56 protein-coding genes are annotated in these 53,933 nt (G+C 33.9%); 23 read left to right on the top strand and 33 right to left on the bottom strand.

The window, feature by feature from the left end:
• From sdhD to purD, 7 genes are all read left to right on the top strand, one after another.
• A partial coding sequence (sdhD, locus tag SFT90_02440; GenBank protein MDX1949342.1) for a succinate dehydrogenase, hydrophobic membrane anchor protein occupies positions 1 to 342 on the top strand: 342 nt, incomplete at its 5' end.
• A gap of 175 nt (positions 343 to 517) precedes the next feature.
• Positions 518 to 2,314: a succinate dehydrogenase flavoprotein subunit gene (gene sdhA, locus SFT90_02445; protein MDX1949343.1), complete on the top strand. Its 1,797-nt coding sequence runs from the start codon at positions 518 to 520 to the stop codon at positions 2,312 to 2,314.
• A 917-nt stretch (positions 2,315 to 3,231) separates the two neighbouring features.
• The gene (gene rpmH, locus SFT90_02450) at positions 3,232 to 3,366 is read left to right on the top strand and encodes a 50S ribosomal protein L34 (GenBank protein ID MDX1949344.1); all 135 of its coding nucleotides are present in this window, start codon (positions 3,232 to 3,234) and stop codon (positions 3,364 to 3,366) included.
• Positions 3,367 to 3,508: 142 nt separating this feature from the next.
• On the top strand, positions 3,509 to 3,961 hold the full coding sequence (gene rnpA, locus SFT90_02455; protein MDX1949345.1) for a ribonuclease P protein component: 453 nt from the start codon (positions 3,509 to 3,511) through the stop codon (positions 3,959 to 3,961).
• 94 nt (positions 3,962 to 4,055) lie between these two features.
• On the top strand, positions 4,056 to 4,319 hold the full coding sequence (gene yidD, locus SFT90_02460; protein MDX1949346.1) for a membrane protein insertion efficiency factor YidD: 264 nt from the start codon (positions 4,056 to 4,058) through the stop codon (positions 4,317 to 4,319).
• A gap of 7 nt (positions 4,320 to 4,326) precedes the next feature.
• The gene (gene yidC / locus SFT90_02465) at positions 4,327 to 6,123 is read left to right on the top strand and encodes a membrane protein insertase YidC (GenBank protein ID MDX1949347.1); all 1,797 of its coding nucleotides are present in this window, start codon (positions 4,327 to 4,329) and stop codon (positions 6,121 to 6,123) included.
• Positions 6,124 to 6,134: 11 nt separating this feature from the next.
• The gene (gene purD, locus SFT90_02470) at positions 6,135 to 7,415 is read left to right on the top strand and encodes a phosphoribosylamine--glycine ligase (GenBank protein MDX1949348.1); all 1,281 of its coding nucleotides are present in this window, start codon (positions 6,135 to 6,137) and stop codon (positions 7,413 to 7,415) included.
• Between the two features lie 4 nt (positions 7,416 to 7,419).
• Here purD and SFT90_02475 read toward each other — a convergent pair whose 3' ends face one another.
• Both SFT90_02475 and SFT90_02480 read right to left on the bottom strand, forming a co-directional pair.
• Positions 7,420 to 8,343: a hypothetical protein gene (locus SFT90_02475; GenBank protein ID MDX1949349.1), complete on the bottom strand. Its 924-nt coding sequence runs from the start codon at positions 8,341 to 8,343 to the stop codon at positions 7,420 to 7,422.
• A gap of 5 nt (positions 8,344 to 8,348) precedes the next feature.
• Positions 8,349 to 8,948 carry a hypothetical protein gene (locus SFT90_02480; GenBank protein MDX1949350.1) on the bottom strand — a complete coding sequence of 200 codons (600 nt, stop codon included), beginning with the start codon at positions 8,946 to 8,948 and terminating at the stop codon, positions 8,349 to 8,351.
• Between the two features lie 144 nt (positions 8,949 to 9,092).
• Between SFT90_02480 and SFT90_02485 the strand changes: the two genes are divergently transcribed.
• A complete protein-coding gene (locus tag SFT90_02485; GenBank protein ID MDX1949351.1) occupies positions 9,093 to 11,975 on the top strand; it encodes a 2-oxoglutarate dehydrogenase E1 component in 2,883 nt (960 codons plus the stop codon).
• An 82-nt stretch (positions 11,976 to 12,057) separates the two neighbouring features.
• Here the strand turns inward: SFT90_02485 and SFT90_02490 are convergent, their stop codons facing one another.
• Positions 12,058 to 12,639, bottom strand: a complete 582-nt coding sequence (locus SFT90_02490; GenBank protein ID MDX1949352.1) for an L-threonylcarbamoyladenylate synthase — start codon at positions 12,637 to 12,639, stop codon at positions 12,058 to 12,060.
• On the opposite strand from SFT90_02490, the gene SFT90_02495 reads away from it, so the two are divergent.
• On the top strand, positions 12,638 to 13,726 hold the full coding sequence (locus SFT90_02495) for a quinone-dependent dihydroorotate dehydrogenase (GenBank protein MDX1949353.1): 1,089 nt from the start codon (positions 12,638 to 12,640) through the stop codon (positions 13,724 to 13,726). The genes SFT90_02490 and SFT90_02495 overlap by 2 nt on opposite strands.
• Before the next feature lie 21 nt (positions 13,727 to 13,747).
• Positions 13,748 to 15,781 carry a M3 family metallopeptidase gene (locus SFT90_02500; GenBank protein ID MDX1949354.1) on the top strand — a complete coding sequence of 678 codons (2,034 nt, stop codon included), beginning with the start codon at positions 13,748 to 13,750 and terminating at the stop codon, positions 15,779 to 15,781.
• Here the strand turns inward: SFT90_02500 and glpK are convergent.
• The 6 genes from glpK to SFT90_02530 form a co-directional block, all read right to left on the bottom strand.
• Positions 15,758 to 17,110 (bottom strand): glycerol kinase GlpK, encoded by a 1,353-nt coding sequence (glpK, locus tag SFT90_02505; GenBank protein MDX1949355.1) that lies wholly within the window; start codon positions 17,108 to 17,110, stop codon positions 15,758 to 15,760. The two genes, SFT90_02500 and glpK, sit on opposite strands and share 24 nt — an antisense overlap.
• A 6-nt stretch (positions 17,111 to 17,116) precedes the next feature.
• Positions 17,117 to 17,884 carry a putative DNA-binding domain-containing protein gene (locus tag SFT90_02510; GenBank protein MDX1949356.1) on the bottom strand — a complete coding sequence of 256 codons (768 nt, stop codon included), beginning with the start codon at positions 17,882 to 17,884 and terminating at the stop codon, positions 17,117 to 17,119.
• Positions 17,885 to 17,894: 10 nt separating this feature from the next.
• Positions 17,895 to 18,713, bottom strand: a complete 819-nt coding sequence (locus SFT90_02515) for a DUF692 domain-containing protein (protein MDX1949357.1) — start codon at positions 18,711 to 18,713, stop codon at positions 17,895 to 17,897.
• 5 nt (positions 18,714 to 18,718) lie between these two features.
• Entirely contained in the window at positions 18,719 to 19,981 is a 1,263-nt protein-coding gene (fabF, locus tag SFT90_02520) for a beta-ketoacyl-ACP synthase II (GenBank protein ID MDX1949358.1), read from the bottom strand.
• Between the two features lie 84 nt (positions 19,982 to 20,065).
• Complete coding sequence (locus tag SFT90_02525) at positions 20,066 to 20,302, bottom strand: acyl carrier protein (GenBank protein MDX1949359.1); 237 nt, start codon at positions 20,300 to 20,302, stop codon at positions 20,066 to 20,068.
• Between the two features lie 171 nt (positions 20,303 to 20,473).
• Entirely contained in the window at positions 20,474 to 21,934 is a 1,461-nt protein-coding gene (locus SFT90_02530) for a BON domain-containing protein (protein ID MDX1949360.1), read from the bottom strand.
• A 105-nt stretch (positions 21,935 to 22,039) separates the two neighbouring features.
• On the opposite strand from SFT90_02530, the gene glpX reads away from it, so the two are divergent.
• Both glpX and rimK read left to right on the top strand, forming a co-directional pair.
• Positions 22,040 to 23,053, top strand: coding sequence for a class II fructose-bisphosphatase (gene glpX, locus SFT90_02535; protein ID MDX1949361.1), 1,014 nt, complete (start codon positions 22,040 to 22,042; stop codon positions 23,051 to 23,053).
• Between the two features lie 119 nt (positions 23,054 to 23,172).
• Positions 23,173 to 24,531 (top strand): 30S ribosomal protein S6--L-glutamate ligase, encoded by a 1,359-nt coding sequence (rimK, locus tag SFT90_02540; GenBank protein MDX1949362.1) that lies wholly within the window; start codon positions 23,173 to 23,175, stop codon positions 24,529 to 24,531.
• A gap of 89 nt (positions 24,532 to 24,620) precedes the next feature.
• Here rimK and SFT90_02545 read toward each other — a convergent pair whose 3' ends face one another.
• The 5 genes from SFT90_02545 to SFT90_02565 all read right to left on the bottom strand — a co-directional run bounded on the left by SFT90_02545 (position 24,621) and on the right by SFT90_02565 (position 31,303).
• On the bottom strand, positions 24,621 to 25,892 hold the full coding sequence (locus tag SFT90_02545; GenBank protein ID MDX1949363.1) for a CNNM domain-containing protein: 1,272 nt from the start codon (positions 25,890 to 25,892) through the stop codon (positions 24,621 to 24,623).
• Between the two features lie 69 nt (positions 25,893 to 25,961).
• Positions 25,962 to 26,222, bottom strand: a complete 261-nt coding sequence (locus SFT90_02550) for a hypothetical protein (GenBank protein MDX1949364.1) — start codon at positions 26,220 to 26,222, stop codon at positions 25,962 to 25,964.
• A 98-nt stretch (positions 26,223 to 26,320) separates the two neighbouring features.
• Positions 26,321 to 27,730 carry a dihydrolipoyl dehydrogenase gene (lpdA, locus tag SFT90_02555; GenBank protein MDX1949365.1) on the bottom strand — a complete coding sequence of 470 codons (1,410 nt, stop codon included), beginning with the start codon at positions 27,728 to 27,730 and terminating at the stop codon, positions 26,321 to 26,323.
• 68 nt (positions 27,731 to 27,798) lie between these two features.
• On the bottom strand, positions 27,799 to 28,386 hold the full coding sequence (locus tag SFT90_02560) for a hypothetical protein (GenBank protein MDX1949366.1): 588 nt from the start codon (positions 28,384 to 28,386) through the stop codon (positions 27,799 to 27,801).
• 55 nt (positions 28,387 to 28,441) lie between these two features.
• Complete coding sequence (locus SFT90_02565) at positions 28,442 to 31,303, bottom strand: PD-(D/E)XK nuclease family protein (GenBank protein ID MDX1949367.1); 2,862 nt, start codon at positions 31,301 to 31,303, stop codon at positions 28,442 to 28,444.
• A gap of 65 nt (positions 31,304 to 31,368) precedes the next feature.
• Between SFT90_02565 and SFT90_02570 the strand changes: the two genes are divergently transcribed.
• Positions 31,369 to 32,121 carry a TIGR00266 family protein gene (locus SFT90_02570; GenBank protein ID MDX1949368.1) on the top strand — a complete coding sequence of 251 codons (753 nt, stop codon included), beginning with the start codon at positions 31,369 to 31,371 and terminating at the stop codon, positions 32,119 to 32,121.
• Positions 32,122 to 32,131: 10 nt separating this feature from the next.
• Here SFT90_02570 and SFT90_02575 read toward each other — a convergent pair whose 3' ends face one another.
• The 3 genes from SFT90_02575 to SFT90_02585 all read right to left on the bottom strand — a co-directional run bounded on the left by SFT90_02575 (position 32,132) and on the right by SFT90_02585 (position 33,842).
• Complete coding sequence (locus SFT90_02575; protein MDX1949369.1) at positions 32,132 to 32,590, bottom strand: hypothetical protein; 459 nt, start codon at positions 32,588 to 32,590, stop codon at positions 32,132 to 32,134.
• The gene (locus SFT90_02580; protein MDX1949370.1) at positions 32,538 to 33,287 is read right to left on the bottom strand and encodes a hypothetical protein; all 750 of its coding nucleotides are present in this window, start codon (positions 33,285 to 33,287) and stop codon (positions 32,538 to 32,540) included. Before SFT90_02580 ends, SFT90_02575 begins: the two co-directional genes overlap by 53 nt.
• Positions 33,288 to 33,431: 144 nt before the next feature.
• Positions 33,432 to 33,842 carry a hypothetical protein gene (locus tag SFT90_02585; GenBank protein ID MDX1949371.1) on the bottom strand — a complete coding sequence of 137 codons (411 nt, stop codon included), beginning with the start codon at positions 33,840 to 33,842 and terminating at the stop codon, positions 33,432 to 33,434.
• Between the two features lie 63 nt (positions 33,843 to 33,905).
• On the opposite strand from SFT90_02585, the gene SFT90_02590 reads away from it, so the two are divergent.
• The 3 genes from SFT90_02590 to folE all read left to right on the top strand — a co-directional run bounded on the left by SFT90_02590 (position 33,906) and on the right by folE (position 35,799).
• Positions 33,906 to 34,628, top strand: a complete 723-nt coding sequence (locus SFT90_02590; GenBank protein ID MDX1949372.1) for an SDR family oxidoreductase — start codon at positions 33,906 to 33,908, stop codon at positions 34,626 to 34,628.
• Between the two features lie 24 nt (positions 34,629 to 34,652).
• Positions 34,653 to 35,006: a dihydroneopterin aldolase gene (gene folB, locus SFT90_02595; protein MDX1949373.1), complete on the top strand. Its 354-nt coding sequence runs from the start codon at positions 34,653 to 34,655 to the stop codon at positions 35,004 to 35,006.
• Between the two features lie 190 nt (positions 35,007 to 35,196).
• Positions 35,197 to 35,799 carry a GTP cyclohydrolase I FolE gene (folE, locus tag SFT90_02600; protein ID MDX1949374.1) on the top strand — a complete coding sequence of 201 codons (603 nt, stop codon included), beginning with the start codon at positions 35,197 to 35,199 and terminating at the stop codon, positions 35,797 to 35,799.
• Positions 35,800 to 35,895: 96 nt separating this feature from the next.
• On the opposite strand, the gene SFT90_02605 is transcribed toward folE, so the two are convergent.
• A complete protein-coding gene (locus SFT90_02605) occupies positions 35,896 to 36,462 on the bottom strand; it encodes a cell cycle transcriptional regulator TrcR (protein MDX1949375.1) in 567 nt (188 codons plus the stop codon).
• A 255-nt stretch (positions 36,463 to 36,717) separates the two neighbouring features.
• Between SFT90_02605 and rpsD the strand changes: the two genes are divergently transcribed.
• Together rpsD and SFT90_02615 are read left to right on the top strand one after the other, a co-directional pair.
• Positions 36,718 to 37,338, top strand: a complete 621-nt coding sequence (rpsD, locus tag SFT90_02610) for a 30S ribosomal protein S4 (GenBank protein MDX1949376.1) — start codon at positions 36,718 to 36,720, stop codon at positions 37,336 to 37,338.
• 77 nt (positions 37,339 to 37,415) lie between these two features.
• Entirely contained in the window at positions 37,416 to 38,018 is a 603-nt protein-coding gene (locus tag SFT90_02615) for a ribonuclease HII (GenBank protein MDX1949377.1), read from the top strand.
• On the opposite strand, the gene SFT90_02620 is transcribed toward SFT90_02615, so the two are convergent.
• The 4 genes from SFT90_02620 to cysE form a co-directional block, all read right to left on the bottom strand.
• The gene (locus SFT90_02620) at positions 38,011 to 39,465 is read right to left on the bottom strand and encodes a hypothetical protein (protein MDX1949378.1); all 1,455 of its coding nucleotides are present in this window, start codon (positions 39,463 to 39,465) and stop codon (positions 38,011 to 38,013) included. The genes SFT90_02615 and SFT90_02620 overlap by 8 nt on opposite strands.
• Positions 39,466 to 39,671: 206 nt before the next feature.
• Positions 39,672 to 40,529, bottom strand: coding sequence for a hypothetical protein (locus SFT90_02625; GenBank protein MDX1949379.1), 858 nt, complete (start codon positions 40,527 to 40,529; stop codon positions 39,672 to 39,674).
• A gap of 213 nt (positions 40,530 to 40,742) precedes the next feature.
• Positions 40,743 to 41,186, bottom strand: coding sequence for an Rrf2 family transcriptional regulator (locus SFT90_02630; GenBank protein MDX1949380.1), 444 nt, complete (start codon positions 41,184 to 41,186; stop codon positions 40,743 to 40,745).
• Positions 41,187 to 41,258: 72 nt separating this feature from the next.
• Entirely contained in the window at positions 41,259 to 41,969 is a 711-nt protein-coding gene (gene cysE, locus SFT90_02635; GenBank protein ID MDX1949381.1) for a serine O-acetyltransferase, read from the bottom strand.
• Between the two features lie 161 nt (positions 41,970 to 42,130).
• Between cysE and SFT90_02640 the strand changes: the two genes are divergently transcribed.
• On the top strand, positions 42,131 to 42,832 hold the full coding sequence (locus SFT90_02640) for an alpha/beta hydrolase (GenBank protein MDX1949382.1): 702 nt from the start codon (positions 42,131 to 42,133) through the stop codon (positions 42,830 to 42,832).
• Here the strand turns inward: SFT90_02640 and SFT90_02645 are convergent.
• From SFT90_02645 to SFT90_02695, 11 genes are all read right to left on the bottom strand, one after another.
• Positions 42,789 to 43,901, bottom strand: a complete 1,113-nt coding sequence (locus SFT90_02645; protein MDX1949383.1) for an anhydro-N-acetylmuramic acid kinase — start codon at positions 43,899 to 43,901, stop codon at positions 42,789 to 42,791. The genes SFT90_02640 and SFT90_02645 overlap by 44 nt on opposite strands.
• Positions 43,898 to 44,263 carry a response regulator gene (locus tag SFT90_02650; protein MDX1949384.1) on the bottom strand — a complete coding sequence of 122 codons (366 nt, stop codon included), beginning with the start codon at positions 44,261 to 44,263 and terminating at the stop codon, positions 43,898 to 43,900. Before SFT90_02650 ends, SFT90_02645 begins: the two co-directional genes overlap by 4 nt.
• Positions 44,264 to 44,305: 42 nt before the next feature.
• Positions 44,306 to 46,207, bottom strand: coding sequence for a glycosyltransferase (locus SFT90_02655; protein MDX1949385.1), 1,902 nt, complete (start codon positions 46,205 to 46,207; stop codon positions 44,306 to 44,308).
• Between the two features lie 61 nt (positions 46,208 to 46,268).
• Positions 46,269 to 47,090, bottom strand: coding sequence for a hypothetical protein (locus SFT90_02660; protein MDX1949386.1), 822 nt, complete (start codon positions 47,088 to 47,090; stop codon positions 46,269 to 46,271).
• A 17-nt stretch (positions 47,091 to 47,107) separates the two neighbouring features.
• Complete coding sequence (locus SFT90_02665; GenBank protein ID MDX1949387.1) at positions 47,108 to 47,602, bottom strand: hypothetical protein; 495 nt, start codon at positions 47,600 to 47,602, stop codon at positions 47,108 to 47,110.
• An 11-nt stretch (positions 47,603 to 47,613) separates the two neighbouring features.
• On the bottom strand, positions 47,614 to 48,096 hold the full coding sequence (locus SFT90_02670) for a hypothetical protein (protein ID MDX1949388.1): 483 nt from the start codon (positions 48,094 to 48,096) through the stop codon (positions 47,614 to 47,616).
• Between the two features lie 37 nt (positions 48,097 to 48,133).
• Positions 48,134 to 48,358: a F0F1 ATP synthase subunit C gene (locus SFT90_02675; protein MDX1949389.1), complete on the bottom strand. Its 225-nt coding sequence runs from the start codon at positions 48,356 to 48,358 to the stop codon at positions 48,134 to 48,136.
• A gap of 187 nt (positions 48,359 to 48,545) precedes the next feature.
• Positions 48,546 to 49,283 (bottom strand): F0F1 ATP synthase subunit A, encoded by a 738-nt coding sequence (locus tag SFT90_02680; GenBank protein MDX1949390.1) that lies wholly within the window; start codon positions 49,281 to 49,283, stop codon positions 48,546 to 48,548.
• A 14-nt stretch (positions 49,284 to 49,297) separates the two neighbouring features.
• Positions 49,298 to 49,561, bottom strand: a complete 264-nt coding sequence (locus SFT90_02685) for an AtpZ/AtpI family protein (protein ID MDX1949391.1) — start codon at positions 49,559 to 49,561, stop codon at positions 49,298 to 49,300.
• Positions 49,533 to 50,351 (bottom strand): DsbA family protein, encoded by an 819-nt coding sequence (locus tag SFT90_02690; protein MDX1949392.1) that lies wholly within the window; start codon positions 50,349 to 50,351, stop codon positions 49,533 to 49,535. Before SFT90_02690 ends, SFT90_02685 begins: the two co-directional genes overlap by 29 nt.
• A 254-nt stretch (positions 50,352 to 50,605) precedes the next feature.
• The gene (locus tag SFT90_02695) at positions 50,606 to 50,944 is read right to left on the bottom strand and encodes a DUF721 domain-containing protein (GenBank protein MDX1949393.1); all 339 of its coding nucleotides are present in this window, start codon (positions 50,942 to 50,944) and stop codon (positions 50,606 to 50,608) included.
• A gap of 70 nt (positions 50,945 to 51,014) precedes the next feature.
• On the opposite strand from SFT90_02695, the gene gltX reads away from it, so the two are divergent.
• The 4 genes from gltX to cysS form a co-directional block, all read left to right on the top strand.
• Positions 51,015 to 52,337: a glutamate--tRNA ligase gene (gene gltX, locus SFT90_02700; protein ID MDX1949394.1), complete on the top strand. Its 1,323-nt coding sequence runs from the start codon at positions 51,015 to 51,017 to the stop codon at positions 52,335 to 52,337.
• A 65-nt stretch (positions 52,338 to 52,402) separates the two neighbouring features.
• On the top strand, positions 52,403 to 52,657 hold the full coding sequence (locus SFT90_02705) for a type II toxin-antitoxin system RelE/ParE family toxin (protein MDX1949395.1): 255 nt from the start codon (positions 52,403 to 52,405) through the stop codon (positions 52,655 to 52,657).
• Between the two features lie 2 nt (positions 52,658 to 52,659).
• Positions 52,660 to 53,025 (top strand): helix-turn-helix transcriptional regulator, encoded by a 366-nt coding sequence (locus SFT90_02710; protein ID MDX1949396.1) that lies wholly within the window; start codon positions 52,660 to 52,662, stop codon positions 53,023 to 53,025.
• A partial coding sequence (gene cysS / locus SFT90_02715; GenBank protein ID MDX1949397.1) for a cysteine--tRNA ligase occupies positions 53,025 to 53,933 on the top strand: 909 nt, incomplete at its 3' end. The genes SFT90_02710 and cysS, both read left to right, overlap by 1 nt.

Below are 53,933 nucleotides of genomic sequence, written 5' to 3' on the forward strand. Positions count from 1 at the left end.
ACAGGACAGGGGGCTGAGGCTTGGCTTAAGTACTTTAAGTCTTCAATTGCGAATTTAGCTTTGATACCTTGGCTTGTAATTTCCATGGTTTTAATAACAAAAGGTTTTTATAAAGGCGTTGATGAGTGGCTCAAACAGCCAATTAACGCTTTGTTACTGGTTTTGTTTTTTGCTAATAATTTGTCTCATAGCACACATGCAATTAAAGTTATTTTTGAAGATTACATTCACTGCGAGAAATCTAAATTAATCTTAATTACCATAATTGAATTTTTGGCAGTAGCATTATTTGTTGCTGTGATTTTTGCAATAGCAAATATTTATTTTAATTTTAGTGTTTAGCCACATAAGATTGAAAATTAGAAATATAAAATACCCTCTCCCGTTTACGGGGGAGGGTTAGGGTGGGGGCTATACTTGCTTAAAAAGAAATAAATATGGTTTTCTGTTTAGCCCCCCTCTTAATCTCCCCCCTTAAAATGGGGAAGAAAAAATATAAAAACCCTAATAAAAATTGATTATGAAATCTTATAATATAGTTAATCACGAATATGATGCAGTTGTTGTTGGTGCTGGCGGTGCTGGCCTTAGGGCAACGCTTGGGCTTGTTGAAAAAGGCCTTAAAACAGCTTGTATCACTAAAGTTTTTCCAACTCGTTCACACACGGTGGCCGCGCAAGGTGGCATTTCAGCAGCACTTGGCAATATGACAAAAGATGATTGGCGTTGGCACTATTACGATACCATAAAAGGTTCTGACTGGCTTGGCGATCAAGATGCAATAGAATATATGTGCAAAAACGCGGTGCAGGCGGTTATAGAACTTGAGCATTATGGCGTTCCATTCTCAAGAACTCCAGAAGGTAAGATATATCAACGACCATTCGGGGGTATGACAACTGAATTTGGTGAAGGGCCAGCGGCGGTTCGCACTTGCGCGGCGGCAGATAGAACTGGTCATTCAATTTTGCATACGCTTTATCAGCAATCTTTGAAGCATAAAGCAGAGTTTTTTGTTGAATATTTTGCTCTTGATTTAATTATGGACGAGACAGATGGAAGTTGCAAAGGCGTTGTAGCTTGGAATTTAGATGATGGTTCTATCCACATTTTCCGTGCCCATATGGTGATTTTAGCCACTGGTGGCTATGGCAGGGCTTATTTTTCTGCAACTTCAGCCCACACTTGCACTGGTGATGGCGGTGGAATGGCTATCCGTGCGGGGCTTCCAATGCAAGATATGGAATTTACTCAATTCCACCCAACTGGTATTTATGGTTCTGGCTGTTTAATTACTGAGGGTGCTAGAGGTGAAGGTGGAATTCTACGTAATTCAGAAGGTGAAGCCTTTATGGAAAGATATGCCCCTAAAGCTAAAAACCTTGCTTCTCGTGATGTTGTATCTCGTGCGATGACCATTGAAATTATGGAAGGCAGAGGCGTTGGCCCGAATAAAGATCACATCTATCTTCATCTTGATCACTTAGATCCTGAAATTCTGCATAAGCGTTTACCCGGTATTTCAGAAACTGCAAAAATTTTCGCTGGCGTTGATGTTACTAAAGAGCCAATTCCTGTGCTTCCAACGGTGCATTATAATATGGGTGGCATTCCTACAAATTATCATTGTGAAGTTGTAACGCTTGAAGGCAACAACCCTAACCATATTATTGGTGGATTAATGGCGATAGGTGAAGCTGGTTGTATTTCAGTGCATGGGGCGAATCGCCTAGGTTCAAATTCCCTTCTTGACTTAGTTGTATTTGGCAGGGCGGCGGCTTTGAGATGTGCTGAAGTTGTGAAGCCAAATTCTCCTCACAAAAGAATATCAGCAAGTGTGGTTGATAAAATTTTAGCTCGCTTTGATGCTATAAGAAATTCAAATGGCAATGTTAAAACTTCAGAAATTAGATTGATGATGCAAAAAACAATGCAGGAAAAAGCAGCGGTTTTCCGCACTGAAGAAACAATGCTTGAAGGTATTGATCAAATGCAAAAAATTTATGAGGCTAATAAAAACCTTGTTGTTAAGGATAAAGGTTTAATCTGGAATTCTGATTTAGTTGAGGCTTTGGAGCTTCAAAATTTAATTCCGCAAGCTATGGTTTCAATCGCATCTGCATTGAATAGAAAAGAGAGTCGTGGTGCCCACGCAAGGGAAGATTTCAAAGAGAGAGATGACACAAACTGGCTAAAACATACGCTCGCCTGGGTTGATGATAACGGCACAGTTAGCATTGATTACCGCCCAGTTAATATGTTCACCCTTACTGATGAGGTTGATGTTGTGCCTCTCAAGAAAAGGGTTTATTAGGTATTATATCTTATATAATTTATTTGTAGTTTTTATTAAGGATAATGTAATTATTTTTGTCCATTTGAATGGAATAAAAGATCTAATTAAAAATTGTATTCCCTGCTCGTTTGCAGGGAATACAATTCACCAGACATTTTTTTCACCTGCGGCTCCGAAGAGACCTGCAAGCATGAATGCTCCGAGTGCTGGTCCCCATGCCTGAAGGCATAGGAATACTACCATGGCTATCAAACAGATAACCATGCAAAAAAAAGTTAAGTCGAAACTTTTTTTTCCTTTTTTCATTAATATTTTAATTTTAGTTAAAGAATATTTTTAACTCTTTTCACTATACTGAAATTCTATGAGTAAATAAAGAATTCAGATAAAAAAAGAGAAATTCTCTGTAAGTTTTCTTTTATATTGATAAAACGAGGTATCAAAAGGCTTAAAATGTAATGTAATCTAATTGGAAAATCCAAAAGGAAAACAAAAACAAAAAGCAAAAAAAGAAAAATAAGGTACACCCTTAGTGTATCAAAAAAAAAACAACTAGCAAGAAATATATAAAATTTAGTTAATTTTATTGCATTGTTTGGTATATAGATATAGGCTACTTAACCATAAATTGTCACCCCGCACTTGTTGCGGGGTTAATGGTTGAAGCTATTGCTAAATCTAAGTTTTGAGCTTATCTTATGGTTAACCCCGCAATAGATGCGGGGTGACACTATAGAGGAAAAAAAGCAAAAAATTTATTAAAATCTACCTTTACCTAACGATACCTAATTTAGTGCCAAAATTCAAATTCACTTATTCTAATGATATTAAAGTAATATCTATAAAATTCAATATGTTAAAAAAATTTGAGTTTTAGGGTTTGACAATCTAGTCTTGAACCCTTAAATAAAACTCAAAATATAAGTATTTCGTATATGAAACGCACATATCAACCTAGTAATTTAGTTAGAAAAAGAAGGCACGGCTTTCGTGCTAGAATGGAAACTTTAGGTGGCAGAAAAGTTATAGCTGCTCGCAGAGCTAGAGGCAGAAAACGCCTTAGTGCTTAATTATCCTGATGCAATCAATCTCACTTGGTAGGTGTTGAGCAGTAGCTCTTAGATTGAAAGTTCTGAAAAATAATTCTTACAAGATAAGTATGTTTTGCTTGGCTTTCTCTTCATTTTTACAAACGCTAAAATGGAGCTACCAATGTTCGAAGATGAAGATTTTGAAGAAACGCAATCGCCTAAAATTCGCACTCTAAAAAATAGAAAGCAATTTTTACTATTAAGTAAAAAAGGCAATAGAATCTCTACAAGTGGCTTAGTTCTTGAGTTTGCAAAAAGGGAAATTTTTGAAGTAGAAGAAAGTGAAGCAAAAAAAATCGCAAATGACTTAACGCTAAACACTTTGCTTGATTTGAAAAACTCTAAAAATTCGCCTGAAATTGGTTTCACTGCATCTAAAAAAGTTGGCAGTGCGGTTTATAGAAATAAAGCAAAAAGAAGGCTTAGAGAGGCTGCAAGGGAAGTTCTAAAACACAATCCAAAATTATTTAAGAAGAATTATAAGTTTAATATAATCGCAAGGCACTCTGCGATTGATAGAGAATTCACAAGCCTAGTTAGAGACTTAAAATACGCATTACATAATGTTGGTTAGTCGTGTTATCATAAGCAAAAAGTTTTAATTTTGAACGATGTGATCTTGAAATTTTAATTTTCTAGATTGCTTCGCTCGCTATTGCTCTCTCGCTATGACTAGGATTGAAAAAAATATTTTCACAAATTTTCTTCTGATGAAATATCTTTTCAAATTCTATAAAATTTTTATTTCGCCTTTATTTCCGCCCAGTTGTAGGTTTCATCCAACCTGCTCAGAATATGCATCGGAATCTATTGAAAAGCATGGAATAATTAAAGGTGGAATTTTAGCAATTTATCGTATATTGAGGTGCAACCCTTGGGGTGGTTCTGGCTATAATCCGGTGCCGGAAAAAACATCAAAAAACGATAAATAAAATCAATATGGAATCAACTGCAAGATTGCTACTAGCCCTGTTTCTCTCAATGTCAGCGATATATTTGTGGAATCACTATTATGTAAATCCCAAAATAGAAAAAGCTGAAATTGCCCTCAAACAGAAACAAAAAGAGTTAATTGAACAGGAAAAATTAGATTCGCTTGACATTAATTCAGCGAATTCATTAGATAGCCTAAGCGGAGATTTTCAAGTATCCGAAGGTTTGGCAATTAAAAAAACATCTAGCAAAATTATCTCTAGAACGAAACTTATTAAAAATGATTTTTCTAAAAATTTACGAGTTAAAATTTCAACTAAAGATGTTGAAGGCTCAATAAATCTACAGGGTCTATTGCTAGATGATTTAACCTTAAAAAATTATAATGAAACTCTAAAAAATGATTCTGGAAAAGTAGTTTTGCTTTCTCCTAAAAATACTAAAGAATTGTATTTTTTAAGGTCTGGCTGGGTTTCAAAGGGTAAAGCAAATGTTAAAACGCCTGATGAAAATTCTCTCTGGAAAATTATTTCAAAAAATAAAATCCTCACTGAAAATAATCCCATAGAACTAGCTTGGGATAATGGAGAAGGCTTTATTTTTAAGCAAAAAATTTCACTAAATGAAAAATATTTGTTTGAAATTCAGCAATCAGTTTCCAATAATTCTGGGGTTAATGTTAGTCTCTCGCCATTTGCCTTAAGCAACAGAGCGGTTGAAGAAAGGGAGAATGTTTTTATATCTCACGAAGGTGCTATTGCTTATGCCGAAGACGAAATTAAGGAAGTAAAATATTCAACGCTCGCTGAAGAAGGCAAGCAGGAATTTAAGAAAACTAAGGGCTGGGCTGGTATTAGTGATAAATATTGGTTAACTTCTATCTTGCCTCAAGATAGCTCAAAAGGGCTTTTTGATATTAGGTTTAATCATTATCGCTCAAACCAAAAAGATAGATATCAAGTTGATATCTTAGGTGAAAATTTTACCTTAAAAAATGGTGAGGAACTGAACTATAAATTTAACTTTTTTGCAGGTTCAAAAAAACTTAAACTTCTTGAAAAATATTCTAAAGAGCTTGATATAAAACTCTTTGATAGGGCGATAGATTTTGGCATTTACTACATAATTACCAAGCCGATTATGGAGGCTTTGTATTTCTTCAATAAATATTTTAATAATCTTGGGCTTGCGATAATGGCACTAACAATTTGCGTTCGCTTGCTTCTATTTCCGGTTGCGAATAAGGCTTATAATTCAATGGCTAGAATGCGTAAGCACATGCCAGAAATTCAACGCATGAAAGAAAAGTATAAAAAAGATAGTCAAAAACTTGGCGTTGAGATGATGAAATATTATAAGGAGCATAAAATAAACCCTTTAAGTGGCTGTTTTCCTCTGTTTATACAAATTCCTATTTTCTTCTCACTTTATAAAGTTTTATATGTAACAATTGAAATGCGTCACGCACCTTTTTTTGGTTGGATAAAAGATTTATCTGAAAAAGACCCAACTAATATTCTGAATTTCTTTGGTTTACTGCCTTATGATGTTCCAGCTTGGCTGCCAGCGATTGGCATTCTGCCCATTTTATATACGCTAACAATGATTTTACAGCAGAAATTAAACCCACCACCAAGTGATGAAACGCAAAGAATTGTTATGGCTTGGATGCCTTGGATTTTCTTATTTGTATTTGCAAGTTTTGCTTCTGGGCTTGTGATTTATTGGATTTGGAATAATATTCTTTCCATCTTACAGCAATGGATTATTACCAAAAGAGTTGAAGAAGATAAAAAGGCTTAATATATTTTTATATGAAAAACATTCTTGTGATTGGATCTGGCGGTAGGGAACACGCCTTTGTAAAAACTCTAAAAAAATCTAAAAATATTGGTAAAATTTATGCACTGCCGAGTAATGCAGGCATTTCAGAAGATGCGATTGGCGTTGCAAATATCAAGCAAAGTGATTTTGTATCAATAGAAAATTTTTGTAAAGAATTCAGCATTGATTATGTTCTAGTTGGCCCTGAACAGCCACTTGTTGATGGTATTGTTGATTATCTTTCCGCAAGAAATATTAAAGTTTTTGGTGCGGATAAAAGTGGGGCTAGGCTTGAAGGTTCAAAAGATTTTATGAAATTTATTGCGACAAAATATAATGTTCCAACGGCGGAATATCAAACTTTTGATGATAAAGAAAAAGCTCTTGAGTTTGTTCGCAATAAAGGCGTGCCAATTGTTATAAAAGCTGATGGTTTAGCGGCTGGCAAGGGTGTTTGCGTTGCAATGAACTTGAGAGAAGCCGAAGCTGCAATCTCTGATGCGTTTGCAGGTAAATTTGGCTCTGCTGGAAATAAACTCGTTATTGAAGAATTTTTAGAAGGTGAAGAAGCAAGTTTTTTTGTAGTTACTGATGGTAAAACTGCTTTAGAATTTGGCTTCGCACAAGATCACAAAAGGGCGTTTGATGGTGATAAAGGGCCAAATACTGGCGGAATGGGAACTTACAGCCCTGCACCAATAGTTACTGACTCAGTAAAAGAAAAAATCTTCAACCAAATTATTTACCCAACTTTGAAGGGCTTGCAGGCGGAAGGCATAATTTATAAAGGTTTTTTATTCGCAGGGCTTATGATTGATAATCTCGGAAACCCTAAGTTAATTGAGTATAATATCAGAATGGGAGACCCTGAGACGCAAGTTATTTTGCCACGCCTAAAAACTGATTTGCTTGAAATTATTGAAGCAGTTTGCGATGGAAATTTAGCGGAAATCGGCAAAATAGAGTTTGAAAATAATCACGCTTTATGTGTTGTTATGGCTGCTAATGGTTATCCTGAAGTTTATGAAAAAAATTGCCCGATTGATTTATCGGATGCAAAAAATTTGAGCGATGTAACTATCTTCCACGCTGGCACTGCCCTTGATGAAAATGGTAATTTAATCTCAATTGGTGGCAGAGTGCTTGGTGTTACGGCACTTGGTGATAATATTTCAGATGCACAAAAAAAGGCTTACGAGGCTGTTAAAAAAATCAAATTTCAAAAGGGGTTTTATCGCAAAGATATTGGCTTTCGTGCTGTTAATAAATGATTAATTATTGTCTAGAGTTTGAAGTTTTATTTTCTAAATTTATTGGTGTTGGAATAAAATAATTTTCAGGTTTTTCATCTTTGATGGAATCTAAAACTAAAGGTAGCATAGCGTCTACAGCATTAGCGTAAATATTTATCATATTTTCATAATCATTGTCTTTCTTAGCCTTAACAGAGGCATTTTGGTAGGCTTCTTCTTCAATAATTTCTGTTTCAGCTAAACATAAAAAATATTGCTGCTTTAGATCGTCGTCTAAACATTTATTTGCAATAATAGGCAATTCATCAGCGTATAAATCTTGATTGTTTTGTTCAAGTTCTGTCTGTTCAGTATAAATTCTATATAAATCACTATATTTAATTAAAAGAGTTTTATATTCTTTATTATTATCAAGAGTTTCTAAGCCAATTTCATCTATCAAATTGGGTGATAAAAAATCATAAAAGTGAAGAAAAATAAAATTATCTTTATAATCTCCGCCTCTATTGCTCATATAAAGTGCTGCAGAGTAATGAATAGCATTACAAGAACCATCATCGTCATTTTGGCTTATTTCAAATTCAATTTTGTTATCTTTGCAATATTTTTGAAAGATATTCAAAACCTCTATTTTATTAAAGCTGTAAAAGCAGTTTTTACTATCATCTGATTCGTAAACAGATTCTTCAAAAGCGATTGAGGGATTTTCACTTGTTATATTCGATTCGCCTAAAGATATAATAAAATCTGGCTGAAATTCATTGGTGGCATTAAAAAACTCATTTATTTCTCTAGTTTTATCATCTGTTACTGGAAGAATAACAAATTTTATCTCGCATATATTAGTATCATACCCAATTTTTTTTATGATATCTTCGGTTATATTAATCTTGTCGTCAAAAGGTTCAAAGGCGGTAATTAATATTTTTTTCTTGGTTTCTTCCATTAATTTTATGAAATTACATTTTCTTTGCTTTTATTGAATAATCCAGGAATTAGAGGGTTTTTAAGCATATCTGCTGCGAAATTATGGCATTCTTCGCAATTTGAAAGTGCGTTGCCGGCAAGGATTAAACCAGTTGAGGCGAGCATTAAACCACCTATCATTTTTGCAGCTTCAGCTGCGGCTTTTGCATCTTCTTCTGCTTTTTTGGCAGATTCTTGTTTAAGTTGTTCTTGATTAACATTTACAGCATAACCTGCTGAATAAATATGCTCTTTAATTTGTGTGATGCTAAGGTTTGGAAATTGAGCCTGCAATTTTGAAACCCAATCATCATAGAGTTCTTTAAGTTCTTTTACATTGCTTGCAACGCCTGTTTTTAGGGCATCATTATCATCAGTTTTACCATTTGTAAGTTTAGTTAAAAAATAATCAGCTACATCACTTGGTGCTTGAATTAGAGCTTTATAAAAATCAATCCCAGCTTTAGTTAGGGTTGGGTTTTGCTTCATAATTTCAATAGGGCTAATTACTTCAAGAATTGAAGTCATTTGGTTTATTCGCGAAGCGGTAAGTTCATCAAATTCAAATTTATCTTCTTTTGTCATTTAGTAATTAAATTATTCCTATTATCATAATAACACAAAATTGTTAAAATTTCGTTAAGGTTTTATGAAAATTTCTTGCGTTAATCATACTAGGTTTGTATAGAATGAGAGCTGAAATTTTACTAAATTAATTGTAGGTTCAAAATGTCTGCGGAGCAAAATCTCAAGAAAAATACTTATGAATATGGTGCAAATGCTGCCTATATTGCTGAAATGTATGAGCTTTATTTGAAAAATCCTTCCTCAGTTTCAGCTGATTGGCAACAATATTTCTCTAGCTTCGGTGATTCCATCGCTGATTTAACCTATGATTTTATTGAAAACCCTTGGGGTAAAGATAGAACCCAAATTGTAGGTTTTACTCCTAAAAGTTTTTCCTACGATAGAAGAAGATCTGGAAAAGGCAGAAGAACGGAAGATAAGCTTGGTAAAGGTGGTGTTCCGCAAGAAGTTTTGGATTCAATCAACGCACAAATGCTTATTTCAGCTTATAGGGCGAGAGGGCATTTGATTGCAAATCTTGATCCGCTCGGGCTTAAAGTTAATCACTCCCACCCAGAGCTTGACCCTGCACGATATGGCTTCACTGATGCTGATTATAATCGTCAAATTGCAGTTGGTGGCTGGCTTGGTTATGACAAGCTTACACTTAATGAAATACTTTCAATTTTGAAGTCAACCTATTGTAATACATTTGCTATTGAATATGTGCATATTCAAAGTGAGGAAAAGAGAAAATGGCTTGAGGAAAGAATTGAAACTTCACTTGGTAAACCAAATTTATCTAAAGAGCAGAAAAAACATATTCTGAAGCTTCTTGTTGAAACGGTTGGTTTTGAGGAATTTCTTCACAAAAAATATCCCGGCACTAAACGCTTTTCATCTGAAGGTGGTGATGCATTGATGCCAGCTTGTGATGCCGTTGTAACACGAGCAGCGGAGCTTGGAGTTGAGGAAGTTGTTCTTGGAATGCCCCATCGTGGTCGTTTGAATGTTCTAACTGGCTTTATGGGTAAGCCTTATGTTGCAATGCTTTCAGAGTTTAATGGTAATCTTGCAATGCCTGATAATATTAATTCATCAGGCGATGTTAAATATCACCAAGGTTTTTCTAGTGATAAAGAATTCGGTGGCAGAAAAGTTCACCTTTCACTAACTTCAAACCCTTCACATTTAGAGGCTGTAAACCCTGTTGTTACTGGTAAAGTGAGGGCTAAACAAGATCAGAAAAAAGATAAAAATCGTGAAAAAGTTCTTGGGCTTTTACTTCACGGCGATGCAGCTTTCTGTGGGCAGGGTATTGTTGCTGAAACTTTCGCTATGTCTGAGCTTGAGGCTTATAAAACTGGCGGAACGTTCCATATTGTTGTAAATAACCAAGTTGGTTTTACAACTTCACCTGAATATGGTCATAAATCGCCATATCCAACAGATTTCGCGATGATTGTGCAAGCACCAATCTTCCACGTGAATGGTGATGATCCTGAAGCCGTAGTTCACGCTTGTTTTATCGGTGCGGAATATCGTGCGAAATTCCAGCAAGATGTTGTGCTTGATGTTTGGTGCTATCGTAAGCACGGCCATAATGAAGGCGATGAGCCTCGTTGGACGCAACCAAAAATGTATAAAGTTATTGATTCAAAAGAAACGCCTCGTGAAGTTTATGCTCAGCGTTTAATTTCAGAAGGAACTATTACATCGCAGGAATTTGAAGCGATGAAGCAAGCCTTTTATGATAGGTTGGAAACAGCTTATCAAGGTTCAAACTCATATAAGCCTGAAAAAGCCGATATGTTGGAAGGTAAGTGGAGTGGCTTAACTCAAAAATTTGGTGAAGCCGCAAAAATTGAAACAGGTGTAAATATTGAAACGCTTAGAAAAATTGGCAAAAAGCTCTCTGAAGTTCCGCAAGGTTTTAATGTTCATAAAGGCGTTGAAAGAGTTTTATCGGCCAGAAAACAAATGGCTGAAACTGGCGAAAATCTTGATTGGGCTATGGGTGAATTGCTCGCTTTTGGTTCAATTTTGCTTGATGGAAAAAATATTCGTTTCACGGGTCAAGATGTAATTCGTGGCACATTCTCTCATCGTCATTCTGGTGCTTGGGATACGCAAACGGAAGAAATTTTCTTCCCACTTAATAATATTGAGCCTAATCAAAAAGCTAAAGCTGAGATTGTTAACAGCTTACTTTCAGAATTTGCAGTGCTTGGCTATGAATATGGATATTCTCAAGCTGAGCCAAATTCCTTAGTTTTATGGGAAGCTCAATTCGGTGATTTCGTTAATGGTGCTCAGGTAATGATTGATCAATTCATCACTTCTGCTGAAATTAAATGGTTAAGAATGAGTGGCTTGGTGATGCTTCTTCCGCACGCGTATGAAGGGCAGGGGCCTGAGCATTCTTCGGCTCGCTTAGAGCGTTTCTTGCAACAATGTGCTGAGGAAAATATCATCGTTGCAAACTGCACAACGCCGGCGAATTACTTTCATATTTTGCGTCGTCAAGTTTGTAGGGATTTCCGTAAGCCATTAATTATGATGTCGCCAAAATCTTTACTTCGTCATAAACTTGCAGTTTCTAAATTGGAAGAAATGGCGGAAGGCTCAACTTTCAAGCGTGTTCTTCCTGAAATTGATAGTTTGAAAGCGGATTCTAAAATCAGAAAATTATTAATCTGTTCGGGCAAAGTTTATTATGATTTGCTTGAGGAAAGAAGAAACAAAAAGATTGATGATGTTGCAATTATCCGTTTGGAACAATTCTATCCATTCCCTGATCAATCTTTAGCGGAAGAAATTTCTAAATATAAAAATGCGGAAATTTTCTGGGTGCAAGAAGAGCCTGAGAACATGGGCGGTTGGCAGTTTGTTGATAGAAAATTGGAAAAAGTTTTGGTTGATTGCAAATCAAAATCTTCTCGCCCTCGTTACATCGGAAGGCCAGCAGCAGCTGCAACAGCTTGTGGATATATGAAAGTTCACAAACATCAGCAAGATTTACTTATAAAAGAAGCGTTGGGTTAGGAATTGGGCGTTGGGATTTAGGATTTGGGTATTGGTTAAACTTAAATTTCCTATCTCCCAATTCCTAATAATACCCTACTCCCTAAATAACCAAATCTCCTTGCCTGATAATTCTAATTTCTTTTGAGGTAAAATCAGCAACGGTGGAAGGCTTAGAAAATATGCATTTTCCGCCATCAAGGGCGTTTTGAATTTCTGTATCTTTTAGGGCTTCCATCGCTTCCTCGCAGCTAGTATTATCCTTGCCACCTGATAAATTTGCACTGGTTGCAGCAATCGGAAAATCAATCAAATCAAGCATTTCAAGTAGAGTTTTATGATTTGGGATTCTTAAACCTAGCGTGTCATTATTATTATTCAAAAAAGGTGATAAGTTAGAATTTTCCTTCTTTTTCAATACCATAGTTAAAGCTCCCGGAAGATATTTTTTTGCATATTCTTTCGCCCTTTCATCAAACTCTAAAAAATTTTCAGCAGTTTCTAGCCTTGAAACCATCACTTGCAAGGGCTTATCAAAATTTCTGCCCTTAATTTGATAGATTTTTTTCACAGCTTCGTTATTTCTTGCATCGCAAGCTATCCCATATACAGTTTCTGTTGGAATTATTATAACTTCTCCGTTATACAAACACTCAGCAATTTTATTAGGTGCAAGAATTTTCATGACTGATTATTATAAATATTTAAGAAAAATTTTGTTTTTATTTCCGGCAGAATTTGCTCATAATTTGGCAATTTTTGCCCTTGAGAATGAGTTAGTGCCTGATCAAGCGAAATATTGCAACAAAAAATTAGAGATTTCAATAGCTGGATTAAACTTTAGAAACCCTGTTGGTTTGTCAGCAGGTTTTGATAAAAATGCAAATTGTATTGGCAATTTAATGAGGCAAAATTTCGGCTTTGTAGAGGTTGGAACAACAACGCCACTTCCGCAAGAGGGCAATCCAAAGCCAAGATTGTTCAGGCTTACAGAAGATGAAGCGATTATTAATCGCTTAGGCTTTAATAATAAAGGTGTTGAAATTTTTTCTCAGAGACTAAGGCAGTGGAAATTCGGCAATTTCCTTGCAAATGATTTTTTAGTTGGTGCGAATATAGGTAAAAATAAAAATTCCCCCAATGATGCATCAGATTATCTAACTTGCTTAGAAAAAGTTTGTGGATTATGCGATTATATTACGATAAATATTTCATCTCCAAACACACCAAATCTGCGTGAGATGCAGAAGAAGGAAAATCTTGAAAGCCTTGTTAAGCCTCTGATTGCTAGAAGGAATGAAATAGTTAAAAAACTCTCTGTTAAGTCTCCGATTTTTATAAAAATTTCACCTGATGAAGATGATGAAGGGCTTGAAAATATTGCTCAAATCTGCCTTGAAAACCAAGTTGATGGCGTGATTATTAGCAATACTACAATCAAAAGAAATCTTGGAAAAAACAAAGCTTTTGCCGATAAGCACCAGCAAGGTGGTTTGAGTGGCAGGCCTTTGTTTAATCTTTCCAACAAAACGCTTGGAAAATTTTATAAAATTTCGAATGGTAAAATTCCAATTATTGGAGTTGGCGGAATTTCTACTACGGAAGATGCTTACAAAAAAATTAGGCTTGGTGCATCAGCAGTCCAGCTTTATACAAGTCTTATTTATAAGGGTTTTTCAGTGGTTAATGAAATTAATCGTGGCCTTGTTGAGTTGCTTGAAAAAGATGGTTTTAGATCCATCAAAGATGCCGTTGGTGTTGATAGTTTATAATATTTACATTAATTTAGTTTTATGAAAAATAATCCATTAATGCAAATTCCTTTTGAGAATAATGGTGTGCCACCTTTTGATAAAATTAAGGCGGAGCATTTTTTGCCAGCTCTTAATGAAGCAATGAAAATTGGCAAAGCGGAGATTGAAGAAATCAAAAAAATTCCTAATCCAAATTTTGAAAATGTAATTGAAGCAATGGAAAAGTCAGGTGAGTTGCTCAATTATGTTTCCTCAGTTTTTTATCATTATGATAGTGCGGTTAATAATGATGAAATTCAAAAAATTGCTCTGGAGTTCAAAACAAATTTAACAAAACACTATAGCGATATTTCTCTGGATTCCCTGCTTTTTAAGCAAATTAAAGCGGTTTATGATAAGAAAAATGAATATAATTTAAGAGAAGAAGAAGAAATTTTGCTTGATGATTCTTACAAATCTTTTGTTAGAAATGGGGCGTTACTAAATGATAATGATAAGGAAATCCTCAGAAAAATTGATGAAAACCTTGCGGAGCTAACTAACAAATTTGGTGAAAATTTATTAGCTGAAACTAATAAGTTTAAGCTATTTATTAATGATGAATCTGAGCTTACAGGCCTGCCAGAAGGTGCAAAAACTCAAGCAAAAGAGGCCGCTGATGAAGAAGAAAATGCGGAAGGAAAATATCTTTTTACCCTTCACGCACCAAGTGTTGTGCCAGTTTTAACCTATGCTGAAAATCGTTCTTTACGAGAAAAAATCTGGCGAGCTTTTTCTACAAGGTGTAAATCAGGTGAGTTTGATAATAAGCCTGTATTGCTTGAAATTGTTAGGCTTCGCGATAAGAGGGCAAAACTTTTAGGCTATAAAAATCACGCAGAATATGTTTTGGAAGAAAGAATGGCAAAAAATTCTGCAAATGTCATTTCAATGATAGAAAATTACAAAAATATTGTTAGGAAGCCTGCCGAAAAAGAACTTGCAGAGCTTAAAGAATTCGCAAAATTAAAATATAATGCTGATGAGATAAAACCTTGGGATATCGGCTTTTACGCTGAAAAACTTAAAGCAGAAAAATATGGTTTTAATGGCGAAATGCTAAGGCCATATTTTCAATTTGAAAAGGTTAGAAATGGTGCTTTTGAAGTCGCTTCAAAACTTTATAATTTAGAAATTTCTCAAGCAAAAAATTATCCAATATACAATGATGATGTTGAGGTTTTTGAGGTAAAAGACGCTGAAACTAAGGATTTAATAGGAATTATTTACACTGATTACTTCCCTCGTAAAACCAAGCGTGGCGGTGCTTGGATGGATAATTATATAACGCAAGGCAGGCTTGAAAACGGCAAAAGAAAGCCACCAGTGATTGGTAATCACGGCAATTTCACCAAGCCTACAAAAGATAAGCCTTCACTGCTAACAATGGAAGAGGTACTTACGCTTTTTCACGAGTTCGGACACGGGCTTCACGGGTTGCTTTCAAACACGAAATATAAATCACAAGCTGGAACTTCTGTTAAGTGGGATTTTGTTGAGCTTCCCTCGCAAATTATGGAAAACTGGGTTAAAGAAAAGGAAGTGTTGGATTTATTTGCAAGGCATTATGAAAGCGGTGAGCTAATTCCTGTGGATTTAGTGCAGAAAATGAAAGATGCTGATAATTTTAGGGCAGCAAGTGCATTTTTAAGGCAGATGCAACTCTCTCAATTAGATATGGCTTGGCATATGGTATCGCCTGAAAATATTTCTGATGTAGAAAAATTTGAATATGAAACTTGTAAAGATTTTTATTTACTAAATCCTGAAGGCTCGCTTAATTCAACCAATTTTTCCCATATTTTTGATGGTGGATATTCCGCAGGATATTATAGTTACAAATGGGCGGAAATACTAGATGCTGATGCGTTTGAAGCCTTCAAAGAAAATGGCTTATTTAACAAAGAAATCGCAAAAAAATTTAGGCAATTACTTGCAAGTGGTGGCTCAAAAGACCCAGAAAAATTATACATATTATTCAGGGGTAAAAAGCCAGACCCGAACGCTTTACTAAGAAGGGAAGGGTTGGTTTAGCCTAGCTAGTTTTGCGATGCCAAGTGCGGTGAGTTCCTTTTCTTTGCTGATTTTAATTTTGTGTTGCAGGTAAGATTTTTGCATCTGCATTAAGATTTTACTTGCGGAAACTCCGCCATCAATTTTTATTTCATTTATTTTAATTTTTGTATCTTTCTCAACCAAATTAATCATATTTTTTACTTGTAAACATAGTGCTTCATAGGCAGCAAAGGCTACATCAGCCCTCGTATTTGCAAGGCTAATTCCTGAAATTGAAGCTCTTTTATGCATATCCCAACTTGGGCTTGCCTCTCCAGAAAAACAATTTTCAAATTTAATACCAGAAGAATTTTTTACAGAAGAAACCAATTTATCAAGCTCTTTCGGGTTTTCTGCGATGGCTAGATTTTTTACCAACCAATTAATCATTGAGGCACAATCATAAATACAGCCTTCTAAAGCGTAAGTAATTTTATTATCAATCCCCCAGCCGATAGTAGTTAAAAAACCATTTTTAGAGTGAATTATTTTTGAGCCAATATTTGCTAACAAAAAACAACCAGTGCCGTAAGTGATTTTTGTATTGCCAGCTTTCAAACAATTATGGCCATATAAAGAGGCTTGCTGATCCCCTAAAATAGCAGTAATTGGTATTTCTGAGCCAAAAAATTTCTTGTCTATATTGCCAAAATGATGGGAGGAATTTTTAACCTCTGGTAGAATTTCTTTTGGAATGGCAAAAATTTTTAGCAATTCACTATCCCATTCAAGGGTTTTGATATTGAATAAAAGCGTTCTTGAGGCATTGGAATAGTCAGTAAAGTGAGATTTTCCATTAGTTAACTTCCATAAAAGCCAACTATCAACTGTTCCGAATAAAATATTTTTTGTCTTAGGTTTTAGCTTTTGTAAAAGCCAATTTATTTTTGTAGCAGAAAAATAAGGCTCAATTTTTAGACCTGTTTTTTCATTTATAATTTTAGAAAAACCTTTATTTACAAGAGTATTACAAAGTTTTTCAGTTCGTCTATCTTGCCAAACTATCGCATTATAGATAGGTTTTTGGGTGTATTTATCCCAAATTATTGTGGTTTCTCGTTGGTTGGTAATTCCAATTATTGAGATATCTTGTGCTGATAAATTTTCTTTATTCAAAACATCTTTAATGGCTTTAATGGTGTTTTGGAAGATTTCATCTGCGTTTTGTTCAACTAGATTTTCATCAGGGTAAATTTGCGTTATAGGATATTGTGAGTAAGAAATTTTTTGATTTTTTGAATTAAATAATATTGCTCGCAAGCTAGAAGTTCCGATATCTAAAGCAATTACATAATTTTCTTTTTTCATAAAATATCAATTGTTTTTGAAAAAGCCATTTTGGCAAAATTTTATAAAGTAATCTTGGATTTTTTTTGCTAAAATTTCTTCTTCAAAATTAAATTTTTTTCTAAGTAAATCTATCGCTTGATTTAGATCTTCTGATTTTTGCAAAAATTTTAGAAAATAAAACTCGTCTTTTGTAAGATTATGGCGTTTTACCTCATTATTATCACGCACAATAAAAATATATGAAGTAATTTTTTTAACCTCTGATTGATTATTTTTCCTAAATTCACTCAAATAATTTTCAACATTATAAATATATTTTTTTATAGAATGTGCAGTTCTTAAAGAAAACTTATTTTCTAAAAATGCGTCATCTGAAAATTTTGCTAAATCTTGAAGTGTAAGGGCAGGGCTATCTTCAGCTTGAAAAACCTTTATAATTTCTGATTCTAAATCTGCAATTTCTGAAACAATTTTATCAGGGTAGTTTTTCTTAATAAAATTTGCAAATTTGACTGGGTAAAAATCCAAATTATAAGATTTTGAGGGCGTTTTTCTTATATAAGAATTAACTAATTGGTGAAAATCGGATAATTTATTTTGCTGAACAAAATAATTTTCTGTTGTTGGATAATCATCAATAATTGCTTTGCTAAGCCTTTCTTTGTAGCCGTAAATATAAATATCAAGATGTTTTGACGCTTGATTTGAGCTGCTTTTAAGGTTTTTGGTTATCAAATCTTTATCATTATTGATAACTGCCTCAACCAAATTTTTTAGAATTTTTTTATTCATATTTTTTTAATCAAAGGCAAAGTTTTTTGGCTTTTAATAATTCACTTTCTAAAACCTCAAACAAAGGAATGTTGTTATCCCACTCTATCATTGTTGAAATTCTGCCCTTTTGATGGGTGGCGTATTGATATAAATCCCAAACTTTATCAATCACAAAATTATCGTGAGTATCAATAATCACATCACCTTTATTTGTGTGTCCAGCTAGGTGAATTTGAACAATTCTCTCAGCGGGAATAAAATCTATATATTTTTTTGCATCAAATTTATGATTAAAACTGCTAACGAAAACATTATTCACATCAAGCAATAAGCCACAATCTGCTTTTTCTGCAAGTTCTGCTAAAAATTGATGCTCACTCATTGTTGAATTTTCAAACTCAATATAACTTGAAGGGTTTTCAAGAATTATATTTCGCTCAAGATAATCTTGCACAATTTTAATTCGCTCAGCAATATGCGATAACATCTGCTTATTATAAGGGATTGGGAGTAAATCGTGGGTGTTAATATTATTAAAACCAGTATAGCATAAATGATCTGAAATCCATTCGGGGTTGATTTTTTCAGCGAGGTTTTTTACTTTTTTTAGATATTCAAAATTGATTTTATCAAAGCCACCTATAGAAAGAGAAACTCCGTGCATTACAAGCGGATACAACTCCCTAATGTCCTGTAGAAATTCAATATAACCTGAATGCGAATCGATATAATTTTCAGTTATAATTTCAAACCAATCAATTTTAGGCTTGTTTTGCAAGATGTAATCGTAGTGGCTAGCCCTTAAACCAAGCCCAAAACCTAGAAATTTATAACCAAATTTATTCACACATATTATGAAAATTTTTTCATCACTAAACTTACATTTGTGCCACCAAAACCGAATGAATTGCTAACCACGCAATTAACTTTTCGCTCTTTAGCTTTATGTGGAACTAAATCAACGCCAGCCGTTGCATCTTCAGGGTTTTCAAGGTTTAGAGTAGGCGGGCAAATTTGATCCCTCATCGCAAGGATTGAGAAAATTGCCTCTACTGAGCCAGCAGCACCAAGTAAATGCCCAATCGCCGATTTAGTTGAAGACATTGAAACATTGCTGATATGAGATCCGAGAAGCCTTTTAACAGCACCAAATTCAATTAAATCACCCATAGGTGTTGATGTGCCGTGAGCGTTGATATAGTCAATCTCCTCAGGATTGATTTTTGCACTGCGAACTGCATTTTCCATCGCATCAAAAGCACCCCTGCCTTCTGGGTGTGGTGAAGTGATGTGATATGCATCGCCGGATAAGCCATATCCAATCACTTCTGCGTAAATTTTTGCACCTCTTTTTTTCGCATGTTCTAATTCTTCAAGAACAACAATTCCAGCACCTTCACCCATTACAAAGCCGTCTCTGCCTTTATCCCATGGCCTTGAGGCTTTTTCTGGGGTTTCATTGTAAGAAGTTGATAACGCCCTTGCAGCTGAAAATCCCGCTATACCAACAGGGCAGATTGTAGCTTCAGATGAGCCAGCTATCATAACTTCGGCATCACCATACGCAATTAACCTTGCTGCATCACCGATTGCGTGGCCGCCTGTTGAGCAAGCCGTTACAACTGAGTGATTTGGCCCTCTAAAGCCGTATTTCATTGATACATGGCCAGAGGTTAAATTAATTAATGTTGATGGAATGAAAAATGGGCTTAGCCTTTTCCAGCTTGATTCCTTAACAATCTGCACGCCCCTTTCAATTTCAGGCAAACCACCAATGCCAGAGCCAATCATAACGCCAGTTCTTTTTTGAGAATATTCATCTTCAGGCTTCCAATTTGCATCTTCGATAGCTTGAATAGCAGCGGAAATTCCATAGATTATGAAATCATCCATCATTTTTTGATCTTTTTTAGAAACCCATTTTTCAGCAGAAAATTCTCCTTCATTTTCACCAAGCGGAACTTCAGCGGCAACTTGGCACGGCATTGAAGTTGCATCAAATCTAGTGATTTTTTTTAGTGCAGATTTTCCAGCGATAAGCGATTTCCAAGTTTCTTCAACACCACAAGCAAGTGGAGTAACCATTCCAAGACCAGTAACAACAACTCTTCTCATAAAAAATAATATTAGTTAATAATCAAAAAAAAACCCCGCATTTTAAGCGAGGTTTTTCTAAAATATATTCATCAAAAAGACAAATTATTTTGTAGCCTGTTCAATGAAGCTAACAGCGTCATTAACGGTTGCGATTTTTTCAGCAGCTTCATCAGGAATTTCAATATTAAATTCTTCTTCAAAAGCCATAACTAACTCAACTTGATCAAGGCTATCAGCACCTAAATCATCAACGAATGAAGAAGTATCTGTAACTTTCTCTTCATTAACATCTAAGTGTTCAGCAACAATCTTGATTACTTTAGCTCTAATATCGCTCATAAAATCTCCTTTTTGTTCGTAATATATTCAACCTTAATTTAGTTGAAATTAGTTAAACTAATAAGTTAAATCCAAATGGATATTATTTACATCGTTTATGTTGTCAAGCTAGTAATAGATAAAATAAAAATCAACAAGTTTTTTTGTGTAAATTTTACAACAAATAATTTTCTAATAAAAATAATAATAATTTTGATCGTTATCTCCAGCTTCAACTGAGGGTGTTGGGGTTGGAATATCTTCTAATGCACCTTCCTCTTCAGCGGGAGAAATATATTGCTGAGTAGGAAATCCGTTTGGGTTGTATGAATTCAAGGGGCGATAATATTCGTCATAGTCTGAAACAACAGAAGGTGTTGGAACGGGAATATACATTTCTGAAGCAGGTGCGGTATATTGAATTTTGCCTTCAGGAGCGTATGAGCCAAGCGGACGATATGAAGAATCATAATCCTCAGTGATGCTTGGGGTTGGAATAGGAATATCATCAATGGATTTTTGATTTTTCTTAGAATTTCTATCTACAAAATTTTTTGGCATTATATATTGCTCATCATTATCTTGAAGCCCTGAGCTTGACGGAACTTGAAGGTTTTTTAATGATTTTCTTTCGTAAATTTGATTAACTTTATTTAGAACGCTTGGTGGATATTTAGTGTAAGTTGAATCATTATCTTGATAAAACTCAACTTGGTTTTGAGGCATTATAGAAGGTTGTTGATAATTTTGGTTTTGATAATTTGGTGGTGCTTGCTGATTTTGATAATTTACCGCGTTTATGTAAGGATTTTGATTGTTAGGATAATAATTTGCGGGTCGTCTTAAATTTTTTTTTTCTTCAGAAAAATTTTCAGCAGAATTTAGGCTTTTTTTTTCCGTCGGGAAGTTTTGATAGTAACCCTGCGGTTGCCCTTGATATGGTGGATATTGCATTTGCTGAGGTTGCTGTTGAAATTGCTGAGGAAATTGTTGTTGCGGTTGCTGAAATTGTTGAGGTTGAATCATTTGAGGTTGAAATTGTGGTGCAATCTGCTGTTGAGGTTGCATAGGAATTTGATATTGCTGTGGTTGAGGTTGAGGCTGATAATATTGAATTTGCTGTGCTGGCATTACAGGTTGTTGTGGCTGAATAATTTGTTGTTGATATTGCGGTGGCATTGCAATTTGTCCACCAAGCTTTTGCTGTGAGGCAATCTGCCTATTAATTTGTGCTTGATCAACAATTACTAAGTTTGAAATTATTCGGCTAACCCCAGGTGATTGCCTTGTGCTTTGGATTATTTTATCTGCTGTTTTAGCATCTGGAACTCTACCATGAAGAATTACAACACCATTTTTAACTTCGGGATAAACCGCTAATTGTTGATCTACCGCTCCAGCTATAAGCCTCTGATTGATTTCGTTAGCAACATTTTTATCTGCTTCGTTAGTGGCTTTTTGTTTTTCTTCCATTTCTCTGCGAACTTCAACAAGTGCTTCATTTTTTATTCTAGCTTCACTACGTTGACCAGCTTTATTGCCAAAAAAATATGCGAAGGTTCCAGCTAAGCCACCCACTGCGGCTGCTACGCAACCTTGAAGGTATAGGCAAATAATGAATATAGAAATTATTTTTGATAAACTCTTCTTCACAACAAACTATTCTTAAACTATTCTTTACAAGATTAAATTTAATTAATATGAGTGAATTATAACCTAGAAAGTGTTAATAACAAGTTAAAGAAACAAAATATTTTTATGACAAAAGCAAAAATTCAGGACTTTCCATCAAATGCTCCAGTTTTAGAGAGAAACTTAGCTCTTGAAACCGTTAGGGTTACTGAAGCTGCAGCCCTTGCATCAGCAAAGTGGACAGGGCTTGGAAGTGAAGATAATGCTGATCAAGCGGCCGTTGATGCAATGCGAAAAGCCCTCAACACTATAAATATACAAGGCACTATCGTTATTGGTGAAGGCGAAAGGGATAAAGCTCCAATGTTATATATTGGTGAAAAAGTTGGCACTGGAACTGGGCCAGAGGTTGATATTGCACTTGATCCACTAGAAGGCACAACAATTTGTGCGACAGGAACGCCAAATGCTTTGTCAGTAATAGCAATCGCTGAAAAAGGCGGTTTCCTTAATGCTCCTGATGTTTATATGGAAAAAATTGCAGTAGGTGGTGGGCTTCCTAAAAATGTTATAAATTTAGATGATAAAATTGAAACTAACCTCAAAAACCTTGCAAAAGCAAAGGGTTGCGATGTTTCTGAATTAATGGTGGTAATTCTTGATAGGCCTAGGCACGAGGAATTAATTGCTAGAGTGAGAGAGCAAAAAGCTAGAATACAACTTATTGGTGATGGTGATGTGGCTGGAATTATCGCAACTACTCGCTCTGAAAGTGGTGTTGATATGTATGTTGGTATTGGTGGTGCGCCGGAAGGTGTTTTAGCTGCTGCTGCACTCAAATGTGTTGATGGGCAAATGCACGGCAGGCTTTACTTTAAGGGGGAAAAGGTATCAGATGAACAAGTTGAAAGAGCAAAATTAATGGGTATCAAAGATTTGAATAAAATCTATACAATAGATGAAATGGCTAAGGGTGATGTTATGTTCTCCGCAACTGGTGTTACAACAGGCTGGATGTTACAAGGCGTTAGAAGAATTGGTGCAAGTTCGGCACTAACTCATTCTTTAGTTATGCGTTCTCGCACTGGAACTATAAGATTTGTTCAAACCGAGCATAATTTCGCTAGAAAGAAATTGTAAGCTAACAAATTATAATGTCATTTCGAGCTTAGCGAAAAATCTAGTTCAGGTTTAGTAATTACTAGATATCTCACTTTGATCGATATAACAAAATCAAATTCTAAAACAAAAAAATCATTATGGAAAATAAAACAATTATTGGTGCTGAGGAATGGGTTTCCTTTCCTTCGCTTAATATTCCTGCAGTAAAAGCAAGAATTGACTCAGGTGCAAAAACTTCTTCTCTGCACGCTTATAATATTGAAATTAAACAGGTTGAAGGCAAGAATTTTGCCTTTTTTGATATACACCCATTACAAGCAAGTAAGGCTGTTACAATAAAATGTAAGGCGGAATTAGTTGGTGAAAGAAGTGTAAAAAGCTCAAGTGGTCATTCTGAAAAAAGATATGTAATTAAAATTCCAATCAAACTTGGTGCTGATGTTTGGGAAGCTGAAATAACCCTCACAAACCGCGATAATATGGGTTACAGAATGTTACTTGGGCGTGAGGCTATGCGAGGTAAATTGCTCGTTGATCCTGACAAACATTTTGAGCTTGGTAATTACTCAGATGACCAAATGGGTAAGTTTTACAACCATATTAGAAGAACCGATCAAAAACTAAAAATAGTGGTTTTAGCTTCTAACCCTGAATTATATTCTAACAAAAGAATTATGGAAGCTGGCCTTCAAAGAGGTCACGAGATGATTTTTGTGAATATAGCTCAGTGTTATATGAATGTTAGCTCAAATGGCTCAGTGCATATTAGGGGTGGTGAGGCAATTACTGATGTTGACGCGGTAATTCCAAGGATAAAGCCAGCGATGACCGCTTATGGTTGCTCAGTTTTAAGGCATTTTGAAACTCTTGGTGCTTATTGCCTTAATGACGCAATTTCAATTACTAGGGCGAGAGATAAACTTCGTGCTTTGCAATTAATGGTATGGAAGGGTATTAACATTCCAACTACTGGTTTTGCGGATTCCCCAACTGATACCAAAGATTTAATTAAAATAGTAGGTGGTGCGCCGCTTGTAATCAAGCTATTAGAAGGAACGCAGGGCAGGGGAGTTGTGCTTGCTGAAACCAGTAAAGCGGCGGAATCCGTTATAAATGCATTCAAATCAGTTAATGCTTCAATTTTAGTGCAAGAATTTATTAAAGAAGCTGGCGGAACTGACCTTAGATTATTCGTTGTTGATGGTAAAATCGTAGGTGCAATGCAGAGGAAAGCTGCCGAAGGTGAGTTTAGAGCAAATGTACATTTAGGTGCTTCAGTAATGGAAATTAAGCCAACTCTAGAAGAAAGAAAAATGGCTAAAAAGGCGGCTAAAGTTTTAGGTTTGCAAGTTGCTGGCGTTGATATAATACGCTCGTCTAAAGGGCCAAAAATCCTAGAAGTAAACTCCTCTCCGGGGTTACAGGGTATTGAAAAGGCAACTGGCGTTGATATCGCCTCAACTATGATAGAAGCCATTGAGAAGAAATTGTTGTAAAATTGGCATTGCTAACGAAGTATATATTTAAGCTCCATAATCGATAATTGTCACCCCGACTTGTTGTGGGGTGATATTTTTTAGAAAAACTACCTAATTTTCTGTATTTTAATTTTAGTTAGCTGGTTTTTTCTTTTCTTAATAATCTCAAATCTATAGCCATAAAAATTGAAGGCCTTTCCAACTGAAGGTATGGTTTCCGCCTTATTAATAACAATCCCTGCAATCGTATTCGCTTCATCAACTGGGAGTTTCAAATCAAGCTCGCGATTCAAATCTCTAATTGGCATAATACCATCAACTATGTAAGATCCATCAGGTGTTTCCTCAATTTTGCCGAATTTTTTATCGTGTTCATCTTCAATATTTCCAACGATTTCCTCTAAAATATCTTCTAAAGTTATATGGCCAAGTAGCGTTCCATATTCATCAACTACAAGAGCAAAATGGCTCTTTTTCTGGCGGAAAGCTATTAGCTGTTCTTTTAGCGATGTTGAATCAGGGATAAACCAAGCCGGAATTAAAGTTGATTTTACATCAAGCTGGGTAATATCCCCATTAGCTTGCTCATGCAGGGCTTTCATAAAGCTTTTATTATGTATAATGCCGATGATATTATCAGCATCATTTTCATAAACTGGAATTCTAGTAAACTGGCTTTCAGTAACAAATTTTAAGATTTCCTGATTTGAAAGATTTATATCAATTGCCTCAATATATTTGCGGTGCTTCATTATTTCTGAAACGGTGATATGCTCTAAATCAAGCAATCCACCAAGCATATCCCTATCTTCCTTGATTACATCGCCTTGGCTGTGATGAAGCTCAACTGCACCTCTTATAGCATCAAGCCCTCTTACAATTTGCGACATTGAATGAGATTTTACGCCGATTAATTTCATTAAAATGCTAACTGCCCTCTCAATAAAGACAGAAATTGGTGATAAAATTTTTGTTAGAAAATAAATTATTGGGGAAACTGCAAGTGCTACTTTTTCCGCGTTCATAAGAGCATAAGTTTTTGGCAAAACTTCTGAAAAAATTATAATAGCAAGCGTAAGTAAGATTGTTACAATAATTACTGCATTACTTTCAGTATCTTCCCCTACTAATTGTATTGTGAAGGCAGCTGCAAAGGCTGAGGCACAGCTATTTGCAAAATTATTTCCAAGAAGAATTGTGCTAATTAACCTATCTTTCTTAGAAAGTAGTTTTTCTAGCAATTTTGCACGGCTACTCCCTTCAATTTTTAGAGTATGAATTTTTGCTTTACTCGCTGCTGTAATTCCTGTTTCGGAAATTGAAAAAAAAGCCGACAAAGCTAATAAAGCAAATAAAATTAGAAAACTTACTAAAATCATAAATAAAAATTTCTTAAAATAAAAAAGGGCATCAAAAGATGCCCTTTTAATATATCTATTTTCTAAAAATTAGAAAGTTTTAACTAGAGAATTTCTAACGTAAGAAACCGCAACTATTGCTAAAACGCCAACATAGAAGAAGCAAGGTTCAAATGAGTGAAATTCAAAACCGCTATCCATAAGGTGAGATGCAATTCCAAATGTTGCAAAGCTTGCAATATATTTTTTATATTCAGAAAACTTACCAGAAAATACCGCGAGTAAAACCGCTGCAATAGTTAGAATCATTGGTAAATAGTGAATTGTGTGCCAGAAAATAGAATGTTGCATAAATCTCCAAAAATTAAATGTTATTGAATTTATATAATTAGTAATAAAAAATAATCAAGCAGTTATGTTATAACTTAACCCTTATTTATAAATTATTATTACACATGAATTGTTCTGCCTAGAACTGCAAGGGCTGCTTCTTTAACTGCCTCATTGAGATCTGGGTGAGAATGGCAAGTGCGAGCAATATCTTCAGATGAAGCACCATACTCCATCGCAGTTACTGCCTCAGCAATTATAGTTCCAGCTTGCGGGCCAATAATATGAACCCCAAGAACTTTATCAGTTTTCTTGCAAGCAAGAATTTTAACAAAACCCTCAACATCGCCAACGGCTTTAGCGCGAGAGTTCGCAGAAAATGGGAATTTTCCTTTATTATATTCAATACCCTGCTGTTGCAATTTTTCTTCAGTTGCACCAACTGAAGCAACCTCAGGGTGAGTATAAATTACTGAAGGGATTAAATCATAATTAACGTGTCCGTGTTGCCCTGCAATAATTTCAACGGCTGCAACTGCATCTTCCTCAGCTTTGTGAGCAAGCATAGGCCCCGGAATAACATCACCCACCGCATAAACGCCTTTTTGATTGGTTTGGAAGTGAGAATCAACTATAATTCTGCCCTTTTCATCAACATTTACGCCAGCTTCTTTAAGGCCAAGATTTTTTGTATTAGGTTTTCTGCCAACTGCAACTAGCACTATATCAGAGTTAATTTTTTCAGCATTTCCGCCATTTGCTGACTCAACAGAGAGTGTAACGCCTTTTTTATCTTTAGTTGCGCCAGTAACTTTTGTTGAAGTTCTGAATTTTATACCCTGTTTTTCTAGAATTTTTCTGAACGCTTTACGAACTTCTCCATCTTGTCCGGGGATAATTTCATCAAGGTATTCAACCACTTCAACTTCAGCGCCGAGCCTACGCCATACAGAGCCCATCTCTAAGCCAATAACACCGCCCCCAATAACGATTAGTTTATTAGGAACTGACTTCAAAGATAACGCCCCAGTTGATGAAACAATTTGCTGTTCATCAATATCAACATTAGGGATTTCAACAACCTCAGAGCCAGTTGCGATAAGAATATTTTTCGCCCTTAATGATTCAGGCTCACCTTCATCTTTTTTAACTGCAACAACGCCATTGCCCATTATTACGCCGTGTCCAATGAATCTGGTGATTTTATTTTTCTTGAAAAGATAATCAATGCCTTGTGTAAGGCTTACAACAACATCATCTTTTCGTTTTATCATAGCTTGCAAATCAAGTTTTACATCTTTTGCAACTATGCCGTGCTCAGCAAGGTGATGTTTAGTTTTTTCATAAATTTCAGAGGAATGAAGCAATGCTTTTGATGGAATACAACCAACATTAAGGCAAGTTCCACCTAGCGTTTTGCGTTTTTCAATGCAGGCAACTTTCATACCAAGCTGTGCAGCCCTTATTGCCCCAACATAACCAGCTGGGCCACCACCAATTACAATTAAATCAAATGCTTCTGCGTTCATAAATGAATAATTTTAGATTTAATAATAGAACGCTTTATAAGAAAATTTTATTTTATGGCAAGTTATAGTTATTCAGCTTTTTTGTAAAAGCAAAATGGAAATGAAATAAGAAAGAAGAATATTAAGTTTATAGTTGCATAGGCGGAAACTTGAGGTGCAGAATATGAAATTATAAAATCTATATTTTCATTGCCTGCAAATGCATCAAATATAATCGTAAAACTAATTATAAATGAAGAAAGGCAGGAGGCCGAAACAATACGCATCGCACTTAAATAAGTTGAAAGTGATAATATAATCAGAAAAGCTAGTAAATAAGGAAGCAACAATATAGTAGATGTAGTAAAAAAAGATGGTTTTTTAACAATTTCTTTGAACATAATTTGAGTAAAACTGGCGACTTTACCATAAATTATAGCGACACCAGATGATACAAATTCGTAAGATTTTATAAAAACTCTCTTAGCTTCGCTATGGCTGTTTAAGAATGCAACATTATTTGTTGAAGTGCCATAATCTCTGACTTTTGAGTAATCATATTCAAAAAAAGTTTTATTGACAGTGTAAAGCACTAGGCAGGCACAAAACCAAAAGACAAAAATAGCTAAAAAAGCCTGTTTTTTAATGAATTTTGAGTCTATGCCGTTGTTATACATTTTGAAATATATTTTTTCTTATTATAAACCAAAAAATTATCTTTGAAAATAAAATCTATATTCTCTCTAGGTGAAAATAATTTCTGTGTGATGGTTTTATATCATTTCTTGGGCACACTAAAAAGGGCTTTTGAGGGTTAAAAAAATCCTCTAACAAATTGTTTAAGTTTGCTATTATCATTTCATAAATAGGCAAATTATATTCTTTTCTTACTGGATATTCGCTAGATTTAGAGAGTTTGTAATAATAAATTTTATCTAAATTTATTTCTTCTGTTGGGCTTTCTTTTTGGAAATCAAAACCATTATTTTTTAGAACAACAGCTTCTATCAAAATTTGTGGCTTTTTATGGTTTTTAAAGTCTTTTCCGTTTGGAATATTGCCAGTTTTATAATCAGCTATTGAATAATTATTTTCCTCTAAAATTTCAATTCTATCAGCTTTGCATTTTATTAAAACTTCAAAATTACCGATGTTTATTGTGGTTTTACCGCTATTTTCATTGATTATTTTTTCAATACAAACACAAATATTTCTCTCAATTTTAACAATTTCTTTAGCCATTATTGATGTTTTTAGCAGCCAAGTTTCATTCGCAAGATTTTTTGCTAAAAAATCATTATAAATTTTCGCTATGATATTGTTAAAATTTTCTAAGGTAATTTTTTCAATTTCTAGTTGATGAAAATTAGAAAATTCCTCCATTATTTTATGTATAAAATTTCCATATTCTTTAGCATCTGATTCTCTCTCAAGTTCATCAAGTTGTTTTAATTTTAAGATTTTTTTTGCATAAAATTCGTAAGGATTTGCGATTAAAGTCTCAAACTCAGTTGCGGAAATTACTCTTGGGCGATATGAAATATCTGGCTTAGGATATGGCTTGTTTTGTGTTTTAGGAGATTTTTCCAAATGAATGTTTTCAAATTCATTCAGTAAATTTTTATAATATTTATCTGAAAAATTTATATTATTAGCTTCAGCGAAGGCTTTGATTCTTGTTACTAGAGGGGATTCCGTGTTAAGCTCCCCATTTTCTTTTTGGCTGAAGCTTAAAAAAACTTTTTTAGAGTGCAGTAAATTTGCAAAATCGTGATTAGCAAGTGAGGCAAAAAAATCAGAATTTGGAAGTGCTGCATCAGATTTCATTTTATCTGTAAGCCATACTGAAAACCTTTCTCTAGGCCAGCTTCCCTGAGTTAAACCGCCTAAAATATAACAATCATAATTGGTTAAGCGGGCCTCAATAGGGCTTAAAATTGCTATTTTTGAAGTAACGCCATATTTGGCACGGATTTTTATTCCAGAGAAAAAACTTTCCGCTAGATTGCTTAAAAAATCCAACTCAGCGAGTGGAAAATCAAGGCTGGATTTCTTGATAAATTCAATAATCTCATAGGATTCTATAAAGTTTTCCTCACCAAAAATCATTTCATTTTGAGAGAATTTTTTTATTAAAGTTTCTAAATCCGCAAAAATTTCATCGATTTTATAATTAAATTTATCTCTGTATTTTTCAATTATTTCAAAAGCCTCAAAGAAAATAATTTTTGCTTCTTCCTCTAAAAAATTTCTTAAATCAAAAATATTTTTTATATTGCTTTTACGAGATGCTTCCTCAATTTGACTGATTAAAAAATCTTTTTTTGATTTTGAAATTTCTTGCAAAGATAAATCATTTTTAAGAAGTGAAAGAAATGAAATTATATTTTTTTTAGAAATTAAATTAAGGGTTGAAATTAGAAAATTCCCTTCATTACTATCAAGAAAATTTTTGCCCGCTGAATCATCAATATTTATATTCCATTTTTTTAGATATAAACTTACGAATCGTGCTAAATTTCTATTGTTAGTAACTAGTGCTGAGCTTTTATTCTGAGACAGGTTTTCTAGTAAAATTATAGCGAGAATTTTTGCTTCTTCCGATAAATTTTCAGCCTCAATAATTTTTACAAAATTTTCGGCATTTTCAATTTTATTATTTTCTGAAAAAATTTTATTAATAATAGCTGATTTGTCATTTTTATTTGAGCCTAAAATTTCTATCTCAGCTGCAGAAACATTAAGCTGTTCTAGGTTTTTATAAACTAAGAATTGATGGTGCGTTTTATTATCAGAGTTTTCATTGAAATTAAAATCCAAATCAATGAAGGGCAAGAAGTAATATCCATTTTTTAGTGTGAGAGTTTTTTTTATTAATTCTCTTGTGTTGCTTAAAGTTCCTAAAGTTCCTGCGATAATAATTTTATCATCTGTTTTTATATTTTTTGTAAAATTATCTAATATTTGGTTTCTTTTATCAATAGCCGTTGTGAAGCCCTTATTTTCTAAAATTTTTGGATATTCATCTCTGATAAAATTTACAAAATTAACACTGATTTGCTTGTGTTTTGAGAGTTCTGCAAAGTAGTCTTCAACTAAATTATCATTTATCGATTTATATCTTTTTAGATCATCAAGAATCTCAAGGAGTGATTCCGCTAATTTTAACGCTTGATGCATTGAAATATTTCTTGCGTTATTAAGCCCACCTGCTCCAAACTCCCTAGATTTTCTGATTATATCAGTTAAAATTAAAATTTCTTGATGTCTTGAAATTACTCTTAATTTTTTTGCTTTTTGGTTGATTAAATTCTCAATATTTTCAGAATTATTAAGTGTTTCAAGGCTTGTTTCAAGCTCGTCAATATCGCCAATAGCCTGTATTTTAGGCAGTATTATTGATTTATTGCCTGATTGCTTAACAAATTCATTTTTTAAAATTGCGACTGAACGCCTTGATGGTAAGAAAATCCTTGTTTTTGCCAGATTATTAACTCCAAATATTTCAAGTGCTTTGCTCGCCAAAATCTCGCAATAATTATCTTGCGGATTTATCGCAAAAATATTTCTTTTATGCACTTTATTAACGCTCATTTTGATTTTTTAGTTTTTATTATTTTAGTCTAAACTAAAATAATTCAAAACAAATTAAATATTTTATGAGAAGAAAAGCCCATGAAATTGATTATGAGATAAAAGGTGCAGATTTGCAGTATGTTGAGGTTATTCTTGACCCTAAAGAGGTTGTGATTGCTGAACCCGGAACGCTTATGTATATGCAGGAAGGTATTCAGTTTGATACTAAACTTGGTGATGGCAGTGAGAAACATTCTGGTGTTATTGGCACATTAGTGGGGCTTGGAAAGCGTGCATTTTCTGATGAAAATTTATTCGTAACTTTTTATACAAATAATTCTAATTCTAGAAAATCTGTGGCTTTTGCAGGGGCTTATCCGGGAAGAATTTCAGCTATTGATTTGCAGGAAATTGGTGGAAAGTTACTCTGTCAAAGGGGCAGTTTTCTGTGCGGTGCGAAGGGTGTTGCAGTTGAATTTGGTTTCAGTAAAAAAATTGGTTTCGGATTATTTGGCGGTGAAGGTTTTGTTCTGCAAAAACTTTCTGGTGATGGAATGGTTTTTATCCACGCAGCAGGTGGCGTTGAAGAAAAAACTCTCGCAAAAGATGAGCTTATTTATATTGATACTGGCTCTTTGGTTGGTTTTTCCGCTGATATGGATTTTGATATAAAACTAATCAAGGGTTTCAAAAATATTTTTTTTGGCGGTGAGGATTTATTTTTAACCAGCATCAAAGGCCCCGGAAAAGTCTGGATTCAATCCACACCTTTTACAAGATTTGTTGGAAATATCGTTAAAAATGTTATGGATTCAACTGCCCCAAAGGGTAGATAGTAAGTTTGTTTTAACCAATTTCTCTTGAGGATGGGTTATTATTTAATCCTTTGTGTGTTAACCAATCTGATGAGAGTGTTATACCATCAAGATTTAATTTATTATTTAATGAAAGAATTTGTTTTTCTTGACAGTCACAACTCTTAAATTGTTGAATTCTCATTTTAATATTACTCTTGATATAATTCTTATCGGTGCTTTCTAAAAAATCTTTTATATATTTCTGTTCTGGTGTCATTTTATCTTCTTCTATATTTTTAATTTTATCTTCAAGAAATTTTTTAGGGTCTCCATTATTTTTTTTGGGGTCCAGAGCATCTTTAAATATTATTTCTAAAAGTTTAAAATCTAATTGCTCTATATTTTGTAAGGAATTTTGGTGTTGAGTTTGTCTTAACATAGAATTTAAGCGGTTTTCATTCTCTAGTAGAACCACTATTTTTTGTATTGCATAAATTTTTTCTTTCAAAAGTATTGCAAACGCAAGCATCTTCTAATGCTTCGTTAAGTGTCTTTAAATAATTATTACCATTTTTATTAGATAGATTTATCAAGCTAATGAGAGGATCTTGTTGCCTTAGCTCATTTATTAGACTTTTGTCATTTTCTTTACTTTCTATAAAATCCCAAATTGCAGAAGATAATTCTGGCGTCATCTTAAATTCTTTATTAACCGATTCACTAGCGCCAAGATATTTTAATAATGCTTCAATATCCTTAAATTCCTTATTATCAATTTTTATTCCTTGTGTATTTATGCGATCTTCAAATTCTGGCGATATTATTATTATGGAACCAGTTTGTAAATTTTGTTTTAATGCTCCTAGATTAGTTTTTACATTCCCATCACTTTCAATTAATTCACTTTCTAAATTTATTACTGGCATACTATCAGTAGATTTTTCTAAAAATTGTGTAACTAAATTTTGATATTTCTTTGCTTGATTTTCTGAAATGTTCACTAGGTTTTCTGTTTGATTATCCGTAAGCCATTTTGTATCAATTCTATAAACATAGGCTGGTGCATCGCTTTCAGAGTTTCTATCATTATTCATTTTATCTAAAAAATTTTTAACCTCACATTTTAGTTTATCTAAAATAGGGTCATTAGATTCTTCAAAGAATTTGGAAAATTGGCTTTTGATAATTTCTAGTTCATTTGTCATAACTTTTACTTATAGATTAATTAAAAACTATAATTATTATACAAATAAATTATTAACAAAAGGTTAACAAAACTATAAAATTTTAATTAAATTTTATATATCTCAACTTAGGGTATATCTGGATTTACTGCTTTTAACCCTAAGTTAATAAGCATCTTTTGGGGAGTATTTTTCTGATGGTTTTTTATCGGTATTTAGTAATTCTTGCATCTGCCTAGCTTTAGGGGATTTATATTCAAACCCACAATTATTTTTAAGATAAGTTCTGCCTTTGCTTAAATTTTCAACTAATTCAAGCATTCTTGGCCTTAAAGATTCACCATATTCTTTTAGTTTTTTTTGGTCTGGATTTTGTTTAGCTGCCTCAATAATTTTGCTAGTAATATCAGAAAATTGGTTGCTATAAATATCAAGCTCTTTAACCCTTCTATTGATTTCATCTTGGTTGCAGACAATTTTTTGATCTTTTGATAAGATTTTTTCATCTTTCACAAATTGAGCATTTGCTGAAATGCTAAAAAAAGCTATCGCAATTAATAAAATGTAATTATGCATTTGTTTATATGTTTCTATTTACATTTCATTATAACAAAAAAAAATAAAACTCTAAGTTAATTTATGAAAAAATTTGCGATAATTACAGGTGGTGCAATTAGGGTTGGTAAGGCAATTAGTATTAGGCTTGCGGAAGAAGGTTATAATATAATTTTACTCTATAAAAATTCCGCTGAGGAAGCTAAAAACACTGCAAAAATAATTGAAGGGCAGGGTAGGGAATGTATTTTGGTTAAATGCGATTTATCTGAAATTAAAAATTTAGACTCTCTTAATAAAATTTTTTCTGATTATAAAAACATAAATTTATTGGTGAATAATTCCTCTATTTTTGAGAAGTTCTCATTCGCTGAAACTGATGAGGAAAATTTTGATAAACATTTTGCAATTAACTTCAAAGCTCCATTTTTTTTGACGCAAAAATATTATAATTACTGCAAAAATAATAATCAAAATGGGCATGTTATCAATATTCTGGATAGCTACATAAAAACCAACTCTAACGCCTATTTCGCATATCTTTTAAGTAAAAAATCTCTTGCGAATTTTACTGAAATGGTTGCTAAAGAAATTGGCGATTTTGTAAGGGTTAATGCGGTTTCTATTGGGCTTCTTCTGCCCTCAAAATTTTGGGATATCAATAAGATAAATGAAAAGGCTAAAACTTTGCCACTTAAAAGAAAACCAGAAATTGAAGATGTTTTAGAGGCGATTTTATATCTTGATAAAGCCAAAAATATAACTGGTGCTAATATTTTTGTAGATAGTGGCCAACATTTAATGTAATAAGGCAAAAAACTACTAATTCCGATGTTATTAAAAATAAAAGATTTAACTGCAAAAACTACAATCGGCGTTTATGATAATGAAAAATTGCGTCAGCAGAGACTGGTTGTAAATATTGAAATGGATTATGACGAGGGAAATTCTTGCAACTCTGATAATATTAATGATACGATGAATTACCACCCGATTTGCGATGAAATAACCGCTTTGCTCGAAAATGGTGATAACCATTTAATTGAATTTGTTTGTGAGAAAATCGGTAAAATCTGCCTTTCTTATCAACAGGTTAGAAGTGCAAAAGTTGAAGTGGATAAGCCTGAAGTTCCGCTTAAATCAGTTCGCAGTATTTCTGTTACAAAACAATTTTTTCGCGAATAAATTTAACCAACCACTTTCATTCCCGCGAAGGCGGGAATCTTGCTATAGATACCCGCTTTCGCGGGTATGAAGTCAAGGTGGTTTGGCTTGATGTTTTTTCACGAATAATTAAACTTTAGTAACTAAGGCTTTATAGCCTTGAAGATATTTGAAAAAAGACTATTTGAATAGTAACAAAATGTAAAACTAAATGGCAAAAAATCAGAAAAATAAAACTCAGAAAATTTCTAGGCCTTCTAAAGATGAGGCAATGGAAGCGGTAAAAACTCTTCTTCGCTGGGCAGGTGATAACCCTAATCGCGAGGGTTTAATTGATACGCCAAAAAGGGTTGTTGATGCTTATGAGGAATGGTTTTCTGGCTATCAGGAAGATCCTGAAGAAATTTTATCCCGCACTTTTGAGGAAGTTGAAGGCTATGATGAAATGGTTTTGCTTAAGAATATGAGGTTAGAATCTCATTGTGAGCATCATATCGCACCAATTTTAGGTGTTGCACATATTGCTTATATTCCTAATAAAAAAGTGGTTGGGATTAGCAAAATCGCTAGGCTTTTAGATTGTTATGCAAAACGCTTGCAAACTCAAGAAACTCTAACGGCACAAATCGCAGATTCTATTCAAAAAGCTCTTAACCCTAAGGGAGTTGCGGTTGTAATTGATGCAAAACACCAATGTATGACAACTCGTGGCGTGCATAAAACTGAAACAAGCACCGTTACAAGCCAAGTGCGTGGGTTGTTCAAAACTAACGACAAAACTAGATCAGAATTCCTCAGTTTGATTAAGATGTAGATTTTACTAAATCTAAAATTAAGCTATTAAAACACAAATCTAAACCCCGCAATAAATGCGGGGTGACATTCAGAAGGTAAAGTAAGTTAGAACAAACTAACCAGCTACTTTCTTTTCTTGCTTGGTGTTAGCCTCTAAATTTTCATTTCCAGCTTTTGATTTAGCGTTGAAGATTGCGGCTTCAAGGGCGGTTTGCGTGCAAATACCAAGTAAAACTGGGTCTCTTGGTTTAAGGTTTGCCATATTCCAGTGAGTTCTATTTCGGATATCTTCAATGGTTTTTTTAGTAGTTCCAATAAGTTTTGAAATCTGCATATCAGTAAGTTCTGGGTGGGTTTTAACCAACCAAGCGATTGCATCTGGCTTATCTTGTCTTCTTGCAACTGGAGTATATTTGCTCTTTTTGCGTTTCTTTTCAACGCTGATATAATCTTTATAATCGCTTACAAACTCAACTTTCGCATCAGGGTTTTTCTCAGCGATTGCAATAGATTCACGGCTTGTGATGCCTTTGAGAACTGGATCCATACCAATAACTCCATTTGCAACATCACCATCTGCGATGCCCTGCACTTCAAGTGGGTGCAAACCACAAAAATCAGCGATCTGATCAAAGGTAAGTTGCGTGTTTTCAATCAACCAAACGGCGGTTGCTTTAGGCATTAAAGGCTGCATATTTTTTAGGTATTAGAGGTTTGGGGCTAGGGCTTAGAAAGCCTAACCATATTTTTGCTATTTGTATAACTATATTATTATTTACAAGTCAAGGTTAAATTGCTTGACAGGGTGAAAAATATAATTAAGAAAGCTAGGCATTCTTTGCCTGCTTGCAGGATACTTAATTGAGCATTCTATATAAATATTTAGAACTAAGCCTTGATGAAGTAAGAAGGTTATTAACCCAAAAAGATTATTAAAATGTCAAAAAGATTATCAGCAAAATATAAAATTTCTCGTCGTTTAGGCGTAAATTTATGGGGTAGAGAAAAAGACCCTTATGAGAGAAGAAACTTCGTTCCGGGTCAACACGGGCCAGTTATTGGAAAAAGAATGAGTTCTGACTTCGGTAAGCAGCTTAACGCAAAACAACAATTGAAAGGCTATTACGGAAATATCGGTGAAAAACAATTTAGAAAAATCTTTAAAGAAGCTCTTAGACAAAAAGGTGATACGGGTGAAAACTTCATAGCGCTTCTTGAAAGAAGGCTTGATGCTGTTATTTATAGAATGAATTTTGTTCCAACTGTTTTCGCTGCTCGCCAGTTTGTAAATCATAAGCATATTTTAGTTAACGGCAAATGTGTTAATATTCCAAGTTATCAAGTTAAAGCTGGTGATGTTATTGAAGTTAAAGAATCTTCAAAAAACATTCCAATTGTAGTTGAAGCGACTGAAACTCCTGAGAGAAATATCCCTGAATATCTTGAAGTTGATTTGAAAGCTAAAAAAGGAACTTTCTTAAGAAATCCAGCTTCTCACGAAGTGCCTTACCCTGTTAAGATGGAAGTTAACCTCGTAACAGAATTCTTCTCAAGGTAATGTTAAATTTACATTATGTTTTTACATTAAGGCCCTGTTTTATCAGGGCTTTTTTCTTTGCGATTTGAGCTTATACTATGCCTAATTTAGAATTTGAAAATAATTACAGCGGAATTATCGCCGGGGTTGATGAAGCGGGCAGGGGGCCTTTAGCTGGGCCTGTGGTGGCTTGTGCGTTAATCCTAAATAGATCACAAATTCCAGAGGGGTTAGATGATTCCAAAAAGCTCTCCAAAAAAAGGCGAGATTATTTATTTAACCATCTGATTGATAATCATAATTTTGGTTTAGGTATAATTCAAGAATCAGTTATTGATCAAGTAAATATTTTGCAGGCAACAATTCTTGCTATGAAGCAAGCAATCTCAAACCTCAGAGAATCCCCGAATATTGTTTTGGTTGATGGAAATAAAGGGTTTGATTATCCAAATGCAAATATTGTTCCAATAGTAAAAGGTGATTCAAAATCGCTCTCAATTGCAGGGGCTTCAATAATTGCGAAGGTTACTCGTGATAAAATTATGGAAGATTTAGATATAGAATTTCCGCAATATAATTGGCTAAAAAACGCAGGTTACGGAACTAAAGAACATCTGGACGCAATAGAAAAATATGGCATCTGCAAATATCACCGCACTAGCTTTGAACCAATAAAATCAAAATTATTAAACTCTAAATAAAAGCATCGCCATTAAAAATTCTACCCTTAATATTAATTTTTGATTTTTGAAGATTTTGAATTTGTTCTAATTCTCTTTGTTCAATTTCACCAATTTGGCTCATTATTTCAGATTCATGATTTCTATAATTTATTCTTTCATGATCCTGAAGTTTCTGGCTGTGATTAAATTTATTAATTTTATCTTTTTGATTATCCAAAGAAATTTTTTGCTGAGAAATTACTGAATTTTGCTGAAATATCTTTATTTGCTCTTTTAGGGTTTGCCTTGTTTTAGAGAGTTTTTGTCTTTCAAATTCTACTAATTTTTTTTCCTCATCACTAAGTGAATTAAAATCAAAGTTTTTCCAATAACCGCGATTTATAACTTCAACTAGTCGTAACGCCCATTTTTCCTCAATTTCAGGCTCTTTCACATCTTGATCGTTGAATGTTTTGCCTTTTCTTTCTCTCCTGCGATTATCCTTTTTTCTGCTATTAATATTTTCCAAAATAGAAGGGTCAACAATTTCGCTCATATCTTCAATCAGTCCAAGATTTTTAAGTGCAAAAGCAAGGCCATAACTGCTTAAAACGAATATCGTATTATTACTTCTTCTGCGTAAATCTTGGATTTTTTTTCTAGCACCAACATCTTCAGAAATTACAAGCGTTACAAGGCCTTTGTTGGTTTCACGACGCTTAGAAAGTAAGAAATTTTCAATAGCTTCCTCACCTTTATCAAGCCTAAAAATTGTAAATTCATCATCGTTTTTTAGGCTGTTTGAAGTAATTACGCTGGTGTAAATTGCCTGTAAAATAAAAGGAGTTGATTCTGGTAAAGCCTTCATAGTTTTTTGAAAGGTTCTTGATAATTTAAGCCTTTCGGCCTGTTTGAAATCTTCAACAATAAGTCTATCATCAAGGCCTCTAATTCTATCCTGAAATTCAATGGTTTGATAGACTCTCTGCAATTCTTTTTGATAAAATTTATAGGCTGTTTCAAGCTGAAGCCTAATTAATCTATAATCATCTCTAACTCTTTCATAAGTAAGCGATGAAAGTCTTTCTGGATAATATTTTTCAGTAAATTTTTGTAATTCATTAAAAACTTTTTCTTTCAAATTATTTTCGTCAATAATTTTGAAGGCACGCATCATAAAATAGAATTTATAGGCCTGAGAAATATCAGTTTCTACGAAATATATTTTATCTTTATTGCGTCTATAAAATTCGTGGAAGGCGCCATTTTTGTCAAAGTTTGAAAGTTCAGTTTCAAGGAAATCTATAAAAATTTTTCTTTTTGTTTCTATGCCAACTTGAAGTGGGATAAGGAAGTAGCTACCATCAAATATAGGGCCTCTGCGGGTTTCATGGGTGAGAAGTTCAAGCCCCCTAAGAACATTCTTCCCTGAGCTACAACTATCAAAGATAATCTCTAAAAAACTACGCTTTTTGTAAGTACTCATCAATAGAGCCTGTTTCAGATTAATTTAGGTAATCAACCTAGAATTAAAAACTAATTTGGGTTAAATACCTAAATTAACTCTGAACAAAGCTTCTATACAGTCTGTATAATACCACAAAAAACCTCTATTTGGAAGGGGTTTTGGCAAGATTTGTTATAAATAAAATTAAATATTGAAAGAATGTGGTTTTTTCGTTGCTAATAATCTCAATTCATAAATTTTTTGCTTAATTTTAATGCTTCAGAAAGGGTTTTAGGAAAGGGTTGAAGCTCAGCTTGATATTGCTTATCATAAGCATTGCCATATATTTTTTGAGGTGGAATAATTTTTTCTTTAAGCCCTAAATAAACACCTTCTAAAATTTTATTTATAACATCTGCGGGGTTTGCATCGGCGCCTGCAACTCTGTGTTCAATGTGCCGAGAGTTTTCATCGATAGTGCTGGCTGGAATTCTGATAGCAGTAGTGCGATTATTCCCGCCCCAGCTTACATTAACTGGTGCGTTATTGTGTGAAACCATTGGGTTTGCTTGCTTATGATTGTTTCTATCAGAAGTAAATCTTAAATAGGAATTTTCGTTAGGTGCAAAATAAATGAAGTTTTTGAGCATTGTATCGCATAATCCACCAATTGCATAAAGCATTGTTTCGCTTTCAGTTTTTTCATCAATTCTTTTAAGGGCGGAAATGCCAGAATTATCAACCAATGAAATATGTATATGAAGCCCAGAGCCCGGCAAATCTTGAAGTGGTTTTGCCTCAAAAATAGCTTGGTATCCTTCATCTTTAGCGGTTTTAGAAATAAATTCTTTTGTCCAATTAATCTCATTAATTGCGATATTTGGCTTTTGTGGGGTTAGAGAAATTTCAAACTGCCCTTCGGTAACTTCTTTATCCAAACGATGAATTTTTATATTAGTTTTAGAAAATTCTAGCAGTAATTTTGCAAGGAAATCTTTTTCTTGATCGGAATTTCTGGTTGGGCAGGGTTCAAGATAAAACTCAATTTCACAGGCGATTAGAGCGTTTAATTCAAATTCTTGTAAAATTAAATTTTCATACATAGTGGTGGTATTTGGGTGTTGAGAGTTGCTTTTAATTCCCTCCCCTGTTTACGGGGGAGGGTTAGGGTGGGGGCATTATTTATAAAATATTAGTGAAGGGTTATGACTTGGCTTACTTTTTCCTAACCTAAGTTTTTTATTTTATGTTTAGCCCCCCTCTTAATCTCCCGCCGCAAGCAGGGGGAGAAATTTTTTATGGATTAATCCTAAACCCTACCCACAATTTCCAAATCTTTTTTCAATAACGTCAGTAAGAGAGATTTTTTGAAAAAAACCATCAACATAATTTTCTAAATTATCCCATAAATCGTGAGTTGCACATTTTGCCTTAGTTGCAAGGCAGCCAGAATTTTCTTCGCTGTTACAACGAACCATTTTTATTTTGTCATCAACTGCATTTATAATTTCAGAAATATGGATTTCATTTGCGGGTTTTGCAAGGCTATAGCCGCCGCCAGGGCCTCTTGAGGATTTAACTATTCCAGCATTTTTTAGCTTGGAAAAAATTTGTTCAAGATAAGGAATTGTAATATTTTGGCGTTCGGAAATATCGGCTAGACTGATAATTTTAGAAAAATCATTATCAGATTGCTTAACCTGCATCGCAATATCTACAAGTGCCATAACGGCGTATCTTCCTTTAGAAGTTAGGAGCATAATTTTGTTGATGGTTTATGGTTGATAGTTGATTATAAAAATTACCATAAACTATCAACAATTAACCAGTAGCTAGTTGGAAACCCAACCCTTAGCGGTTTTTTCGGCTTCTTTGTTGTTTTTTTCAATTTCTTCTAAGCGTTTAGATAATTGCAGAACTTGTTTAGAAAGCTCATCAATTAATAATTGCCTTGAATCTATATCGCCAGCCGAAGTTGCTGCATAAGCAGAAAATTTTTCTGAGTTTATAATTTCAGATTTCTTAACAACTTTTCTAGCTGGAATTCCGACCATTATGGCGTTTTCCTCAACATCAGAAATAACCACCGCATTTGAGCCAATTTTTGAACCTTCACGAACATTAATTGCACCAAGTAATTGAGCACCAGAGCCAATTATAACATTATTGCCGATAGTTGGGTGGCGTTTTGCACCTTTTGCGATATCTTGCGGGGAAACTCCGCCTAAAGTTACGCCATGATATATGGTTACATTATCGCCAATTTCTGCGGTTTCACCAATCACAACGCCCATTCCGTGATCAATAAATAGGTTTTTGCCAAGTGTTGCACCAGGGTGAATTTCAATACCTGTAAGAAATCTTGAAAATGCAGAGATAAATCTTGCAAGGGTTTTGAAGTTTTTTTTCCAAAACCAATGTGCAAGACGATGAAATATAATTGCGTGAAAGCCGGGATAGCACAAAATAACCTCAAGCCTGCTTCTTGCGGCGGGGTCTCTTGAGAAAAATGAATCTACTTCTTCTATAATTTTTTTGAACATTAGTTGTAAGATTAGCTCTAATTTTTAGAGTTATATTTCTTTTTGAATTTATTTCAATAATTTAACTTGATTAAGAGGCAACCTTATTATTTACAAAATGTAATAAAGTAGTTATAGCACAATCCATATATTATAAATCGCAAATTTTTTGAGGTATTAATATGCCTGAAGTTATTATACCAGGCCCAGCGGGCAGAATTGAAGGAAGATATCATCATAATGATGATGGAAATTCCCCAGTAGCGTTAGTGTTACACCCACATCCAAAACATGGTGGCACAATGAACAATAAGGTTGCGTATAGCATTTATAAGGCTTTTGCGGTGAATGGTTTTTCTGTTTTGCGTTTTAATTTTCGTGGGGTTGGAAAATCTGAAGGCACTTTTGATAATGGAATTGGTGAGCTTACAGATGCGGCTGCTTGCTTGGATTGGCTTCAAAAAATGAACCCTGACGCTTCAACTTTTTGGATATCTGGATTTTCTTTCGGTGCGTGGATTTCCTTTCAGTTACTTATGAGAAGGCCAGAGCTTGAAAGCTTTGTATGCGTTTCTCCGCCAGCTAATATGTATGATTTTGGTTTCCTCTCTCCTTGTCCTCGCTCTGGTTTAATAGTGCAGGGTGATGAAGATAGTATTGTTGATGAGCCTGCCGTTCGCAAACTTGCTGATAAATTAAATTCGCAAAAAGATATAGAAGTTGATTATCGTATTATTAGAGGTGGTGATCACTTTTTTAGAGGGCTTGGCGATAATTTAGATGATGCTTTAAGGCAATATGTGAAGGTTTATTCTGAGCCTCTTAAAAAGAGGGGAAGAATTAAGCTGGACAAAAAACGCCGCCAACTGCCGAAGACAAGCTAACACCAGTTGTTGAGCTAAAAGTTATTGGCTTATTTAGCATTGAGCGAACTGCCAAAAATCCAAACCCTTGTGATTCTATATAATCTGTATCCAGCCTTTCATTTACAATGCTGATTGGCTCAACTTTTGTATTTTCTAAAATTTCAGATAATCTTTTTAGGAAGTAGAAATTTTTAGCACCACCGCCGCAGAAAAATAAATATTTTGGTTTTTGAGGAAGTAATTTAATCCCTTCTAACACTGATTGCACAGTTATTTCAGCTATGGTCGCAACTTTATCGTAAAAAATTTGTGTATTATTTTTTTGTAAAATATCAAAAACTTTTTGCCTAAATTCATTTCTATCTAAAGATTTTGGATAAGGTTTTTTGAAGAAATCATCTTGCAAAATTTCAGAAATTACTGAAAAATTTGGGCTACCTTGTAGGGCAAATCTGCCCCCTTCATCATATTGAAACCTGCCTTCTTGACGCAAAAAATCATCAATCAAAGCGTTTCCGGCACCTACATCAAACGCAATTAAATTTTTATCATCAATATAAGTTATGTTTGAAACGCCACCCACATTAAGCACTATCGCTGGATAGTATTTTTCATCAATTATCGCTTTATGATATATTGGAATTACAGGTGCACCTTGACCGCCATTTGCGATATCATTAGCCCTAAAATTATAGATTACATTTATGCCAGTTTTTTTGGCAAGCAAATTGCCATCGCCAATTTGCCAAGTGAATTTTCTTTGCGGTTGGTGATCAATTGTATGCCCGTGAAAGCCAATAATTTCAGGCTTTACATCGTCTTTGTCAAGTAATTCAAGAAGCTCAAAAACAGCCTTGATATGCTGATAGGTTATTTCTTCCTCAACTTGTTTTATAAAATTTTTATCAGCTTTTTCTTTGAGATTATATAGTGAATGAATTTTTGATTTTAACTCATACTCATAAGGCAAATAATAATTTTGCCCAAAGGAAATAACTTTTTCGCCATCAGATGAAATAATTGAAGCATCAACTCCATCAGCGGAAGTGCCACTCATCAGGCCAATTGCGGTAATTACATTTTTCACAGCATACAAAGTTTAGTAACGGCATTTTGTAGAACATCAGGTTGGAAAGGTTTTACTATCCAGCCAGAAGCCCCAGCTTGCTTGCCTTGCGTTTTAATATCGTTATTACCTTCCGTTGAAATAACCAGAATTGGTGTGTATTGAGAATTTTTTTGCTTTCTGAGCTCTTTTATCAAAGTAATACCATCCATATTAGGCATATTTATATCAGTAATTATTATATCAACTACCTGCTCACCTAATATTTTTATGGCTTTCTGGCCATCTTGTGCAGTTATGCATTCAAAACCCATTCCGTCCATAGTAGATTTTATAATTGCTCTAACCGTTGGTGAATCATCTACAATTAATGCTCTTTTCATAAGTTTTATTTTTTGATTTTACTTAAAAATAACTCAAAAAAATTATTTTAATATATCTGGCGTTAGGGAAGAAAGGCCGTGTTCAGTTTTATTCCAATGATGTGGCTTTCTAATCAATTCGATTAGTGCAAAGTAGGAAGTTAGGCAATGTAACGCCCAGTAAAATGGAAAATAAAGCGTTGAGATAATATTGCTCCACCATTTATTTTTTGCAATAATAAATACACCCAATGCAAAATGTATCAGCACGCCGAAATATAGGTTGAACAAGCAAAAATCTATAAGTGAATCAGGCAGACCATCACTAAAAGTTAGTGAAATTAAGCTGGTTAAAATCGTGAAAGGAATTAGCAAATAAACTAAAAAAGGTGCGGCGATAAAATAAAACAAACCAAAAATCCCTTTATTTCCAATGTTTTTTTGTAGAACTTTATAATTTTTTATATTTACTAAAAATGTTTGCAGATGACCTTTAAGCCAGCGTGTTCTTTGCTTTATCCAATTATTCAGCGTTATGGGTGCTTCTTCATAAGTAGTGCTGTTTATTAGGTTGGTTTCTAGGCCTGAAACTGCAATTCTAACGCCAAGATCCGCATCTTCGGTAACATTGTAAGCATCCCAAGCATATAATGTTTTCAAGGTATTAGTAGGAAAGTGATTACTCGTTCCGCCAAGTGGAATTGGTAAACCTAGAGATTTCAAGCCATATAGAAGATATTCAAACCAAGTTGCATATTCCATTGCAAAAAGAGAGGTTAAAAGATTTTCATCTTTATTATAAAAATTCAATCTCGCTTGAATTGAGGCCAATTTGCCGTTGTTTTTTTCTAGATTCATCAAGGCCTTTTTGATTTGGTAAATATCAGGTTGGTCTTCCGCATCATAGATTGTTACGAACTCACCTTTGCAATATTTTAAGGCGTAATTACAGGCTTTTGGCTTGGTCTTCGGCAGAGAATGAGGAACTCTAATAATCTGAAAATTCGCTGAAGGTTTGAGGGATTTTATTACTTCAATTGTTTCAATATCATCAATTTCAACGATCAATTTTACATCTAGTTTTTCCTGCGGATAATCAATTTTCTTAATTCCTTTAATTAGCTGATTTATCGTTAATTCCTTTTCCTTAAAAAGTGGCACTAATATTGAGTAAACAGGGAAATATTCAGAATTATTTTTGTATTCAGAGAAGTTTTTTTCTTCAATTTCTGAGTGAGTTTTTTCAAATTTATAGCCCTTATAAATAAAGTAAAATTTTGAAGCAATAACGCTTAGGAAAAAAATATTTACTAAAAATATAAAGCTATAAAAAACAATTTTATATTGAAGTGAAAATAAAAACGCTGCAAAAATAATTGCTGAAATTACGCCATTAAAACCACTAAAAAAACTCTTTTTGCTAGAGAAATTTGGTAAGTTTTTACTCACCATTTCAGCGGCCTCTAAACTATCTTTTTGTGAAAATCTTTTTTGTAAAGTCCACAAAATATCATAAGGGGAGGTTAGAAAAATATCGCAATCACCGAATTTATTTCTTAAATATTCATCTTGTTTTTCATCGGCGTCTGAGGTTGCAATCATCAGTCTCCCATCAGCTTGATCAAACGGAACATATTGTTTTTCAATGTATTCTGCCTGTAATTCTTCCTCAATAATATCTAAATTTATTGAATATTTATCAAGATCAATAAATGGCATTTTTTTAAGATCTGCTAATTCTCTGTAAAATTTGAAGGCGGAAAGCTTGCCATCTGCAAGTAAAATCTCTCCAAGTTTTGCCTTGGTTTTGAGCTGTCTTTCTAAGGCTTGCAGAATGTCATTTTCTTTGATTTGGCCTTTTTCAATAAGGTGCTCGCCAATTTTTTTAGTTTTATTTATTGAGTTTATTGGCATAGAAAAATCTATTTTAAGAAATATTTTACAAGCGATATTGTCACCCCGCATTTATTGCGGGGTGACATTGATAGAGTTTCACTAATGTAAAATAGCAAAATAAAATTATATTTCAAAAACTTTTACGAAGTGAAAGCATTGTAATTCTGCTTTTTCCAACATTTCTGCCTTCAATATCCCGCATAAAGCCAATTACAACTTCACTCTGACCGATTTTTTTAATTAGATTTATCTCACTTCTTGTTACATCAAAGCCATATCTGGCGGTGTTGGTAAATCTGGCGTAATTACTCAAGGATTTTGTATGCATAACGCCAAGCTCAACTTTATATTCTTGCTTGTAATCAAGGCCTATTTTTGCTGTATTTATTGATTGCACGCCTGCTCTTTCATCTCTAAAATCAAGATTATCGTAAGGGCGATTTCTGATAGCAGTATCTAAATTGAGAAAGTAAAAACTTCCGCCTAAACCATAAGAAATTTTTGCGGAAGTAAAGAAATCTTTTGTGCCAAATTCTGGCGTTTCTCTTGATGAATAAAAGCCGGGAAGTTCAAATCCTAATTCAGTTGAAATAATATGATTATTTTCTCTTAGCAAATTTATTCTGCCAAAAAACTCTGTAAAAACTAAGCCGTAATTGGAATCTGTAAAATCTCCAAAGATAGTTTTAGCTTGAACCATTTGCATTGAGGGCGAAAAGCCAATTGTTAAATCTTCTAAAATTCCATATCCTAAATAGGGCTTATATTCATATTTTAGAAAATCACCTTGAGGTCGTTTTATGCCCTCTCTATCATAAAGTTGGGTGATTTTATTATAATAAAAGGAATGTATAGTTTGGATTTTCCCTTTTGGTAAATTCCAAGCTGATGCGAAGATATTAAGTGGATAGAAAAAAATAATTACTAAAATTATTTTGAATGCAAAACGCACAAATCTTAGCCAATCTTTTAATGAAGCGTAACTTTAGTAAGCTTTTGCGTAGAATCATCTATTAAATTAATAGAGTCGTTATCGGAAAGATTTTCTTCAATAACCGTATGGGCAGTCATTATTGTAAGTGCAGATACATTTTTTTTAATTTCATCTAAGCTAGTTTCCTCAAGGCTTTTAATTTTAGAAATCACGATATTTTTACGATTTTGAATATCTTTTTCTAATTTTACTTTAGTGCGATTAATGATGTCTTCAGCTTGAGATTTCGCAAAGGATATAATGTTATTAGCTTCAATTTCACTTTGTGATAATTTTGCTTGAGCTTCTTTCAAAATATCTTCAGCCTCTTTTTTAAGCCTTTCAGCATCTTCTATGGCTTTTTTAATATTTGAAATTTTGCTATCAACGCCGTTAAAAAAGGCGTTTTTCATAGGCTTGAAAGCTAAAGCAAAAAAACTAAATGTTGCTATTGCAACCCAAAATGTAGGATCACTAAAGATTTTCACCATAAATAAAAGCCTTAATTTTTAATAGAGAGAGCTTTTTCAATAAGTTGTTTTTCAACTTTCAAATTAGCAAATTTACCAATTACATCTTCAACAAATGAAGCACTTTCTTTTTTTAAGATTTCAAGAGCTTCTTCTTTTGCTTGTAATATTTCTTTTTCAGCTTTGGTAAATTCTAAAACTAAATTTTGTTCAGCTGAATTAATTTCATCATTATAAAATTTATTCGCTTGATTACTAGCTTTTGAAACCATTTCAAAAGATTCATTTCTTGCTAAATTGAGCTTTTTGCTTAAGGTTTCAAATAGAGTTTTAGCCTCATCTTTAGCTTTTGATGCAGTTTCAATATTGCCAGAAATCATTGTTTCTCTAGTGTCAACAATATTTGTAATTTTTGGTGCAACCATTTTTGCGATAAAAAAATATATCAAGCCAAAAAAGGCGAACAGCCAAAAAATCTGTGAGGTAAAACTATCAATTTGCTCAAGCTGAGGCATAAACTAAATTATATTATAATATTGGTTAAACCAAAAATTATACGAATAAAATCAACATTGAAGTAACGAAAGCAAGTAAGCCTAAAACTTCCGCGAATGCAGCGCCAACGAAAGTAAGTGCTTTCATTTTTGGCTCAGCAGAAGGGTTACGAGCAACGCCATTCAAGAAAGCTGAGAAAACCATACCTACACCAAGTGCAGCACCAATTAGACCTAGTGATGAAAGACCAGCACCAATATATTTTAATACTTCAAGTTCCATTTTTATCCTCTTTTATTAAGTTAATTTTGAAAATTAGATGATTTTTGCCATCTTCAAAACCCTGACTTATATAATAATCAGAACATTGGAGAGTGCAAAGTTGTCTTTGCGTCATCTTGAGCGAAGCTAAATATCTAAATTAAAAGCTAGATTCTTCGCTATGTAAGAATGACATTTAGGGAAAATTTCAGTGCATATTTACAGCATCGTTAAGATAAATGCAAATAAGAATTGAAAAAATAAATGCTTGTATAAAACCAACTAATAATTCTAAACCAACAAGTGCAATTGCAAATGCAAATGGCACAACACCTAATACTAAGGTTATTGATGCGAGGCTGATTATAAACCCTGCAAAAATCTTCATCACGATGTGTCCAGCTGTCATTGCTGCGGCTAACCTAATCCCTAAACTTACAGGGCGGATTAAATATGAAATTAATTCAATCGGAGTAATTAAAGGTAGCATATAAGCTGGAACGCCTTGCGGAACAAAAAGATGAAAATAATGTAAGCCGTGCCTTGCGAAGCCAATAATATTTACAATTATAAATGCGAATAAAGCGAGTGCAAAAGTAGCAATGATATGGCTTGTAACGGTGAAGGAATAAGGGAGCATTCCAACTAGATTGCAGCCTAAAACTAGCAAGAAAATACTAAACACGAAAGGGAAGTATTTTTTGCCGGCATCACCAACATTTTCTTTCAGCATATTTGCGATAAAATCATATGCGAGCTCAATTGTAGCTTGGAAACGATTTGGAATAAGTGAGGTTTTTCTTAGCCCAAATGTGAAGAAAAATGTTACAAAACCAAAAACTAATAAAAGCATTAAAGATGAGTTTGTAAAGCTGATGTCAAACCCTGCAACATCTAGCTTTACCAATGGTTTTACCTTAAATTGTTCTAGTGGGCTGTGTGCCATAAAAATATAAAATGTCAATTTTTTGAGACTTGCTTATAAATATTATAAAATGATCCTGCAAGACCTAAAATTATTAAAATTATTAAAAATAATGGTTTTGTTTCAAAATATTTATCTAATTGATAGCCAACAAAAACTCCAAAAATTAAGCCAGCAACTAATTCTGCAAGAACTCTTTCTGCTCTAAGTGCTTCATTATTTTGTTTGGTTTTTGGAGCGGAAAATTTTTCTAAATCCTTGTTAAGGTTTTCAATTTTTTCCTTCAGGTTTTTTTCCATCAGATTTTGTTTTTTTAACTTTCTTCTTTGCTTTCTTTTTTGGCTGATTTGCAAGTTTTTCTTCAAGCATTTTTTTGAAATCTTCATAATTGCGAGAGCCTAAATATCTATTGCCATCAACAAAAATAGTAGGTGTTGATTCAATTCCAAGCCCATCAATTGCTTCTTTCTGGCGAGCTAGAAGTTTTTTGATATCTTCCTCATTATTATAGCACTTCTCAAATTGCTCAGAAGATAAACCGCCGATTTTAGAAATAGTTTTTAATCTATCAATTAAACCGGATTCATTTTTCGTGTAAGCCCATTGGCTTTGGCTTTTGAACAACGCCCCAACAAACGCCGCGCGAGAGGCTTCAGGTGCACAATTAGCAAGCAATGTTGCTTTAACTGCTGGTGCGTTTAGAGGGAAATTTCTGAATTTATAATAAACTTTGCCACTATCTATAAAATCTTTTTTTAGATTGTAATAAACTTTATCGTGAAATTCTTTGCAGTGAACGCAAGAAAGTGAAGCATATTCAACTATTTTTATTGGTGCATTTTTTTTGCCAACGGAAATATCTTCCGCAAAATCAGTTGTAAGCAAATCTTTTTTGAATTTATCTGATTTTTCAAACTCCTCAATTTTCTTGAGGTATCCTTGATAAGCCTCAACTTGTGCTGCTAATTTTTTTTGATAATCAGCTTGCTCTGTAGTAGCCTTTTTTTCTTCCTTTTTTTTACTTTCTTCAGCAAAAGCAATATTTGCAAAGCTTAAGGTTACAGACAATATTAATGTGATAAATTTCATAATAAAAAATTTTGTTATTTGTTATTATTTTTAATAAAAACCAAATTTGTCACCCCGCATTTATTGCTGGGTTAAGAGATGATACAACTTAAACCGAACCAACTTAACTTCATACCAGCGAAAGCGGGTATCCATTGTTGACTAGATTCCCGCTTTCGCGGGAATGAAACATCGTATTAATTTTTTTAACCCCTCTAACCAAGTTCGGCGTGACATTTTGAGTTTAGGCTTAACATAAATATCAAACCTAAATATTAATTCAAATTTTTTCTAAAAATTATTTCATCAATAGCCTGATAGCCGAAATAGGTTTTAATTCTCTCAAGGAGTGTATCTTTCATATGTGAAGCCTCAAGCATAAAGCTCGGTTGCACGGAGAGATAGAGGATATTTTTATTATTTTTTCCGATAGAAATTTTTGTAAGAGAAATTTTTTTGGCAATTTCTTCACCAAAAATTTTTGCCCAAGAGGTGATGAAAACTGCTTCCAGCTTGTTTTTTCCTTTAAGGTGCGGTTTTATAAGCTCAGAAATTATGGAAGATAAATCATTCTCATAATTTTTTCTTTTATTTTCAAGCCAATCTTCTCGCATTTTATAAAATTTGTTAATATGATTGATTTAGCCATAGAAATTCTTATTTTGCATCAAAAATTATAAAATTATGTTAACACGCTTTGCACCCAGCCCAACGGGCTTTCTTCACATTGGAAACATCAGAACGGCTCTGATTTGCTGGCTTTATGCTCGCAAATCTGGCGGAAAGTTTATGCTTCGCATTGATGACACTGATAGAGAAAGAAGTAGAGAGGAATTTGTTGAGGCAATCCGAGAGGATTTAGCTTGGCTTGGTATTTCACCTGATATGGAAATGAGGCAATCTGAAAGATTTCCAAGATATAACGTGGTTATTGAAAAATTAAAATCAATCGGTAGGCTATATCCTTGTTATGAAACCGCTGAGGAGCTTGATTTTAAGCGAAAAATCCAACTTGGGCGAGGAATGCCACCTGTTTATGATAGGGCTTCTCTCAAACTTTCTGATGCTGAAAAAGCGAAATTGGAAAGTGAAGGCAAAAAGCCGCATTATCGCTTTCTACTTGAAGATAAGGAAATAGAATGGGTTGATGAGATTAGGGGTGCTATAAAAATTTCTCCAACTTCAATGTCTGATCCTATAGTAATTCGTGGAAATGGTGATTATACTTATATGTTGCCTTCTTCAGTTGATGATATTGATTTCTCTGTAACGCATATTTTGCGTGGTGAGGATCACATTTCTAACACTGCAATTCAAATTCAAATTATGCAAGCTTTGGGGGCGAAAATTCCAAATTTTGCTCACAATTCTTTGATAAAAAATCGTGAAGGAAAATTATCCAAAAGAACTGGAAAGGCTGGTGTTGCAGAGCTAAGAGGGCAAGGCGTTCTGCCGATTGCTTTATGTTCATTTTTAGCAAAACTTGGTACTTCAGATAATGTTGAGCTTAAAGAAAATCTTCAGCAATTAGTAGATGAGTTTGATATTCATAAATTTTCAAAAGCCCCAACGCAATATGATTTTGAAGATATGCTGAGGCTTAATTCTAAGGCTTTGCACATCACAAAATTCGCTGATGTTAAAGCGAGTCTTCCAGCTCAAATGACGGAGGAATTTTGGAATTCCGTTCGGTCAAATGTTGAAAATATTGAAACCGCAAAACTTTGGTGGGATATTTGCACTGGTGAAGTTAAGGCAGAAATTGCCGCTGAGGATATTGATTTTCTTAAAGAATCAGCAAATTTATTGCCTCAAGGTGAAATTAATTCTACCACTTGGGATATTTGGGTTGCGGAGCTAAAAGATAAAACTTCTAGAAAAGGAAAGCAATTATTTATGCCACTTCGTAAAGCTCTAACAGGGCTTGAACACGGCCCCGAGCTTAAAGATTTACTGCCACTTCTCGGTAGAGAAGTTATTTTGAAGCGTCTTAACGGCACTAATTAAATTTTACAACAAATAAATACAGCAAAATGTTGTTTTGATTGTTTTTCTAAATAAAATAAACTATAATGTTTAATGTAGAGTTCACAAAAAGAGCTATTAAGGATTTTCAAAAACTAGATTCTTCAACTCAATCTAGGGTATTGAAATCGCTAAATATTCTAGCGGAATCACCTTATACAAATCCTAATGTTAAAAAGTTAACTAACAGAGAGGGTTATAGGTTAAGAGTTGGTGATTACAGAGTTATTTTTGAAATTAAAAACAAAGAATTAATAATTTTAGTTTTAGAAACGGGTCATAGAAAAAATATATATCATTAAAGATGAAAAACATTGTTGAAATAGAGGGTAAGGAATTTATTTTTATTCCTAAAGAATATTATCAAGAGCTAACTCAAGGTGCGGAAATGCTTGCGGATATAATTGCTTACGATAAAGCTAAATCAAAATTTTTTGAAGATGAGGAAACTTTTCCATTAAGTTTACTTGAAAGAAAATTTATAAATAAGGAAAACCCTATACTTATTTATCGCGAGCATCGCAATATTAGTCAATCTCAGCTTGCAAAAAAAGCTAGTGTTTCACAACAATATATTCAGCAATTAGAATCTGGAAAAAGAAAGGGAACAACGCAAATATTGAAAAAAATCGCTAAAGCTCTTAACGTTGATATTGAAAATCTTATATAATGAAACTTCATCTCCACAACTCGCTTTCAGATAGGAAAGAGGAATTTATTCCGCATAACCCAAGTAAAATCGGAATGTATGTTTGCGGGCCAACCGTTTATGATTTTCCTCATATTGGCAATGCGAGGGCGGTGGTGGTGTATGATATTTTGTATCGCATTTTGCTTCTCAAATATGATGCGGAAAATTTTTCTGAGGTGATTTCTGGCAAGAAAACCTCGCAAAAAGTAACTTATGTTCGCAATATCACGGATGTTGATGATAAAATAAATAAAGCAGCGATTGAAAATAAAGAATCTATCCAAAATTTAACTGCTAGAATTACCAAGTTTTTTCAAGAGGATATGGCGGAATTAAATAATCTTGAGCCAAGTTTTCAGCCAAAAGTTACTGAGAATATACCTGAAATTATCGCAACTATTGAGAGAATTCTGCAAAATAAAAACGCTTATATATCGGAAGGGCATATTTTGCTTGATGTTAAATCAATAAAGCCTGATGAAACCTATCATTACGGAGTTCTTTCAGGCAAGCAGATTGAGCAAAATATTGCTGGGGCTAGGGTTCAGGTGGAATCTTACAAGAAAAACCCAGAAGATTTCGTTCTTTGGAAGCCTGCCGATGCGGAAGATGATATTTCCAGCGTGTTTGAAAGCCCTTGGGGCAAGGGCAGGCCGGGTTGGCACATTGAATGCACTGCGATGTCTAACAAAATTCTCGGCTCTGATTTTGATATTCATGGTGGCGGAGCGGATCTCAAATTTCCGCATCACGAGAATGAAATTGCCCAGAACAAATGTGCAAATCCGCACTCTCATTATGCAAAATACTGGGTTCATAATGGTTTTGTTACCATTAATGGTGAAAAAATGAGTAAATCTCTTGGTAATTTCACTAGCGTTAGAAAT

This window comes from Rickettsiales bacterium (assembly GCA_033762595.1).
Lineage (GTDB): Bacteria > Pseudomonadota > Alphaproteobacteria > Rickettsiales > UBA8987 > JANPLD01.

What these genes read in the sequence shown, in the direction of transcription:
- yidC (MDX1949347.1), top strand. Translation starts at nt 4,327, where the DNA reads ATGGAATCAACTGCAAGATTGCTACTAGCCCTGTTTCTCTCAATGTCA.
- SFT90_02670 (MDX1949388.1), bottom strand. Translation starts at nt 48,096, where the DNA reads ATGCCTCAGCTTGAGCAAATTGATAGTTTTACCTCACAGATTTTTTGG.
- glpX (MDX1949361.1), top strand. Translation starts at nt 22,040, where the DNA reads ATGACAAAAGCAAAAATTCAGGACTTTCCATCAAATGCTCCAGTTTTA.
- SFT90_02695 (MDX1949393.1), bottom strand. Translation starts at nt 50,944, where the DNA reads ATGCGAGAAGATTGGCTTGAAAATAAAAGAAAAAATTATGAGAATGAT.
- SFT90_02570 (MDX1949368.1), top strand. Translation starts at nt 31,369, where the DNA reads ATGAGAAGAAAAGCCCATGAAATTGATTATGAGATAAAAGGTGCAGAT.
- SFT90_02665 (MDX1949387.1), bottom strand. Translation starts at nt 47,602, where the DNA reads ATGGTGAAAATCTTTAGTGATCCTACATTTTGGGTTGCAATAGCAACA.
- SFT90_02640 (MDX1949382.1), top strand. Translation starts at nt 42,131, where the DNA reads ATGCCTGAAGTTATTATACCAGGCCCAGCGGGCAGAATTGAAGGAAGA.
- rnpA (MDX1949345.1), top strand. Translation starts at nt 3,509, where the DNA reads ATGTTCGAAGATGAAGATTTTGAAGAAACGCAATCGCCTAAAATTCGC.
- SFT90_02690 (MDX1949392.1), bottom strand. Translation starts at nt 50,351, where the DNA reads ATGAAATTTATCACATTAATATTGTCTGTAACCTTAAGCTTTGCAAAT.
- glpK (MDX1949355.1), bottom strand. Translation starts at nt 17,110, where the DNA reads ATGAAAAAAGAAAATTATGTAATTGCTTTAGATATCGGAACTTCTAGC.
- fabF (MDX1949358.1), bottom strand. Translation starts at nt 19,981, where the DNA reads ATGAGAAGAGTTGTTGTTACTGGTCTTGGAATGGTTACTCCACTTGCT.
- SFT90_02655 (MDX1949385.1), bottom strand. Translation starts at nt 46,207, where the DNA reads ATGCGGGGTGACAATATCGCTTGTAAAATATTTCTTAAAATAGATTTT.
- SFT90_02490 (MDX1949352.1), bottom strand. Translation starts at nt 12,639, where the DNA reads ATGAAAATTCTTGCACCTAATAAAATTGCTGAGTGTTTGTATAACGGA.
- SFT90_02680 (MDX1949390.1), bottom strand. Translation starts at nt 49,283, where the DNA reads ATGGCACACAGCCCACTAGAACAATTTAAGGTAAAACCATTGGTAAAG.
- rpsD (MDX1949376.1), top strand. Translation starts at nt 36,718, where the DNA reads ATGTCAAAAAGATTATCAGCAAAATATAAAATTTCTCGTCGTTTAGGC.
- SFT90_02485 (MDX1949351.1), top strand. Translation starts at nt 9,093, where the DNA reads ATGTCTGCGGAGCAAAATCTCAAGAAAAATACTTATGAATATGGTGCA.
- rpmH (MDX1949344.1), top strand. Translation starts at nt 3,232, where the DNA reads ATGAAACGCACATATCAACCTAGTAATTTAGTTAGAAAAAGAAGGCAC.
- purD (MDX1949348.1), top strand. Translation starts at nt 6,135, where the DNA reads ATGAAAAACATTCTTGTGATTGGATCTGGCGGTAGGGAACACGCCTTT.
- yidD (MDX1949346.1), top strand. Translation starts at nt 4,056, where the DNA reads ATGACTAGGATTGAAAAAAATATTTTCACAAATTTTCTTCTGATGAAA.
- SFT90_02510 (MDX1949356.1), bottom strand. Translation starts at nt 17,884, where the DNA reads ATGAATAAAAAAATTCTAAAAAATTTGGTTGAGGCAGTTATCAATAAT.
- SFT90_02630 (MDX1949380.1), bottom strand. Translation starts at nt 41,186, where the DNA reads ATGCTCCTAACTTCTAAAGGAAGATACGCCGTTATGGCACTTGTAGAT.
- SFT90_02495 (MDX1949353.1), top strand. Translation starts at nt 12,638, where the DNA reads ATGACTGATTATTATAAATATTTAAGAAAAATTTTGTTTTTATTTCCG.
- SFT90_02710 (MDX1949396.1), top strand. Translation starts at nt 52,660, where the DNA reads ATGAAAAACATTGTTGAAATAGAGGGTAAGGAATTTATTTTTATTCCT.
- SFT90_02475 (MDX1949349.1), bottom strand. Translation starts at nt 8,343, where the DNA reads ATGGAAGAAACCAAGAAAAAAATATTAATTACCGCCTTTGAACCTTTT.
- SFT90_02705 (MDX1949395.1), top strand. Translation starts at nt 52,403, where the DNA reads ATGTTTAATGTAGAGTTCACAAAAAGAGCTATTAAGGATTTTCAAAAA.
- SFT90_02605 (MDX1949375.1), bottom strand. Translation starts at nt 36,462, where the DNA reads ATGCCTAAAGCAACCGCCGTTTGGTTGATTGAAAACACGCAACTTACC.
- cysE (MDX1949381.1), bottom strand. Translation starts at nt 41,969, where the DNA reads ATGTTCAAAAAAATTATAGAAGAAGTAGATTCATTTTTCTCAAGAGAC.
- SFT90_02580 (MDX1949370.1), bottom strand. Translation starts at nt 33,287, where the DNA reads ATGACAAATGAACTAGAAATTATCAAAAGCCAATTTTCCAAATTCTTT.
- SFT90_02565 (MDX1949367.1), bottom strand. Translation starts at nt 31,303, where the DNA reads ATGAGCGTTAATAAAGTGCATAAAAGAAATATTTTTGCGATAAATCCG.
- SFT90_02615 (MDX1949377.1), top strand. Translation starts at nt 37,416, where the DNA reads ATGCCTAATTTAGAATTTGAAAATAATTACAGCGGAATTATCGCCGGG.
- SFT90_02525 (MDX1949359.1), bottom strand. Translation starts at nt 20,302, where the DNA reads ATGAGCGATATTAGAGCTAAAGTAATCAAGATTGTTGCTGAACACTTA.
- SFT90_02620 (MDX1949378.1), bottom strand. Translation starts at nt 39,465, where the DNA reads ATGAGTACTTACAAAAAGCGTAGTTTTTTAGAGATTATCTTTGATAGT.
- SFT90_02590 (MDX1949372.1), top strand. Translation starts at nt 33,906, where the DNA reads ATGAAAAAATTTGCGATAATTACAGGTGGTGCAATTAGGGTTGGTAAG.
- rimK (MDX1949362.1), top strand. Translation starts at nt 23,173, where the DNA reads ATGGAAAATAAAACAATTATTGGTGCTGAGGAATGGGTTTCCTTTCCT.
- SFT90_02685 (MDX1949391.1), bottom strand. Translation starts at nt 49,561, where the DNA reads ATGGAAAAAAACCTGAAGGAAAAAATTGAAAACCTTAACAAGGATTTA.
- SFT90_02585 (MDX1949371.1), bottom strand. Translation starts at nt 33,842, where the DNA reads ATGCATAATTACATTTTATTAATTGCGATAGCTTTTTTTAGCATTTCA.
- gltX (MDX1949394.1), top strand. Translation starts at nt 51,015, where the DNA reads ATGTTAACACGCTTTGCACCCAGCCCAACGGGCTTTCTTCACATTGGA.
- SFT90_02650 (MDX1949384.1), bottom strand. Translation starts at nt 44,263, where the DNA reads ATGAAAAGAGCATTAATTGTAGATGATTCACCAACGGTTAGAGCAATT.
- folE (MDX1949374.1), top strand. Translation starts at nt 35,197, where the DNA reads ATGGCAAAAAATCAGAAAAATAAAACTCAGAAAATTTCTAGGCCTTCT.
- SFT90_02480 (MDX1949350.1), bottom strand. Translation starts at nt 8,948, where the DNA reads ATGACAAAAGAAGATAAATTTGAATTTGATGAACTTACCGCTTCGCGA.
- SFT90_02560 (MDX1949366.1), bottom strand. Translation starts at nt 28,386, where the DNA reads ATGTATAACAACGGCATAGACTCAAAATTCATTAAAAAACAGGCTTTT.
- SFT90_02500 (MDX1949354.1), top strand. Translation starts at nt 13,748, where the DNA reads ATGAAAAATAATCCATTAATGCAAATTCCTTTTGAGAATAATGGTGTG.
- lpdA (MDX1949365.1), bottom strand. Translation starts at nt 27,730, where the DNA reads ATGAACGCAGAAGCATTTGATTTAATTGTAATTGGTGGTGGCCCAGCT.
- folB (MDX1949373.1), top strand. Translation starts at nt 34,653, where the DNA reads ATGTTATTAAAAATAAAAGATTTAACTGCAAAAACTACAATCGGCGTT.
- SFT90_02545 (MDX1949363.1), bottom strand. Translation starts at nt 25,892, where the DNA reads ATGATTTTAGTAAGTTTTCTAATTTTATTTGCTTTATTAGCTTTGTCG.
- SFT90_02550 (MDX1949364.1), bottom strand. Translation starts at nt 26,222, where the DNA reads ATGCAACATTCTATTTTCTGGCACACAATTCACTATTTACCAATGATT.
- SFT90_02675 (MDX1949389.1), bottom strand. Translation starts at nt 48,358, where the DNA reads ATGGAACTTGAAGTATTAAAATATATTGGTGCTGGTCTTTCATCACTA.
- SFT90_02625 (MDX1949379.1), bottom strand. Translation starts at nt 40,529, where the DNA reads ATGTATGAAAATTTAATTTTACAAGAATTTGAATTAAACGCTCTAATC.